Source organism: Leptolyngbya sp. PL-A3 (genome assembly GCF_039962325.1).
Classification (GTDB): Bacteria; Cyanobacteriota; Cyanobacteriia; order Elainellales; family Elainellaceae; genus Vacuolonema.
In genome coordinates, this window is sequence record NZ_JAMPLB010000015.1 from 1 (window position 1) to 57,671 (window position 57,671).

Sequence of the window (57,671 nt, forward strand, 5' to 3'; positions counted from 1 at the left end):
AAAAAGAAAGTTCCAAAACCCGAACGGCAAAAAGACAAACCTCATGTCTCCACTGCTCGATTGCTGAGTGAATCGAAATCTAAAAAAGATAAAAAAGCACCTTGAAAGGGCTGGTACCAAATACCCGACACTGAAAATTGAAAGATTACTAGACTCGACGGGTCATGCTTGTCCATGTTTGAAAGTGGAGAGTGCATTCCCCACTTCTATGGATGATTTCCGTCGCTGGCTTCTTCTAACGATATGAGAAGCTCACACCACTTCCGATTGCCGAGGCTCTGCTCCCATGGATAAGGGTGTTTCCCTCGCTCCGACGGGTTGGGTAATCGCCTGTAATTGCGTAATATCCGCTGCAAGCTTCTCAGGAATGGGAAGATTGAACTGCTGAAATATAGACTGCAAACGATAACGCCAATCATGCCGCAAACGACACTCTAACGTGTTTCGCGCCGAAACTTTTGCCAATAAGCTGTCATTAGCAAGTAATTCTTCAAAAAACGGTATCCAGTCTTCTGGCGAATCTGGAATCTCAAACGTACTATCTGGCCAGTCGAGCAGTTGATCGGTTCCCTTACCAAACGGACGTTTACCCACGATCGCCGCTCCCGCGGCCCAACCCTCAAGCCAGCGATATACTAGAGGCGATTGGCCCTGAAAACGTGGCACATCACTCACTTCAAAACACAGGCTCACCTTTGAGCGGCTGAGTAATCGATTGTGTAATGTGATGTGTTCTTGCGGATCAGTAACCGTTCCGTGATCAAATGTGGAATGGAAATAGAGGCGATCGCTATAAGACTGATTAAAATGTTTCTGTAGACATTGGTGAACAGCCTTGTTGGTCCGACCATAACCCATAACATCGATAGAGCGCTGAGCTTGTTGCTCAAATCGGAAAGTGTTTACCCCTAAAGGCAGAAAAGAAGTATCAATGGAATGGATAGCTTGTACAGCATCAACCATCTCTGCCGAAACAACGAAAAGATGATTAATGTGGGATAAAGCTTGTGATCTTAATGCTTTCGGATCAAATCCATCCAGTAGATAGGCAATTCGCAAGTCAAATTGATCTAATAAAGAACCCAACGTGAATATAGATGATAGAAAGTGGGAGGAATGCCCAATCATCAATAGAACATTGGGTGCATTGCCTAATGTCGGTAGTCGATCTAAGGTATACCAGGTTTTGGAGATACGCTGCCAGAGTCGACGGAGCTTGTTACGGCGAATTCTATGAACTTGGGGATGGAGAAAATATGGATCGCACGTAGTTGCCAGCGTATCCTGAAAAGCGTAACAGACAGACCAGCCTATGTGGCGGTTCTGTGGGGGCAATTCTGTTAGAGCGTAGATGTTCATAGCTCACCTGTATCGTGTCACCAGGCATACAATTGCCACTGTAGTTCACCACCTCTACCATTTTTGTGCAATAGAAGGGGATGAAGCCCAAGTTGAAACCTTCTCGCACCTGAAAAATCTTTTATAGAATTGGCGAACAACAAGCTTATGAGCAAAAGTGTTGCACGGTTTTGCCTAACCTTTTATCGCACTAGATAAATGTGCTACGTAAATACTCGTATGGACTTTGTGAATCAAAAATACATTTCATCTAAAATTCATTCGTATTTTATATCCCGCCACAGATCAAATAGGCTTTATTAAGAGCACATAAAGCTAAGTTCCCCAGGATACAGAAAACATACGGTTTTCATTTCAAATTTTTTCCATTTCAAATTTATGGTCAGGATGCAGCTTTTCTATCGCCATCCTCGCTTCGGTACTGTGAGGAACACATAAAAATAAACCCCAGAACGTTGTGAGAGAAGCACAGCTCTGCCGTGCTTTCTACATCCAGTTCCAGGGTTTAATTTTACAAATCTATAGCCGTTTCAAAGCCAGTGAGGTGCGAGATGCATACGACACCACACACCCATTTCGCACCTCACTGGCTTTGAAAGAAGTGTGAGTTAACGAGCAACTACTCGTTTACTGTTCCTGCACCAGACGCAAGTAATTTTGCTGGAGTTGAATGTGGTCAGCAGCCAAGCGCTCGGTCATGGAACGCTCAACATTGCTCATCTCTTCCCAAAAGGCAGCAGAACGACGGGCGAGCAGAAGCTCCTTCCAAAGTCGCTCAACAACTTGCATCGCTTCAGGGGGAGCGCTCGTCAAGTCATGCTTAAATTCGGCAAATACGCGTTCTGCATCCAGGTGAGCCTTTGGATCCCTGGCTAACTCGAAACACTCGGCTAGAGGCTCGGAAGGCAAGCTCGCGGTAGGCTGAGACATAATGACGTCTTTCCATTTACATTTCTTAATTATGACAGAGCAATTCCCAGGTTGACAAGGGCAACATCTATTCATCATGGTTGAAACTTCTCAGTTTTTGTGACTGACCAAAGACCAGCCCCACTGAAAATTTGCTGTCTCTGCAAAAATCCTCCCGCCAGATGCCCTCGCCAGAGGCGATAATCAGGATAATTTCCGTAACTGTTTGTCACGGTTAATCTACGTGCCTTTTGTCAAAAGATTTATCAAGAGAGTTGGGTCACATGGGTAAGCAACGGGTTCTCTCTGGCATTCAGCCCACGGGCGATTTGCACCTGGGCAACTATCTGGGAGCCATCCGCAATTGGGTCGAAATGCAGCATGACTATGATAGCTATTTGTTCATGGCAGATTTGCATGCCATCACTGTGCCCCACGACCCTGCCACCCTGGCCAACAACACCCGCCAGGTAGCAGCGTTATACCTGGCAAGCGGCATTAGTCTGGAGCATGCCACCATCTTTGTGCAATCTCATGTTTCTGCCCATAGTGAACTTGCCTGGCTGTTTACTTGTATCACCCCTGTCAATTGGCTGGAAGACATGATCCAGTTCAAGGAGAAATCCATCAAGCAAGGGGAGAATGTAGGTGCAGGGTTGCTCACCTACCCGGCTCTGATGGCAGCCGACATCCTTCTGTATGAGCCCGACAAAGTACCCGTCGGAGAAGATCAGAAGCAACACCTAGAACTCACCCGTGACATTGCAGCCCGCCTCAATTATCAATTTGGGAGCGAGGAAAAGCCTATTTTGAAGCTGCCTGATCCACTCATCCGCCCTGAGGGGGCACGAGTTATGAGCCTGACAGATGGCACCCGAAAAATGTCCAAGTCTGACCCATCCGATCTCAGCCGCATTAATCTGCTGGATACGCCTGAGCAAATTCAGCATAAGATCAAACGCTGCAAAACTGATTCCACCCGCGGCCTCTGGTTTAATGACGCCGATCGCCCAGAATGTAACAACCTGTTAACCCTCTATATGGTGTTATCAGGTCAAACCAAAGAAGCAGTCGAAGCTGAGTGCCGAGAAATGGGTTGGGGTCAGTTCAAACCTCTGTTTACAGAAACTGTGATCACAGCTCTGAAACCCATTCAGGACAAGTACCAGGAGATTATGGAGGAGCCAGGGTATCTGGATTCTGTGCTTCGCCAGGGTGCAGAAAAGGCTACCGAAGTAGCGAGTCAAACCTTACTGAAGGTAAAACAGTCCCTCGGCTACTACTTACCTACGTAGACCTAAACGAGTTCAACTGGGCGTAAGTTCGCTTACGTCCCAGGATACTAGAGAAAGTATTTTTACCTCTCACAAACGAAAAAATCTATCCTTTTTGGAGGTTTACGAACATCCTCTGCTAGAGGGTTTGATATATCCACTACCAGGGTTCAAAATCCGAAAAAGACCAGGGGCTGGTATCCTATTGATTCCAAAGCTCCCAATGTTCATCACCCTTAGGTATAGCTTGCATGGATTTTTCATCCCCTTTCCCGTCCAGTTCTCTTTCCCGCTTCCGGGCTGCCGCTCAGGCCGGAGAGTTTCTGGTGACGGCGGAGGTGATGCCCCCCAAGGGCGGTGACCCGAGCCACATGCTGGAAATGGGCTGTTTGCTGAAGGACTGGGTACACGGGGTCAACGTAACCGACGGTAGCCGTGCTGTCATGCGCATGTCATCACTGGTAGCTTCCGCACTCCTACTGCAAAACGGGATTGAGCCAATCTTTCAGATTGCGTGTCGCGATCGCAACCGCATTGCCCTTCAGGCAGATCTCATAGGCGCTCAGGCTCTCGGTATCCGCAACGTCCTTGCCCTAACGGGCGACCCTGTGGCGGCTGGCGATCATCCTGAGGCCAAGCCTGTCTTTGATTTAGAGTCGGTTCGCTTAATTCGCCTGATCCATAGGTTAAATGCTGGCGAAGACTGTAACGGTAAGCCCTTAACGAACCAGGCCACTACGCTGTTTCCTGGAGCAGCCGTTGATCCCCAATGTAATAGTTTGTCGGGTTTACAACGGCGTTTTGAGCGGAAAGTAGAAGCTGGAGCCCAGTTTTTCCAGAGTCAGCTCATTTCAGACTTTGAACGGTTCGAAAAATTCATGGATAAGATTGCGGCCCCCTATAATGTACCGGTGCTCGCAGGAATTTTTCTGCTAAAGTCTGCTAAAAATGCACTCTTTATCAATAAGAATGTCCCTGGAGTCACTATCCCTGACCATATTATTGAGCGGTTAGAAAAAGCGCAGGATCCGCTGGCAGAGGGGGTGGCGATCGCCGCGGAGCAAGTTCAATCTGCCCGCGATCTCTGCCAGGGTGTACATCTCATGGCCGTTCGCCGAGAAGATTTAATTCCTGCCATTTTAGAAAAGGCAGGAATTAAACCTATAGCTGAGCCGTCCGCTACTAATGGTCACTCTGCTAAGGCAAGCCACGTTTACGAGTGAATTTAACTGTCCAGATATAAATCAATACTGTTATGGCAATTGCGGTCAATCCTATCGCTAACGTTGTAGATCGAGAAGCCGAAACCACAACGATCAATCTGTTCAATAACTTTGACGATACCCTGACAACCGGCTTGGTAGCCAGGTTTGAGCTCTACAATACGGCTTTGAATGGTGGGGTCACAAACGTTGTTTTGTTTGATCAGCCTGGGGCTGGAGCTCCACTGACCGTTCAAAACTTCCGAAATTACGTTAACAGCGGCGCTTACACCAACTCAATTATTCACCGCTCTGTACCGGGATTCGTAGTGCAGGGCGGTGGTTTTACTGTAAATGGATTAGACGCCGTACTGGAGGCAACCCCGAACAACGGTGCAGCAGCAGTTGGGGTTATTCCCGCTAATGCACCTGTTCAGAATGAGTTTAGTGCTGGACGGTCCAACCTGCGCGGTACGATCGCCATGGCTAAATTAGGGGGAGACCCCAACAGTGCAACCAACCAGTGGTTCTTTAACTTAGCCAACAACTCGGCCAACTTGGATGCCCAGAACGGCGGGTTTACAGTCTTTGGCCAGGTTTTACCCGCTGATCTGGATGTTATCGATGCGATCGCCACTGTTCCCCGCTTTAATGGCACAGGCTTCTTCGGCCAGGGAGCCTTTGATACCCTGCCTTTACAGATTGATCCCGCCAATCCATCCGTAACCGGAGACGAGGATCTGGTACGCTATCGCAGCATTACCGTTTCACAGTTGAGCGAGTTGCGGTTTAACGTGGTCCGAAACTCAAACTCTGCTCTGGTCAACGCCCGTATCCAGAACAATAACCTGGTGCTCAGTTATCGTCCTGCTCCCATTAAAACTGCCACCATCACCGTCCGTGCGACCAACCTGCTTGGGCAGTTTATCCAAGACACCTTCCTGGTAACAGTCCAGCAAAATCCCGCTACTGTAGGCAATGATGTTCTTTCCGGAACAAACGCTGATAATCGGATTGATGGCTTAAGGGGCAATGACCGTATTTTCGGTTTTGGCGGCAACGACCAGCTCATCGGGCGGTTGGGTCGCGATCGCATCAATGGCGGTGCCGAGAATGACAGACTCGATGGGGGCGCGGATGCTGATTCTCTTCTGGGGGCTGGGGGGCGCGATCGCCTCATCGGTGGGCTCGGTAGCGACACGTTAACGGGCGGAACCGAGGCAGATCAGTTTGTGTTTGATATAGGTCGTACCTTTCAAACATCCTCAATCGGTATTGATGTCGTCACTGATTTCCAGAGACCCGATAAACTGATTCTCGATCGCACGACATTTACAGCCCTCAGCAGCAATCAGGTTAGCTTTCAGGCCGTAGGTACGCTTGCTCAAGCTCAGTCTAGCAGGGCCCTCTTCACCTACATTCGAGCCACAGGGGCCTTGTATTACAATCAAAACCGTCAGGCTGCTGGGTTTGGGAGCGGTGGGCAATTTGCTGATTTCAGCAATGGTTTAAGTGTGGCCGCTTCAGACTTTTTGATTCAAGCGTAGGATCTTCTGAAGTGATGGACGTCAGCGATTCAAACATCAGCGATTAAACTAGATGCAGCCAATTCCTGCCCTCTTCCCTTATGCCCTCCTACCCTGGAATTTCAGCCGCAGCATTTCGCCATCCCCTGGATTCCCAGGCTGAGCAAGCCTTGCGCAGTGTGCCCGGTTTTGACCTTGTAGCTCGCCGCTTCGTCGAGTTCACGTTTGATCGGCCCCGCTTCGTGTACCTCATGGGGAACAGCATCGAAGTAGGCCCTCGCCAGTACTCCACCATTTATCAAATATTTCGAGAATGCCTCCGAGATCTAGATATCTCTCCCGAGCCAGTTCTCTTTGTGTCTCAATCTCCAATGGTAAACGCTTATGCCATTGGGCAAGAGCGCCCTTCCGTCGTCCTCAGTACAGGTCTGTTAGAGATTAGCGGCTCTCAGGAACTACGGGCTGTTATTGCTCATGAGTTGGGGCACCTGAAGTGTGGCCATAATACCCTGACCCAGATGGCAAGTTGGGCCATTACCGTTGCTTCGGGGCTGGCAGAGATGACCTTCGGCCTCAGCACCTTGGTTAGTACCGGGATGATTCTGGCATTTTATGAGTGGCTTCGCAAAGCAGAGTTGTCCGCTGATCGGGCTGCTCTGTTGGTCATGGATGACCTCAATCCTGTTTTACAAAACATGATGCATCTGGCGGGAGGCAGTAACCGCTATGCTAATGAACTGAATTTACAGGAGTTCATGCGCCAATCCCAACGCTATCAGGATCTAGATCAGGATGGCTTGAACCAGGTTTACAAATTCTTCCTCTACAACAATCTCTCCCAAAACGTTTTTCAAACCCATCCGTTTACAGTCGAGCGGGTTTCCTTTCTACAGGAATGGGCGAATTCGGAGGAATTCCGCCAGATTCGAGCTGGGAATTATCGTCGTGGCACCCAGGGAGCGGTGGATGTAGAACCGGCACCTCCTTCTACTTCTAACACCAGCGATGACGTAGAACGGTTACGCCGCGAGCTAGCTGACCTTCAGGCCGAGATCGACCGGATTAAGCGATCGCGCCCCAATAGCTGATAATAAATTCTCAAGCAGCCATTAAAGCTGTAGCTACAGCCGCCTGGTACAAGGAGAGCGTCGGGGTTAAACCCCAACGCTCTCCTTATCCGATTCATGATGATGTGTATTCGGCAGTTTTTTCTTTGAATTGAGGCTATCGATAGCTACAGCTAATCACTCTCTTGAAGGCGTTTATTAGAAGACCAAAACTTATTGGCCTAAAAACATCATTGTCGTCACCACGAGAACAAAAGGCATCTATAGCAGCCAAGAAATAACAGCGAGTCAGAGGAGGGCTCAACAAATGCTTCTGGAGTTTCCCCCCCTATTTCTAGCAGCCCTGATTAATGCAGAACTAATCCCTGATGAAGGGTCAAGTTCTGCATCGCTAAACCTTATCGACTGCGCACAGGATAGGGTTCTTCGGGTTGGGGATGGATCGTAAGACGAGCCGCTTTACGGCGAGTACGCCGGGTGACATGCCAGGTGCGACTTCCACAGATGTGATTGTAGAACGCGACCAGGGCTACCACACTACGGAACCAGAAGTAGAAAGGAGACAGCAAACAGTAGAGCGCTCCATGCCAGAGGGACAGGGGCGAATTCGAGAACTTTGGACGAATGGCAACTACCACCTGAGCCACAATACTCAGGGTTAGAATACCCATCATGCTCCAATTCCAGGTTTCCATCGCATCGGTCAAGTTATGGCCCGGATCAATCAGCGCCAAACTCAGAGAGATCGGAATGGCCTGCCAGATAATGGGATGGAAGTATTGACTATAGAGCAGGATAATGACCCAACCCACTTTTTGGAAGGGATCAAGATAGGGCGATCGCAATACCCCGCCCAGGTATTGCCGCGCCACCTCAATCCACCCCTGGCTCCAGCGCTGCCGCTGCAACCACAATGACTTCAGATTATCCGGTGCCAGCTCCGTTGTCAGAATAGCGGGGTCATGGACGATACGGTACCCCTGTAGCAAGGCCCGCAGTGTTGCGTCAATATCCTCTGTTAAACGAGCGGCACAAAAGCCAACAGAACGGATTGCGGAGGTACGCCAGTAACCATTAGACCCTCCAAATAATGCCGTATCTGTTAGCAGCGATCGCCCATAATGGCTGACCCCATAAATACACTCAAATTCTACGGCCACCAGCGTTGTTAACCAGTTGTCGTCGTAGTTCCGGATGATATTGCGGCCCTGAACACCGTCATAGTGACCGTTTTTCAGCCATGCCCAGCCACGCATTAAACAGTCTCGGGCAGGAAGGTGATCCGCGTCAAAGATACACGTCATCTCCCCTTTAACCCGTTGTAGCGCTGCATTCAGGTTCTCGGCTTTGGAGGTACTGCCATGCACCGGGAACAGGATTAATTCTGGAAACTGGCGAGCCAGTTGCTCTAATTGCGCCTCTACCGGAAGACGGGTTGGGGTGTTGTAGGCCAGCACCACTTCCCAGCCAACCGACGGAGTCTCAACCTGAGTGAGCCAGTGTTCCAGGGTTTCCAGAATAATGTCTTGCTCATTGGGCAGGTAGGCCACCACGATCACCGAGACAAACGGAAGCTGCTGGGGAGGAACAACCGTGACCATCGGTTCGACTACAGGAGCCGAACCCGGAAGGAACTTTTGGAGTAACCCCCTGACCCGCTCAAACGATTGCGATCGCCCTCGCTGAAGAACAGCAACGGTCTCGCTGTTGACGACCACCAAACCCAACAGGGAGATCGCCATTAATGCAATTTGCAGGGGTAGTAACGAGTGGCCACGATAAAGCCAAAGACTATACAGCCCAGTGGGGATGACTAGTGACCAAAAACCCAACCATAGTAAGCGTCTGATAAGTATCCAAATATTATTAGTAGACCAGCCCAGGCTAAGCTTCATACCCGTTGGACCCCTCCTTTTCATGTGTTGTGTTCGTTAGACCTGCGATTGAATAACCATAGGAGTGATGCTTTTTCCAGGGGATTAGATTCTTTTGGCAACTCATGAAAAAGAGACTGCTGAAGCAACGCGGCCCATACCAATACGGTAGAGGGCGATCGCACAGCAGCCACCAAAAAGTAAACTTTCTAGAGTCTGATTATTAAGCCAGAAGAGGCCAATCGAATAGGGTACCTGTGCTTCTTTTCGAGACTGTCTACTCAAATCTACTGGTACACATCCTTGCAACTCAATCGGGCAGCGTCAGTATCTTAGGGAGGAGTGGATGCCCAAGTGTAACCCGAATGGCTGGACAGCCTTCAAGGTCTATCTAAGGCAATAAAAGTCTAGCATTTTGTCGAAGCGGCCACGGAAAGGGGAAGTCTCCAGATTACAAAAAACTTTGCAACCACCATAGGAGCAGAGGAACCGCAACTTTGCAAGCCCTCCAGAATCAAGGCCAACCACCATCCCCAGAGAGCAGCCTCGACAAAACATAAAATAACCTTATAGAAGTCATTAGTTAATCGATACAGTTCGACCGTATTTCCAATCCGTTGCCATAGCAAGGAGCTGTAGGACACTCCATGGGCTGTAACTTAGACCCTAGAAAAAGAAATCCCCCACATCAGTTGTAAAAGCTATTGAAGCAAGCCCAACAAGCAAAGACAGGAGACACATAGGCCCCCTGTCTTACATAAAATCCTTTCCCTACCTCCAATAGCAATTTCCTGAATTTCCTTGAGCGGTATTTTTTGCAGAAGCAAAAGCCCACTTACCAGAACAAGAAGCTATGGGAAACGAGTGAAAGGCGAATTAGTCATGACTTACTCCACGCTAATCCTGAATTTCAAACAGCTACTAGGAAAGATTTGCAGCCATTCCCTGTTGAATCCGGCTCTTAGCCGCTTTGAATTCCGTAGCCATTTGTTCTTTCTGCTCGGTGCTGCAATGTTGGTCGATCGCCGCAAACATCGTGCTCTCTTCCTGGCGGATATGGTCACCTACCATGTCCATCAGCTGCTTCACCTTGTGGCGGAACTCATCAACCTGATTAGGATCAGTAGAACGGATGTCTTCCAGCATCGACTTCATCTGGGCCTGCTCATCGTAGAGTTCCTGGGTATCGCTATCACCATAGAAGCCACGAATGCGGGGATAGACTATCTCTTCCTCAGCCAGGGCATGAGCCGACAGATCCTTATAGAGTTGCCCGAAGTACTCCTGCAACTTCTGTGGGTCGCGGGTTGCCCCGATTTCCGTAAAGATGGTGTTGGTCTTGTTGTGATCCAGACGAATGAGAGTCTGGATGTTCATGTCCTGTTTGTTCGTATTCTGGGTGATGACGCTACCAGCCATACCGGAGAGGGCGGCGATCGCATCCTGAACCCGAGCCCACAGCCCCTGGTCAGCATCCTGACCAGTCATTTCGCGCACACCCACTTGTTCGAGCACGCCTTTCAGTTGCTCCTGGTGGGCACGACCTTCGAAGTTCACGGTATTGAGAGGGGCGATCGCCGTTTCAATATCTGCACCAACCTTCTGGGCAGCCTTGTGGATGACAATGCCGCTCATGGCCTGCCCATGCTTGAGCAATTCATGTTGAATTAGCTTTTGGTAAAAGGTCAGTTCACCATCCGACATCATTTCCCGGAATCGTTCGATGAACTTATGCGTTGCGGCATTGGGTTCTGCCGGAACACCATATTGCACAATTACTGTTTCGATGATGCCCAGATTCTTCTGGTCATCCTCAAGCATGTTCTGCAACCGCTCGCGAACATCATTATAAGAGCACGCTTCTAGCAGTTTTTGATCGTTGGAAATAATGAGGTTCTGGAATGCTTTCAAGTCGGCTAATCGCTCACCGATCATCATCCGCTTTGTATCATCCAATGTAGTAACCATGGCGGTTATTCTCCTACAAAAATAGTGTTCAATCGCTCAGTCACTTGTTGACCGTTTATCTCACTTAAAAACCCATACTTGGACAGGCCATTTGATAGGAATACTGCCTGTACAGGTTTTGAACCCGGTTATTCCCCTGGAATTCCTCAGTAGCCTCTACCGTTGACAGGGTTATTCGGTAACAGGCTCAGCTGCCTTCAAATTACGAGTATTGAAGGGAATACGCACCCCTACTTTGAGGTAAATTATCGTTAATTTGACCTAACCTTAGTTATATAGCGATGTGCAAGTGCGTTAAGTACAGCAACGGTGGTGTGGGGCACTTCGTGCCCCACACCACCGTACTTAATCAACGTGCACAGGGCTATATAGTTCTCACCAGAGAGGCTTAGCGAACTCAACAGTTCTAGGCAGGTCATTCATTTATGAGAAGGGCGTTCAGTACCCCTCTTACAAAATGAATTACACAGTTAAAATACGACCATGAAAGATATGAGCTGAACGACTACTTCACAAGAGTCTTCTCAGGTTCAAGCCAACCCTGCCGGGCAGCATGTTCGATCGCATCTTGAGTATTCTGAAAGACGAGAAATGAACAACTTAAATCACGAATTGTTTGTTCGATCGTCTTCAATATCTCATGCCGTGCTGTGTTATTAGGAGTAACATCTCGAAGGTAGACTCCAAGGATGCGATCGGGATAAGTTTGCACCAGGTTCTGATAGATTTCAGCATCCCGTTGGCCCGTATCCCCAATCAAAATAAATGGTAGGTGAGGAAATCGTTCAAAAATCGGTCGAATTTGTTCAATCTTATGAATCTCATGCTTGAATGACAGCAAATTTTCGAGCGATAATTCAATATCTCGTAGCAAGATTGGACCTGGAGGAATGCGTTTGATATCCATAAATTGTTCAAACACGTCATACATGTTCCAGGCACTGCTAGAAACATAAAAGATAGGGTTTCCTTCCTTTCCACTTACCCCCCGTTGCAACCCATGGTAAAACTCAGGAACCCCATCAAACGGCTTACGGGTTTGAGCGTTGCCCAGATAAGCAATGCGAATCATCTTTAACAAATCGGTTGCAGCAGTCTCTACGATGGTGTCATCGATATCACTAATAACGCCAAAACGAGCCTGTTCTCGCACAATGAGAACCTGCCCTCGATCGCGTACAGCTCCATACCGCTTCGAGAGCGGATGCAGCAATTCCAGATCAATTCGTTCCCAAAGACGATCGCTCTCCAAAGGGGACGAGGGACGTAACTCCGTCTCAAAAAATCCTTCTCGATCGGTTACAACTTCTTGATAAATATCTCCCAAAGAAACCCTTAATCGGGCTTTTGGCACTTCATCCGTGGCAAAGCGCCGATACATATTCACCACGTTTTCTAGGAGACGCGCCTTTGTCTCACGGATTTTAATCCCCTGGTCTTGCAAAACTCGCCCCTTCACAAACAGCCATTCTGGGGTGCCATAACCCCGATACGCCATAATTTGAATCGGGTCTTCAAGACGCAACAACCGAGTAATTTTTCCCTTAACCGCATCGTAGGCATCGTTAAGGGTAGCGGTGCCCTGGGAAATGGCGCGTATCCAATCTGTCATACATTACCCCCTGGCGATCGCTTTTACGAATACGGTTATAAATTTCATTATTGCGAACAGTTTTTCCATGAATGTTGACGTCACAACGACAACACCAACACTCCCGGAAAAATAGCTCAGGATCTTTAGCTTTATTCACTAAAATAAATCAATGCTTTCGTGTTGCCATGCCCCTCAAGATATACTCGCGTTGACCAACGTTAGAGATGAAGGTAGGCTAAAGCACCTATACACAGAGCTAGAGTCAGTTTTATAAAAGGTATTTTTCGTGCACCTGACGCACAAGAAATAGCCCTATCAGGTATCTTCAAAACACACTTTAAAGTTTTTCACTGAGTCGAACTGTTCTACAGTCTGGCTCAGTGAGGAGAACCCATCTTGCACTTATTTAAGACCACCTATTGGTAAATGGAGTTATGAAACGGGATGTTGAACAGCAGCCCCACATTCCTCATAGCTCCATTCGCAACATCAGAACTAGAACTCTGAATTCTGGTGAAAGCTCCTCTATATTTAGATATTGAAAGATGGGAGGTTGCGAAGCACCCCCCATCCCTCAATAAAGGCAAACTTAAGTTGTCGAATACTAGTTAGAAACGCAACGACTACTCAGCCTGCTCAGAAACTGTCAGCACATACTGCCCCACACTGGAGCTATCATATCCATTCACAATGAAGGTATACGTTCCCGATTCTGCCAGAGTCAGAGTAATGGATGAGTTAGTGCTGCCTTCAGCGTCGTCATTTTCAGCCAGCACTTCATCACTGGGACCCAACACAGCCAGATAGGTATCAAACTCACTGCTGGCCAGGTCGATTTTAATAGCTTGCCCCTCTTCCCCATCAAAGGTGTAGACATCGTACAGGCTATTGTCAGAGGACAACATCTCATCGCCCTGCTCGAGAGCACCGTTCTCTTCCATCAAAACTGATTGGGCCTGGGCAGGCAGTGCTAGAGCGCTGAGACAGGTGGTAGCAAGAGCGATCGCAAAAGGAAGAAGCTTCATAGCAGTCCTTAACACTAAAGTAAATCCGGGTATAGAAGAGTTGGCTCACCCGTGTTATTTCCTAGATTGCCCATAAGGCCAAAAAATCACGCGGGTTCTATCTTTTGTTACACGTCCTACCCGGGTGACTCCGCAAAACCGGAGTATTTTTTTTAACATGGCACGCCCAGTCCAACCCGGCGGAAATACGCCTACGTTAGCTGGTGCGGGGTACGAAGCACCTAAACCACCCAACATAGGCGTATTCCGCTGAGCACTGGGGGTTGGATTAGAAGCCATTTTTTGTCACTTCACACCTGAAGCCTCCTACGTGAATCGTTGTACAACGAGGCCATACAACGTACACCCTCAAGAACCGATTCAATACAGGAGGTTCCTGCAAACCACCCTTAACCCGAACCTAAGCCACGTAGGTGTAATAGAAAACCCGTATTGTTCTATGACAAAACTAGAATATCCAATCCTTCGACCTGTTATACAGAAATATGAGTTCCAGCATGGCATTGTGCAAATCTAGATGACTACCGGTGTTCCAACCCTACAACAAGCCATTGATCGACATCCCCTCCTCGTCGCCCCTAATACTCCCTTATTAGATGTATTGGCATGGCTGAAAGAGCACCCCGGCTCTCCTGAATGCGCATTGGTGGTCGACAATGAGCAGCTGGTAGGAGTGTTCACCGCTCAGGAGCTTATCTCTCTCACCGTAGCTCACCAGGATCTGGCTGCGATCGCCATCGGTGACGTCATGGCACCACCGCTATTGACCTTACAGGACAGCGATCTCCTGGAAGCCACTGAGCTTCTCGCTCTGATGCAACAGCATCAAATTCAGCAAATACCTGTCCTGAATCACTTGCGCCAGGTCATTGGAATTGTCACTCCTCTGAGCTTACTGCACGCTCTAAGTAGCCCTCCCTGCCCCAGCCCTGACAGCTTAGATGTAGCTCTCAATGAAGCCTCCGGCTGGCTAGAGGTACAACAGGCCGAAGCAGCACTACAGCAATCGCAGCAACGTTATCAAACCCTGGTTGGCTTTTTGAATGGCATTGTCTGGGAAGCAGACCCCAAATCCTTGCAATTTACGTTTGTCAGCCCTCAAGTCGAAGCGATTCTGGGCTACCCGGCAGAAGCCTGGTTACAGCCTAATTTTTGGGAAGAGCACCTGCATCCCGATGATCGCCTTCCCACCCTCAAAGCATGCCATCAGGCTAGAGCATTGCGGCAGATGCACAACGTGCATTACATGGAATACCGCATGGTGGCTGCGGACGGTCATGTCGTCTGGCTCTATGACACCGTTCGGCTCGTTCAGGCTCCTGATCAGTCGGTCAGGTTAGTCGGGTTCATGTTGGAAACGACCTATCAAAAACAGGTTCAGAGTCAGCTTCAAGAACAGGAGCAGGTCTATCGAGTGTTGGTGGAAAACTCTCCTGATATTATTGAGCGCTTTGATACCCAGCTCCGGCATCTCTACATCAGCCCAGCCTTAACAGCCATTACAGGTTTGCCTGCAGACGTATTTCTGGGCAAGACCTGTCGTGACTTGAATATGGCGGAGGAAATGGTTTGTGCTTGGGAAGCGGCTGCCGCCCGGCTGCTGGCAACGGGTGAGAAGCAAATCATTGAGTTTGAGACCGCAACCCTCATGGGGGTTCGCTCCTTTGAGATGGCGATCGCCCCCGAACTAACCCATGATCAGGTCATACAGTCTATTCTGTGCATTTCCCGAGATGTCACCGATCGCAAACGGACAGAAGCCGCTCTACGCCAGCAACAACACTACACCGAGCAGATTGCCGAATCGACCCTGGCGATCCTCTATATCTATGATCTGGAGGAAAATCGTAATGTTTATGTCAACCACCAGATTGAGGCAGTTCTTGGTTATTCCCCCGCAGAGATTCAGTCCCTGGGGAGCGGCTTATTTCCAACCTTATTACATCCCGAGGATAGACCTCGGATGGCCGGAAACTTTCAGCGTTGCTCCACTCTACAAGATGGGGATGTTTTGGAAATTGAGTATCGGATGCGCCACAAGGCAGGCGAATACCGCTGGCTCTTAGGTCGCGATCGCGTTCTCAACCGTACTGAGGATGGGTCGCCCCGGCAAATGTTGGGTGTCGCGACCGATATCACCATCCTTAAAGAAACCCAGGCAGCACTACAACAACAAGCCGAGCGTGAACGGCTGGTAGCAGCGATCGCCCAACGGGTCCGCCAATCCCTCAATTTGGAAACAATTCTGAGCACAACGGTAGCGGAGGTGCGGCAATTTCTCCAGAGCGATCGCGTCATCATTTACCGCTTTGAGCAGGACTGGAGTGGCATCGTGGTTGCCGAATCCGTTACGAAGCCCTGGCAATCCATTCTCAATATGGAAATTAGGGACAGCTATTTTGTTGAGACACGAGGCCAAACTTACCAGCAAGGTACCATTCGCGCCATTGCAGATGTTTTTAACGCGGGTTTTAGCCCCTGCCATATGGAGCTGATGGAGCAGCTCCAGGTAAGAGCCAAGTTGATTGTTCCCATCCTCCAGGGTGATCATCTGTGGGGCCTATTGGTTGCCAATCATTGTTCCAAACCCCGAACCTGGCAACCATGGGAGGGAGAACTCTTGTCCCAACTGGCAACTCAGGTCGGCATTGCGATCCAACAAGCCAATCTGTATGAGCAGGCTCAGCTGGAACTAGCCGAGCGTCAACGGGCCGAAACAGCCCTGCAACACCTCAATCGAGAGCTAGAACAACGAGTGCAGGAACGGACGGAAGCTTTGCTGCAGCAAGCGGAACAGGAACGGTTGCTACGGTTCGTCACCCAACACATCCACCAATCCTTCAACTTTGATACGATCCTGACTACGGTGCTCCTTGAAACCCGCCAGACCCTGAAAGCCGATCGCGTTGCCCTCTATCGATTTAATCCGGATTGGAGTGGTAGCTTTGTAGCCGAGTCTGTGGAAGAGGGTTGGGTACCCCTGGTGGGACCGAATATTCAGAAGGTTTGGGAAGACACTCACCTGCAAGTCAGCCAGGGTGGCCGTTATCAGAAGCATGAGACCTTTGCCTTATCGGATATCTACCAGGCCAACCTGAGCCATTGTCACCTGGAACTATTGGAGCAGTTTCAAGCCAAAGCTTTTGCGATCGCCCCAATTTTTGTCCACGACACCCTGTGGGGGTTGCTGGCCGCTTACCAGAACACTGGCCCCCGTACATGGCAAAGTTGGGAAATAGACCTGTTGCAACAAATCAGTTTACAAACGGCGATCGCCATTCAGCAATCAGAATTGTACAGCCAATTAAAGAATGAGCTACGCCAAAAGGAAGTGCTGATCAAGGAAGTGCATCATCGGGTAAAGAACAACTTACAGGTAGTTTCTAGCCTACTAAATTTACAATCTGCATCGATTGAAAATCCTGACATTCTACAACCTTTTATCGAAAGCCAACGCCGTATTAGCGTCATGGCAATGATTCATGAACGGCTCTACCGTTCGGGAAATTTAGCCCGCCTAAACTTTGCAGACTATATTCGTGATTTAGTAGACGATGTTTTTCAGTCTTACCTTCCCGTTGGGTTAATGGTGAACTGGTCTGTTGAAGTTGCCAACCTCGACCTTGAATTAGATCTAGCCATTCCCTGTGGTTTAATTGTTAACGAACTGGTGTCCAATGCCATCAAATATGCATTTTCTGATGGTCTTGGAGGAGAAATTTTAATTCTTTTTGAGAATAATCTCTCTCAATATAATTTGATTATTCAGGATAATGGAATAGGTTTTCCAGAACATCTGGATTTTCGGCAAACTGAGTCTCTAGGTATGCAAATTGTGTGTGCCTTGACTCGGCAATTGGGGGGCACAATTGAATTAAGCCGTAGCTCAGGTACAACTTTCACTATTATTTTTGACGCTGCATCTTAGCAGCTCTCACTATGGGCTTTAGCATTTTAATTGTAGAAGATGAGCAATTAGTTGCCCTTGATATTCAGCGGCGATTGACCCAGTTAGGCCATCAGGTTGTTGCCATTTGCGATCGCGCAGAAACCGCTCTGGAGGCGGCTGAGAACTTCCACCCTGAGTTGATCCTGATGGACATTCACCTCAAGGGGGATACGGATGGGATTGCCATTGCAGCCCGAATCCGCGAGCGATACCAGTTGCCCATTATTTTTTTAACAGCCCATGCCGATGATGCTACCGTAGCCCAGGCCAAAGCCACCCATCCCTTCGGATATTTGATTAAGCCTGTTCAAACAAAACATCTCAATACTGCGCTCGAAATTGCAGTCTCATGGCATCAGGCTGAAATGATGATGCAAAAGGCCTTAGCTAAGGAGCGTGACCTCAGTGAGGCACTGCAACGAGCCTTAATTAAAGAAAAGCAATTAAATGAGCTAAAGTCGCAGTTTGTTTCGATTGTTTCCCATGAGTTTCGCAACCCATTAAGTTCTATCATGGCGACTCTCAGTCTCCTGGAGCGACAGGATTTACAGCTTACGGTAGAACAACGTTTAGCTTATTTGAAGCAGGCGAAAGGAACAACTGGCAGTTTGCTGGAACTCTTTGAAGATGTTTTAACCCTGAGCGACACGGAGACTTCTCAGTTTTACTGCCATCCAGTACCGATGGATGTTCTCTGGTTCTGTCGCGAATTAGTCCACGAATATCAAACTCAAGCTACAACCCATGCTCTTCATTTCGAGGTTGAGGGATGTGATAAAGCGAGCCCACTTTTTTACAATTTAGATCCAAAGTTACTGCGCCATATTCTCTGCAATTTATTATCCAATGCCATCAAATACTCCCCTGAAGGAGGCACAATTGATTTTCAACTAAACTGTGCCATGGAAACCTTAAATTTCTGCATTCAAGATCAGGGTATTGGCATTTTGCCCGAAGAACAAAGCCGTTTATTCGAGCCGTTCTGCCGAGGTTCCAATGTCAAAAAGATATCGGGTACAGGGCTGGGCTTATTTATTGTTAAAAAGTGCGTGGAAGCCCATGGAGGGGAAATTACCGTTCATAGTACCGTTGGCAGAGGTACAACATTTACCGTTACCTTACCCATCCATTGCTGCGCCAGTTCGTAGTGTGATATCAACTCGAGTGCATCCCACTTTTGTAAGTGAGGCGGGCTTCGCCCGCCTCACTTACAAAAGTGGGTTCCCAAATCTGCAAAAGTGGGATGCACCCTATCAACTCTGATTCACCTGGGTGTGAGATGTTCGCTATAGCGAACATCTCACACCCAGGTGAACCATTCCTTTATGCGTTCATGAGACGGCATCCGTTAGCTTCTGTCGTTCGCTGACGTCACGGGCAAAACTTTGATAAGCCAGGCGATCGCCATACTCAATCAACCGAATGCTGACTTCTACCGTAATCGTCGTTGCATCTTTACGGCGCAGCTGATGCACAAAAATATGGCTACCGGCTTTCTCCAATTGAGGAATTACATAGACTTGAAAATAGTCTGTGGCCTCTGTCGTTTCAATGTCTTCCAGTTTTAACTGGGTCAGCTCTTTGCGCGTATAACGAAGTCGGCGGGATGCTTTCTGATTGGCATCAATAATGCGATGAGTCTCGACATCAATGATGAAAATCATGTCATTTGCCAGTTCAAACAGATTCTTGTACTTTTCCAGAGATTCTTGCAGGGCTAACTCTGTTTCTTTGCGATGGGTAATGTCGCTAGCAATCCCAACGGTACCAATGATTTCTCCGGTTTCCGAACGAATTGGACTAAGCGTGTATTCAAAATAGCGAGGTCCCCCAGTTGTAAACACGCGCAGTTCGGCAAAGCTCTGCTTCCCAAAGGAGAGGGTGGTATCCATTTGGGAAAGGTAGAACTCTGTAAACTCAGAGGGCAGTTCGGCTTCGTAGCAAAGATGACCCAGCACTTGTGTACGGTCAAGCCCCCAGACACGCCCACCGATGGGGCTGACATACGTAAAGTGGCCAAAGCGATCGCAAATAAAGACTAGATCTGGAATGGCCGAAAAGATCTGATCGAAAATTTGCATTTGATATTCGACCTGGAGCGCAATCTGCTCTGCGCTATGGGCCATATCCATATCCAGTAATCGAATGGCTGCCGGGGGTTGATAGGGCTCCAACTGAGCCGTGTGAACTATGCTGAAATCAGGTTGCCCGTTATCGGGAAGCGGAGGTACCTGAAAAACTTGTAATACCTCTTGAATGGCTGACGTCACCTTGATAATTCCATCGCGCGCCAGGGTCTGCTGAGTGCCAGCATCTCCCGTAAGTTCGCTCATTTGTTGCCGCAATGCATCGAGTTGTTGCTGGATAGAATCCAGGCTTGTCTCGGAGTCAGGCACAGGCAAATCATAAACCTGTGCTAGCGCTTCTATCACCAAGTCTGTTTTTGTCTTTCCCAGCGCTTTGGCTTGCTTCTCAATAGCCTGAAGCATTTCCTCTGGGATCCTGAACGAAACTGTTTTACTTCCCATAAAGCCTTTTAAACTTCTTCGGCTCCTGTCCGGTAAAGCAGACCGGCATGATATAGCACCGATGAGATTCAGACACTACACGAAAGGAAACTGAATGTTAGAGAGGAAACGTTGAACACAATATCCCTCTTTCAAAGATATATCTTAACCGCTATATAGTGATGCTAGCCGTCAAGCTAGTTCAACTACTATGCCTTCATTTTTATAATTTATAAAGATTTTGATTCATTTCTTTACTAAAGCATCAAAATCTTTCACGACAAATCTCATCGATGCTCCAGAACCAGAAAAAAGCTTCTATTAAGAACCAAACTGGAGAGCAAATTGAAACAGAAACTCCCAATTTTTATACGCTTATTGATCCCTATATAGCAACGGACTAAAAATAGTGTCACTTTTCTTTATAGAAAAGCAACTCATTCATCTATACAGCGCTTTGCGCTTGAATAAAATGCAGTTATTTTTGTGAGAGCCTCGCTCCGCGAGGCTCTCACAAAAATAACTTGTACCTCATAGGCTTGAAAAGTGCTGTATGTAAGTTTGGTTACCGTATGAGAAAGATAAGAAGGTGAGCCTTAAAAACTCACATTTTCATCAGATAGCCATCATGATAACGGTTTGCAAGTCGGTCTGTTTTGACGTAGTGCACGACATCTTGCATATCGATACACTTGCTGTCTCAATCAGTTCTGAAGGCGTGAGGCATGGAGAGGCTTCGCCATGCAATGACTCATTGAGGAAGCAGAAAGCCCAGGGTTTGTTTTCAACTCATCAGGTTTTCAGCAGGCATCCGTCACGGGCGTATTGAGGGTCGTAATAATCCAGGCAGCTTGAGGGATGTCGTAACGTGCGATCGCCCTTCCCTCAATCCACATCAGACCGTCAATCCGACGGAAGCGGTACACTACAGAATCCGCCTGACCTTCTAACAGGCGAACCCACGCTGGCAGGATCGCTGCATCAATATCATCGGGCTCAATATACAAACTCCATAGAGTTGCGTCTTCCATTAAATCTTGGGGCAGAGAGCCAAAAATCTGCTCACATTTTCCGGAAGCAAGTTCTAGTCTAAAATCCTCTATACTGTGCCAACGAAATTGGGCGATCGCTCCCCCAAATTGCATCACAATGTCGTGGAGAATGTCTTGATATTGGGCGAGGGCTCTTTCCAGGAGCTTGCGTTCTGTAATATCAGAGCTAACGCATTGAAACTCCATGGGTTTTCCCTCGTCATCCAACAAAACCCGATCAGACCATCGATACCAGCGTAGGTCGCCAGAAGGCCCAATCACAGCATGCTCATATTCACCCGTAGGTTTGTCAGTACCTAGAGATGCCAGATAGTCTTGGAGGGCAGAACGAGACTCAGCAGGGACAAATTCTAACCAGTTTCTGCCGAGAAGTTCCTCAGCAGATTTTTTAAAGAAGGCACAATAGGCTTCGTTGACAAAGGTCAGCGTACCATCTGGACGAAAGCGGCAGACCAAGTTTGTCTGAAGTTCGACCATTGCCCGGTAAGAAGCTTCACTCTGCCGCAAGGCTTCGCCAAGCCGCTTGAATTCTGTAATATCGGCCCACGTACCAATCATCCGAACGGGTTGACCAGCCGCATTCCAGATCGCTTGAGCGCGATCGCGAATCCAGATATAGTGCCCCAATTGATGCCGCACTCGATATTCCGTATTGAAGGGTTCTCGGTGTTCGAGGTGCTGGCGGGTCACCAGTTCCACATGACAGCGATCCTCTGGGTGCAGCATTGCCAGAAAATCGGCTGTGGAATAGCTTTCTTGAGCGTTGACAGGGTAGCCCATCATGTCCCAAAACCGAGCGGACACATAGGTTCTGTCTTGAATAATATCCCAATCCCAAATAGCTTCACCGATACCTGTAATCGCTAGTTCGTAACGCTCTCGCATCTCCTGAAGCTGGCGTTCGGCGCGTTTGTGATCGCTAATGTCCCGTATCATCAACAAAGCGGTCTGGTCATCCCCCCGGCTCACACGAACTTCCTCATATTGGAGCTGGTTACCGAATGAGAGTTCTTGCTCGTAGTGTTGAGTAATGCCGGTGGCGATCGCCTCCTCAATAGCAGCTTGTTGACGGTTGCTGATAGTAGTCGGGAGTAACTCATCCATGTAGCGGCCCTGAACATTCTCACCTGCTGGCAGGAAATTTAGCATCCCATCTCGGCCAATCACTTCTAGATACATCCCGTCCCGACGTATCCAAAACAGCATGTCGGGAATCGCTTGTAGAATCGCTCGCTGTCGTGCCTCAGAGCGTTGCAGTGCCAGTTCGGACTGGAGCTGAGCCGCTTCGTTGAGTTTTCGGGTGGTAATATCCTCCACTAAACCAATCGCAAATCGAATTTGCTGATGACTATCCCGCACAATGGTGGACATCAAATTTACCCACACCACGTCACCATTCTTATGCACATAGCGCTTCTCTAGCTGGTAGCGATCAAGGCCACCCGCCAGACATGCTTCCACCAAGGCCGTCTCATGGGAAAGATCGTCTGGATAGGTCAGCTCAGCAAAGGTTATTTCGGCCAGTTCCTCGGCGCTGAAGCCAACCAGCGATTGGAATGCCGCATTACAAAACCGGAGGTCATAACTGGGAGGTTCGGCAACTACAATGCCAAAACCTGCGTTATTAAATATCGTACGGAATCGGGCCTCACTATCTTGTAGAGCCAATTCGGCCTGCTTGCGATCGCTCAAGTCATCGACGATGATGCAGTAACGTTCAAGGCTGTCCACCCCATCGGATGCCACAGAAATTGTACTTTTGCTCCATAGTAAGGACCCATCCTTCCGAATGCAGCGCTGCTCAATTGAGCAGTTAGGCACAATACCCTGCACGAGCTGATTAAATGCCGCCTCGAAAATCGGGAGATCGTCTGGGTCTGTGCAATCGCGGAAATTGAGCGATCGCAACTCCGCTTCGGTGTACCCTAACAGGGCACACAGTTTTTGGTTCACCTGCAGAATACGATAGTCGCGATCGGTCAGGACAATGCCGACCGCGGCGGTTTCAAATAGAGAGCGGAATAGGGCTTCACTCTGTCGCAACGCTAACTCAGCCTGCTTGCGCTCTGTAATATCGATCACGACTCCCATCAACCCATAGCGGCCATCAAAATCTGGAAAGGGACAGACAAGCCGTAAAAGATAGCGGTCTTCTCCATTCCAGACCTCGACGGTTTCATATTCCAGCACCCGATCGGGCTGACACAAGTCACAAAGCTGTTGATAAAGCGCAATCACTTCCGCTTCACAATCCAGTTCACCGGGCAGCGTTCCCAGCATGTTACCGAACCGCTGCATATCTACCGGATTCTGCAAAATCAACCGTTCTTCTGCATCCCTGGCCCAAATCCCAAAGGGAAGCGCATCAATCAGGGTTTGAAGACGTTCCTGGCTCGTGCGTGATTCTTCTTCAATGCGCTTTAATTCAGTAATATCTGTGATGGTGCTGACGAATCCAAGAATCTGACCACCTGTCCCTAATTCAGGATGTCCCTGAATAATGGCCCAAATACTGTCCCCCTTAGGCTTGATGAAACGGCATTCTACCCGGTAGGGCACCCCCCGTGCGAGGGCATCCATCCAGGTTTGGGACACCCACGCCTGATCTTCGGGGTAGAGGTAATGCTCCTGGATGTGCTGGAAAGAGGCGAGATGCGATCGCTCCAAAATTTCACAGCAACACTGGTTGTAATAAATGCAGCGTCCACTCGCATCGGTACGAAAAATCCCAACAGGAGCCAGCGCTGCCAGCGTTTCATAGCGTTGATTACTTTCCCGTAAGGCCACCTCCACCCGCAACCGTTCCGCTACCTCGTCGGCTAGTTCTACATTCGTCCGCCGTAGTTGCTCCGTCCGTTGTAAAACGCGCTGTTCCAGTTCTGCATTCAGCACTCGAATTTCTGCTTCAACCCGCCGCCGTTCCTGTAGCTCGACCTGCAGTTGTCGATAGAGTTCTGCCTGATAAATACCAATGCCTGCCTGGGTTGCAAGCTTCTGCAATAAATCGACCTCAAAATCCTGCCATTCCCGAATATCGGAGCAGTGATGCACCATCAAAATTCCCCAGAGCCTTACCACAGGGCTACCTGCAGGATCCTGATCCGTATCCCCCTCCTGTTGAACCATGATGGGCACGGTTAACATGGCCCGCACCTGGGCCTGGTGAAACAATAGGTCCGTGTAAGACTGTTGCAGATCTGAATGGTGAATGTCGGATGCAAAGAGTGCATTACCACTCAGAAAGCTATCAAGATCCGGGTGGGGCAACCTTACTCCCCAGTCGGCCACCGATAAGCTGGGATCACTTACGGCCTCCACAACAATTTCCCCCGTCCAATCGCTGTTGAACCGGAAGATCAGAACGCGGTCCGTCTGAAGATACTGGCGCACATCCTCAACAATCAGTTGTAGAGTGCTGTCCAGATTTAGCGATTGATGAATATGTTCGACCACCTGGCGTAACAGCCGCTCCTGGTCTAACTGTCGCTGGAGCGCAATTTGCGCTTCCTTCCGATCAGTGACATCAATAATCACCCCATCGGCGATCGTGTTACCGTCTTCGTCGCGGAAGAACCGGGCCACTTCACGCACCCAACGGGTCTGATTCCCCATAGGGCAAATGCGATACTCCTGGTCAAGCGATTGCAGAGTTTGACGGGAGTCTTGCAATTGTTCGATGAAAAGTGGGCGATCGCCCGGATGAATTGACTGCGGCAGAAGAGTTGGATCGGCCATCAATTGATCGGATGGATATCCACAGACATCCTGAATTCCTTCACTCACAAACGGCAAGGTTACCTGCCCAGACGAGGAGAGCACTTCTCGATAAATTGCACCGGGGAAGTTGGCGGCAATGCTGGCCAGTTGTTGCTGCTGTTGCCGCAAGGAATCTTCGGCCTGTTTTCGCTGACTAATATCACGCACGAAGCATTGAATTGCCAGTTGCTCTTCGTACTCGATTAGTTGCGCATTAATTTCGACGGGGATCTCAGCGCCATCTTTACGCCGATAGCGATGCTCATAAATAATGCTCCCTTCCGCCTCCAATTGTTCTAAAATTCCATCCTGAAGCTCCGGTTCTAGCGGTATGGCAATATCGTCAATGGTCAATTGCAGCAATTCTCGCCGAGAGTACCCTAGGCGGCGGGCGGCGCTCCAGTTCGCATTCAGAATATGGAAGGTGGCGCGATCCATGATAAAGATGGCGTCATTTGCCGACTCAAAAAGAAGCCGATACTTCTTTTCAGACTCTTGCAGGGCAATTTCGGCCTGTTTTCGCTGAGTAATATCTTTTCCAATAAAAACAGCCGCCTCGATCTGACCATTCTGCCCTAGCACAGGGCTGAAGGTATATTCGTAGTCCCTGAGCTGATCGGAATAAAACGCTGGAAAACGAACTTCCCCCGTCAGGGCCTGACCAGTCGTGAAAATAGCATGGTGATTAACCTGAAGCTGTTCAACAACAGCAGGAGGCAAATTCAACTCGGCAAGGATTCGCCCGACCAGGCGATCGCGGCTTGCACCAAACGCCCGGGCCGTCATCGAGCTAATGTAAACAAATCGCCCTTCTACATCTTGTGCAAATACAAGATCAAGAGAGGCCAATAAAGCCTGGTCAATACTAGCCAATCTAATGTCCTACTTCCCGACGTCAACTAAGAGTGCTCATAATATTCTTGAGCCAGAGTTTTAGATGCTAGCCTAGCCTGATACGAGCATTATCTTTCTTTAAGCTCATATAGCTATCCCAAAAACTACTGTTCTCTAGAGAGCTCAGGAAAGAAACCCAGCATTGAGTTTTATCTTTGAATAATTATATATCTACAGTAATACAGAGACATGTGTGCCTATATTACGGCGTTTACAAAATGTCAAATATTACAAGGCACTGCCTCCAACTCTGACCTATTGTTCACTGTAAGAGTTTTGATAGATTACCAATTTTGACAGGGTAGATGGGGCAGACAGAACTTGTTCCATCTACCCGTCAAAATCGGCGTGATGCAATATTTAGTTATTTCAATAGCTGCACAAAAGTGAGGCTAATCCTGATTAGGCCACTATGGTCTACTCAAGCGCCTTCATAAGCTTGTGTGCCTACGTTTGGGAAGATCACCGTATTGTTCTGTAATGGCTCTCCAACGCACGGGGTGCCACTTTGTAGATCAACCCAAACTCGATATCCCTGAGGTGACACCGTAATGAAAGTTTCTAAGCCTTTGTCACAAAGGTCGCAACCTAACCGAAAGGCTTGATCTCGATGAGCGCGCTGAAAATTGTCAACCATTTTGTAGAGCTTATTCCCAGCCCGCAAACCTTTGCAAAGCTTTCCGTTCCAATAAAAAACAAACACCTGAGCGAATGCCTCATCCAAAAGCATTGGAAGCATGGTGAACTCCTGGGGGGATTGCAATACGCGCAATACGGTCATTGTATGAGATTCGCCTCAAAAATGTATACGTTTGTGAAACTTATTTAGGTGCTCTCTACAGATTCAAGTAAATATACTGAGCTCAACCGTCGGTACTATCACGTGTTATCTACAGAAAGCTTAACATTTCTTAAGACAACTCGCTGTCTCAATGAAGATAAACCTATCAACCTCAATATCTGTATTTTGGGATACACCAGGCTGTATCTATCGGAGGAAGCATATTAAATATTTTTTTGGTAATAAAGTAACTACTTAAAAAGCTTCCGTAGAGTATTAAAGTATGTATAAAGTTTTTCCTTATATCCCGTATTGCAAGCATGAAAGGATAAAATCATATTTATCGCCATACCCGTAATACAACCGTTATTCAGATTGAAATACGGGAGGCGATTGTCACTTTCGCGCAAACTTTGGCTCCCTGCGGTTTTATTAGTGTCCTTGAAGCATTGCTGGGTCAGTTAATGACTGGGCTGTTTTATCGCTAAGCAGTTAAAGAGTGCTTCTAGACTCGTTAAATACCTCGTTTTTCAATTTTTTATTTCTTGGTCAGAGCAAGCCGTACACAGTAGTAGGTACGTCAGGTTCAGATATTAACGTACTTCAGGGTGTTGCCTCCCATCGGTGCTTCTATAAGCTGTACCGATGATGTCCATCTAGCTGACTTTATGGACTATCGCTGATGCAATCGTTCATCGTTGTCACTGAATCACCCATGTCGCTCTCCCCAACCACGAGTTACTACGTCCGGCAAATTCTCACCCGCAACCGTCCGTGTTTACGCTTTATCGTTGCACCGAAAGCAGCTCTAGAAGCAGACAGCATGGCTGATATTAATGCTGTCGTCCATAGTTTATACCCCGACGCGGATGAGGCTATGGCTGTAGTCAAGAAGCTTGAACGACTGATTTCAGTCCATCAAATTCTCAAGCTCCAGGGTGCAATGTATGTAGATAACTTGAAAGTTGTGGAGCAAGAAATTTGTTGGTTGTTAGGCTTTAAGCTAACCGACCCACAATCTCCTGCAAAAACGAAGTCTTGAATACGAGTTCAAACTCAGAGCCCCTTTTTTGCCGTGACATCCTCAGGACAAAAAAGGGGCTCTGAATTTGCTGTTTTAGACCCTAGATCGAATGTCCCTTGCTTCTACATCTCATCTCTTTCTATCGGCAGATTAATAACAAGTAAGGTTAAATGCACACAACAAAAAGCAAGGTGACGCTTTGCGTCACCTTGCTTTTTGTTGTGTGCATTTAACACGACATGATATAAGGATTCTTTCGAGGGGTGCACAAAGTATGTCTCTCAAAAAAATTCTTCTTGGGTGCGGTCTGCACACACCAAAATGAGTACTTGGCTCATGTCCAATTGAGGGTTAATTAACCCAACACGGGCTATAGAGGCTTAAAACATAACTTTCGTTACTTGACACAAAGCGACCATCCCGGCCGAGAATGGGAATCTGTGCAACAGAGGATTTCGTTGCTGGGAGCCGCTTCGGGAAATGGTGGATTTATGGTTAATAGCGGCATTGGGTTTTGTGGGCAGCTTTGGCCACTGTGCTGGAATGTGCGGGCCACTGGCGATCGCTTTCTCCCTCTCCCAAGCCGATAACACCGCTGAGAAGACACCCTCTCTTTGGTTTCATGTAGTACTCAATCTCGGCCGTATTATCAGCTATATCGCGGTTGGGGCTCTGTTGGGAGGGGTCGGCTCGCTCCTGGTAGCCGGTGGGCAATTTGCGGGTGTTGGTAGTGTCTTGCGTCAAGGCATTGCTATTTTCACGGGGTTGTTGCTGATCTGGTTAGGTGTGCGACATATCCAACCGGACTTTCTCCCCCCCCTGCCCTTCATCCATCCCCTCAGCCAGGGAGCAACCCATCAACGGTTTAGCTCTGCAATGGCACGGCTCTCCCTTCATAGCCGCTGGTGGACTCCCGCCCTGCTGGGCAGTCTGTGGGGATTCATTCCCTGTGGTTTTCTCTACACAGCCCAACTAAAGGCGGCAGAAGCTAGCAGCCCGTTCTTAGGTGCCGCAACCATGGCCATGTTCGGTCTGGGTACCCTGCCAACCATGCTGGGCGTTGGTGTGTTGATGGAGCGGATGGGGAGCGATCGCCGGAGCCAATTGTTTCGGATGGGCGGTTGGATCACGCTTACGATTGGAATTCTGACGCTGCTACGCAGCGATGCCATGATCGATTACACCGGTCATAGTTCCATTGCATTGCTCATGTTGGCGCTGGCCGCCCGCCCCTTAAGTGGCGTATGGCCGGGGCTACTGCGGTATCGCCGGGCGATCGGGGTTGGCTCTTTTCTGCTGGCTCTAGCCCATACCGGGTTTATGCTCGACCATAGTCTCAACTGGAATTTAGATGCCATCAGCTTTATGCTTCCGGCTCATCGGTTGGGGATCTGGGTGGGGATCATCGCACTATTGCTGATGGCTCCGGCAGCAGTCACCAGTTTCGATCGCGCTGTGCAGGCGTTGGGGAAGCGCTGGCGATCGCTCCATCTGCTCACAGTTCCCTCTCTCCTCCTGGCTACTCTACACACCCTCTGCTTGGGTTCAAATTACCTGGGAGCCTTGCAATGGAGTTATGGAAATTTTCTATGCGCTGGGCTGCTGGTCAGCCTGACCCTGTCCGTGTTGGCCCTTCGCCAAAAGGCCTTCTGGTTCCTGCTGTTCCTGGAGCGCTATTATATCCCTCCCAGCCGATCTCGCTGAGGCTGCTGAAACCATTTATTTCTCCTACCCGTTCCGGACAAAAAACAAATGGTTCAAAGGGCTCTTAAGATGTTGGATTGAATGGGAGTAGGACAAAGCTCTCCTCCTTCAATTTCTACTTCAATCATTTCTATTTCAATAGACCTCCTGCGTGAATCGTTGCGCAGCTGCGCAACGATTCACGCTCTCAGAAGCCGATTTATGCAGGAGGTCTAATATCGAGGAATTGAGGAATCAACACCCCTTCTTGGTTTAATGGTTGAAATGATTCAGTCTATTTCCCACCGCTCTCTATACGGGTTTGCCTGCCTGATGGTTCTCGGTTTACTGGCTTCAGCTCCGGCCCAAGCCCATAAAACCCTGGTCGATGGCGACATTGCAGGAACCTGGCACATAGACCCTGACCATAATCCCAAAGCTGGAGAACCTGCTACCGCCTGGGTTGCGCTAACCCGCAAGGGAGGTACATTACTGCCCCTCAATGAGGCAAATTGCCAAATGCAGGTGTACACCCTACCCCGTCAACCAGAGGCGATCCCCATCCTGGAGCCACCTGTAAAGGCGATCGCTGCCGAGCAGTATTCGGGCATCCCCGGTTCTGACATTGTGTTCCCTGCCGTGGGTCAGTACCAGTTGCAACTGAACTGCACGCCTATTCAAGAGAATGCTTTCGCACCCTTTCAGCTGCAATACGATGTTACCGTTGCTGCGGGAAACCCTACCCCTGCACCTTCTACGGTAACTGGCAGCCCTCTCCCGCCACCGCCAGGGGCAGAGGCACCCAGGGGATCATCGGGTGGTGTGAGCGCGGGGGGGGCGATCGCTCTCATCAGTGTGGCAGGCGTTGGTGGCTGGCTCTGGTTTACTCGCCGCAAACAAGGTTAGGTGATGTTTCAAAGCTGTGGATGGAATGCGGAGAGCTGGGAGCTCTCCGCATTCCATCCACAGCTCTAGAGCAGTAAGCCAAGGTTGGATACCAGGCTAACAACGGGGATCAAAGAGACTTTTCGTAAATCCGATAGGTCTTGTAAATCTTGCCCCCAGAGGCTTCAATCAGCTTACGAGAGGGCATATTGTCCTCAAATACCCAGGACAGCTCCGCCCGTTTGTACGGCTTACCCTTCTTCTTGCCCCCCTGCATCCCCAGGTGAATCAACCCCAGGGGCACCATTTTGCGGCGGTACTCGGGTAGAGAGCAGATCGCGATCACACGCCCCTGATCAATCTGACGGCGGTACCAGAGAAACTTGAGCGTTCCAATCAGATCCAGCTTGCCATTGATGTGCTTGAGCGCGATGTTGTAATCGGGCAATCCCATCCAGAAGCCCACCATCTTGCCATTGTGTTCGGCAATGGGAAACACATCAGGATCCACCAGTTGTTGCAGAGACTTCGCCTCTTCAATAAATTCTTCCTGGGTACGGGGAGTCGAACTCCAATTGGCCGAAAATGCCTCTGTGAAAAGGTTGTATAACCCAATACAATCCTGCTCAAAACCCTCGCCTTTGGTGTGAATAGGCCGGAAGGTGATGCCTGACTTTAGGGCAATGTCATAGCCCTTCTTGAACTGTTCACCCAGTTTCTCATCCAATTCCATCGTATAAGCATAGGCATCCTTAGCCTTATGCCAGCCATCCCGCTCCATAAACTCTAAGTAATAGGCGGGGTTGTAGGGCATCATGATCATCGGCGGCGAGTCAAACCCATCCGCCAGAAAAAGGCAGTTGTTGTGGGTCGCCAGGTCAATGGGGCCACGCACCATCGTCATTCCCTGTTGCCGCAGCCAGTCGGCCGCAGCGTTAAAGAGCCCCTGCGCCACTTCAAACTCGTTGATACACTCGAAAAAACCAAACAAGCCAACGGGTTGACCTTCTCGCTCAACCAGGCGATCGTTGACAGCCGCCACAACGCGCCCAACCGCTTCGGTGCCGCTCTGCCCCATTCGGGTAGCGATGAACTGCTGCAACCGTCCATATTGGAAAAAGGGATTTTCTGGCTTGAAGGATTTGGCAACGCTACTCCGCAGTGGCGGCACCCAATTAGGATCATTGGCATATACCAATTTGGGCACGTCCAGAAATAATTCCTGGTCACCGGGAGAAAGCACAGGACGAATCTGAACGTTACCGATCTGAACGGGGGCACTAATCATGGTTTTAACAAAATAGTTTTGAAGAAGGAAAACCTGTGGCTAGGCTAACAGGGATCGAAGACGTTTGAAACAATCTTTTGATTCTATAGCAGTGGGCAAGTGGGTTCAGTAGGCGTGTGCCGCTTCGCTTTAGACCCCCATTGAAGCAGGCAAAGCAAATAGCAGAGTTAGCCTATAAAGTAGACCGGGAATACTATTTAGTAGCTTCAAAGCAAATTTAGTTTTGTTCATATAAACCAAAAATGCATCAGCTCTGTGGGTGTTAACACTGTGGAGTTTTGGTGTTGCTGAATGGAGCTATGAAGCCGAATGGAAAACCGAGATTGACCATTCGGCTTCTAGTACTGCACGGCGGAAATCAACTTATGTTGGGTTGTGTGTGAGGTACTTACCCCACACACAACCCAACATAGGCAAACCTAAACCGCCAAGGACTAGGGCACGCTTTAAAGCTCCCCGGAGAGTTTGTTTTTTCGTGTGCCAAGCACACGAAAAAACAACCTTTAAAACAGCCCCTAGCTCTATTCAACAACGGGTTCTTCGCCTACTTGTGAAGGCCCATAGCCTCAGGTACTCACACCTCAGACGTGATGTATTGCAATTCCCTAATTGAGGGATAGCAGGCATTATGACCAATCAGCACGGGTGTCATCGGGGTTCAGGACGTGGTAGAGGAACAAGCATATTGGTTGGCATGGTCACAGGTGGCGGGGGCTGGGCCCAACCGCATAATTCGGCTCTATCAACATTTCGGTAGTCTAAAACTAGCCTGGGAGGCCAGTTTTAGTGGCCTCTGTGAAGTGGATGGATTAGGAGAACTGACTTCCGCAGCGTTTCAAACTGCCCGATCCCAGATTGATCCGATCGCCCTTTTTGAGCAACATACCCAGAAAAATCCACACTTCTGGACTCCTGCTGATGCCGACTATCCACGGCTGCTACTAGAAATCCCCGATCCACCTCCGATTTTGTATTACCGGGGCGAAGTGGACCGGCAGGAAAACCAGGGGCTGCGCTCGGCCATTGCGTTGGTGGGGACGCGATCGCCCACCAGCTATGGCAAACGCTGGACAGAGCGGCTCACTGAAGTTCTCGTGAAAGCGGGGTTCACGATTGTTTCAGGACTAGCCCAGGGTATCGATACCATCGCCCACCAAACTTGCCTGGAATTTGGAGGCCGCACCATCGGTGTTATGGGCACGGGCGTCAACAGGATCTATCCGTCGAGTAATCGTGATCTCGCTCGCCGTATCCTCGCGTCTGGATTGGTGCTGAGTGAATATCCGGCGGATACCCCGCCGAATCGCACCCACTTTCCGAGCCGCAATCGCATTATTGCGGGTCTCTGCCGAGCGACCCTGGTTCTAGAAGCCGGGGAGAAATCAGGAGCCCTGATTACCGCTCGCGTGGCTAACGATTATGGGCGCGATGTCTATGCCCTTCCAGGCTCGCTGGACTATCCCGAGAGCGCGGGTTGCCTCAATCTAATCAACCGAGGCGCACAGATTATCTTGAGTGAAAATCATTTGCTGGATTTGTTAGGCCAGCTTCCTCAAATGGATGAACCTGCTGCTCAACTGAGCTTACTGCCGCCGGAATTACCACCTGACCTGCAACACGTCTTTCAGGCAGTACCGCGAGAAGCATCCTCCCTCGACTGGCTGGTGGAGACGACAGGTATGGCCACCTCCAATGTACTCAGTGCCCTTGTCCAACTAGAGATTATGGGGTTGGTGACTCAAATACCGGGTATGCGCTACCAGCGGGCCTGCTAAACTTTCTCAGCTATAGGCCAGCGGTATTTACAGCGCTTTGCGCTTGAATCAGCCACAGTTGTTTTTGTGAGAGCCGCGCTCCATGCGGCTCTCACAAAAACAACCAGATTTTAGGCGCTTAAAAAGCGCTGTAAGTTGATCAAGGATCCCGCATAGCGTTGTAAGGTTGATGCCCTGTAGCCGAACGATCGCCCTCAACACACTCAAGGGGTTCTAAGGAACAAAATTTGCTTTCTCGCGGCGCAGAATCACCATGGCATCACCCACCACAGGGTTGCGGGCCAGGCGATAACCAATGCGATCGCCCAATTCCACCTTACTGAAGTCCAGGCGATTCGCTTGTTTTAGCAAATCTGCTGCCAGCTTGTCTTGCTGGGCATAAGGCAGGTCGTACCATGCATCGCTGAGGCGAATTGTTAGCGTGGTTTGGCGGAAATTGGCACGAACGCCAAGCACCAGGCCGTTGGTGTAGCGATCGCCCACCTCAGCCACCCGCTTTTCGATGGATGCCACCAGGCTTTGTTCAGGGGTTAGCACTGCTGGAGGCGAGGGTTGGGGGATGGGAGTCGCCGACGGAACTGGAGAAGGCGTTGGGGTAACCTCTGGTTCCGGTTCGACTTCGGGCTCGGGTTCAACTTCGGGTTCCGGTTCTAGCTCAGGCTCGGGTTCAACTGCGGGCTCGGTGTCAACGTCAGTCTCCGGTTCAACTTCGGGTTCTGGCTCTGGGGCTTCTGAGGTAGGCGACTCCTGCGGAGAGGGTTGGGGCACTGGATTCTCTTCAGCGGGCTGCTCGATGGTAGGTGGAGCTTCGCTAATTTGGGTTTCGGGCTGAGGGCCACGGGGAGCGAAGTTAGGCAGCACCACAAAAATAGCAATCAGAGCTCCAGCCAAAATTCCGGTCAGGGCGCGATCGGATAGGCTTTCGCTCAAACCGCGAGGCAGTATGGCTCGGATTTGCGGAATGACTCGGTTTGTCCATCCCTCCCAGGCCCCTTCGGCAACCGGTTGCCCATCGGCCGAGGCCCGCTGAAACAGACGGATGATGGGATTGGCCGATTCATCAGGCAGGGGATCTGTTTCCAGGACAACTGCCGTCCATTCCAGGCCACGACTGAGGGTTCGCAGCAGGCGCACGACCAGCCGCGTCAGGACAGACTTCTCCGCTAGTCGGGATGGTTGCTCGATGGCTGGAGAAGCGGTGGGGGAAGGTGTTGGGCGACGTCGCTGTCGCGGCTCGGGTAGGGGCGGTGGTGCTGGCTCGGGTTCAGGCTCAAGTTCCCAAATCTCTGCCCACTCATCTTCATCCTCATCCTCGCCAGCGTTGTCCGGTGGTGCATCCCCATCCGATGCGTCCATATCATCTACTGATTCGCCTGGTGGCTCTGCATCCCCACTCGGCTCCGATACAGAAGAGTCACCATCCGTATCGAGTGGTGTAGGCTCTGGTAAATCGGATTCGGGCGGTTCGGGGGGCTGGGTCATTGTATCGGTTACAATACCGCACCACCGGAAAACACGATAAGTCGGCGCTGCGGTAGAGTGATCAGGGAAGCATGCCACTTCAACCCCTCAATCTATCACTTCGCGATCGCATGAATCTGAACCGTCGGCAGTTCTTGCAACTGGGAGCGGGGGGCCTCCTGGGGAGCGCCCTGGCAATCACCGCTTCCCGCACCCTCGGCCAGCAGAATCGCTTCGCTCAAAGCCGCTCCTACGAGAACCGTACACCCCCATCTCCCTCACCCCAAACGACCCTACGGATCGCCGTCATCAGCGATCTGAACGAGGCTTATGGGGCGACACAGTACAGTGATGAGGTGAAGCAGGCGATCGCCCGCCTCCCCCAGTGGAATCCCGACCTGGTGTTATGTAGTGGGGACATGGTAGCCGGCCAGAATCGCTCCTTAAGCCGGGCTCAGATCCAGGCGATGTGGGCGGCGTTCGATCGCGACATCACCCAGCCCTTACGACAGGCCCGTCTGCCCTTTGGCTTTACCCTGGGTAATCACGATGCCTCACGGGCTACCCGTGGCACCACCTTCAGCTTTGCGGAGGAGCGCAACCTGGCGGCCGCCTACTGGAATGATCCGGCCCATGACCCTGGCCTAAATTTTGTTGATCGCTACAAATTTCCGTTCTATTACACCTTTCAACACAATCGGGTGTTTTTTCTGGTGTGGGATGCCTCTAGTGGTTCGCGTATGCCCGCTGACGATATTGCTTGGGTAGAGCGGAGCCTGGGCAGTGCGGCTGCTCAGCAAGCTGATATGCGGATTGTGATTGGGCATTTGCCGTTATATGGAGTGGCGGTGGGGCGCGATCGCCCCGGTGAAGTCCTCGACGATGCGGCTAGTCTGCACGCCCTACTGGAACGGTATAGCGTTCACACCTACATTAGCGGCCATCAGCATGCCTACTTTCCCGGCCATCTAGGAAATTTGGAAATGCTTCACACTGGAGCGATGGGTGCTGGCCCTCGACAGTTGATTGTGGGGAACCTGCCTCCCCGTAAAACCCTGACATTGGTGGATGTTAACTGGGCCAGCCAGGATACCACTTACACCACCTTTGAATTGCCAAGCCTGCGGCAGATTGACCAGGCTATGTTGCCCCGGGTCATCCCCAGTCACAATGGCAGCGTCATTCGCCGTGACCTTGACTGGGAGCAGCTAACAACGACCGAGCAGGCATCCTGTCGAGTTCACCTACCCTCATCTCTCTGCCATACCTAACGGCATGACATCCAGCTAACATCTTCGCTTATGCCACCTCATGACCCAGCGACCTCTACAATAGTTCTGCTGATCCCACCTTCACAAATAGGACAGAAACTTATCCTAGAGTAGGGATGAGGCCTTATCGTCATCTGTCCTCCCTCTACACCTGCACCTTCCCTCCATGCCCATCACCACCCATCAACTCATTCGCTTCAAAAAAGAGGGGCGGCCCATCATTGCCCTTACCGCATGGGATTATTTGATCGCGCAAACCCTTGATCAGGCAGGCGTCGATCTGTTGCTCGTAGGCGATTCCCTGGCGATGGTCGCGCTGGGTTATGAAACGACGCTACCCGTGACCCTGGATGAAATGTTGCACCATGCTCGGGCCGTACGCCGGGGTGTCAAACAAGCCCTCGTTGTCTTTGATCTACCGTTTCTGACCTATCAAGAAAGCCCGCAGCAGGCCATCCATTCTGCTGGGCGCGCGCTTAAAGAAGCCGGAGCTCAGGCGGTTAAGGTAGAAGGAGGCCATCCTGCCATGCTGGAAACAGTAGAACGGTTAGTACAGGTCGGTATTCCAGTTATGGCCCATGTAGGGCTGACACCACAATCAGTGCATCAGTTTGGCGGATTCCGTAAGCAGGGCAAAACCGCAGAAGATGCTGCGCGGATTATGCAGGAGGCGATCGCCCTCGAACAGGCAGGTGCCTTCTCCATCGTGTTAGAACACATTCCCAATGAACTTGCCGCCGAAATCACCCAGAAGCTCACTATCCCTACCATTGGGATTGGGGCTGGCCCTCACTGTGACGGGCAGGTGATGGTCACTGCCGATCTCCTCGGTCTGTCGGACTGGCAGCCGCCCTTTGCGAAGTCCTATGGGAACTTACGGGAGGCGATCGCCCAAGCCGTGGAGGCTTACAGCCAGGAAGTTCGAACTCATCAGTTCCCCTGAATCCGCAAATTTGTAGCGCTATAGCGATTCTGGCATCAAGCCCGAAAGCCGTTCGCCTGAAGCAGCGACTTTCGGACTTCAAAGCCGAGAGGTCGTGCCCGTGGGGCACGACCTCTCGGCTTTGAAGCTCACCATGAGAATTGCTGATAGCGCTACGTGTTTGGAATCACTTATGTTGTGTGTGATTTGCCTCACATACCACACACAACATAAAGGCTCTAAGTAACCTGAGTTTGGGTTAAGGGCGTTTTCGAGTGCCGCGCGTTGCGCGGCACTCGAAAACGCTCATTTTGGCGTGCGCTTTGCGCACGCCAAAATGAGTATTTCGGCTTATCCCGAACTGAGGTTAAGTATGGCTAGTTTGCTTAAACCTTCAGCGTGGTAGAGGCGAGTCCCATCCATATACAGCAGCACAGTGACTGCGTGACGGCTTCGCACCCCACACAGTCACTGCACTCGATAGATCAGACTGGATATTGCTGATCCAGATGAGCGGCCGTGTGCACGGCACGCCGTTGTTGAACACGTTGCACAAAAGGTTCCAGAACTGAGAGTTCTTTTCCTGTAAGCACCCGCAGATCTTCCAGGCTGAGGCCACGCATGAGCATGTCAACGCACCAGGTTGCCCAACACTGCTCGATCTGAGGAAGATATCCGAGGGGCGTCATTAAGCCAGTAACCCATTGATGCCACTGGCTGGTAATCGTCTCTGCCGTTGCTGCATGGCCATCTTCATCCAGGAAGAGGGCGGGAGAGCCATCAGTACGGCTTCTTAGCCATTGAGATAGTGGATTGTCAGGGTGAGAGCCATAGCGTTGCCCACAGATCCACTGGTTCAGAGGAACCTGGCGTCCGGGTTCTCGAGAGATTTGGAGCCAGTAGTGGCGTTCATCACTGTAGACGTGCGATCGCTCTAACCCCGCCACCTCTGCCGCACTCAATCCGGCACCCAGGAGCACATAGGCCAGAGCATAATCCTGCCCCCCCTGTTCCATTGCCCGAGCCAAGACTTGATGCACCAGACTGGTGGGCAGATCGATATAGCGAGACGATGCCGACAAAGTCGTCGGTCCTGACTCAAGGGTTAGAGACAGCTCATAGAGTGGATCCGCTGGAACCAGCGCTCCATACAGAAACAGCTGCACCAAACCATCCACAAAATTCTCGCGATCTTGCCAGACTTCGTGAAACTCGCTGCTAAATTCCAGCACCGCATAGCCCAGCAACAGGCTATTCAGCAGGCTGGCTAATTTTTCCGGAGGCATCCGGATCGCCAGCCCTTCGCGGGTCAGAACATTGGTCAGATACTGAGCCGTGTAACGATTCGCCTGAGCTACCCCTTGCCCCAGAGCCCGGCGGTTCTCGATGGAGTAATGACCCGATTCGCCAATGAGCGATCGCACAAACTCCTGAAGTTGCGCCAGGGCTTGCAAATGCACGTTGGCATAGCTTTTAATAGCCTGGGGAATATTACTGATTTGTCGTGTTTGTTGCCCCAGGGCCATGCCAAGTTGTGCTAGCACCTGCGGGTCTTCCATCATGGCGAGCAACAAGCCATGCTTACTGCCGAAATGGCGGAACAGCGTGACCTCGTTGACCTCTGCCGCGTCTGCAATTTGTCGCGTCGTTGTCTCTGCAATCCCCTGGGCAATGAAAAGTTGAGTTGCCGCCTGGATTAGCCGCTGACGCGTGGGAGTTCTTCGGTGAGGAGGCATACCAGAAATGCAAGTGAGACTTGCAACAAAAATCAAAGGACTGTTATGCTCAAGGTGTAAGTAACACTTGCATCACCTCTACTGTAGCGAGCTTTTTTGGGGAAGGCAGAAGAAAAACGTTCCTTAGGCGTCCCGCTCAAGGCGTTTTGAAGAGTTTTAAACTCCTTTGATGATTGTAGTTTTCAGACAAGCCGTTCTGCTCGACGCGGGGCCAATGTCTGTTTGCTCAGCAGAGGCATCCGGTCATGCAAGTTTTTTAGAGGAAAGTTTTTTCTATGTCTTTGAGTTCTGTTGAGCCTAAGCAGAAAGGTGAGGAAAAGCTCGCCATTAGCTGGTGGCATGTTGGCTTTTTTGGTGCCTATCATGCCCTGGCCCTACTGGCTCTCTTTTTCTTTTCCTGGTCTGCGTTGGGTGTCGCTATCTTTGGTCACTGGCTGACCGGTAGCATTGGCATCTGCCTAGCCTACCATCGGATGCTGACCCACCGTAGTTTCCAGGTTCCCAAATGGCTGGAGTATGTTCTCGCAACTGTTGGTGCTATGGCGCTTCAAGGCGGCCCCATCTTCTGGGTTGCCAGCCATCGTCAACACCATGCATTCACCGAGCACGTTGATAAAGACCCCTACTCTTCCACCCGTGGTTTCTGGTGGAGCCACATTCTGTGGATGGTTTATCCCCGCGCTGATTACTTTGAGCGCGACCTATATGTCCGCTATGCACCTGATTTGGCCCGCGATCCCTACTACCAGTGGTTAGATCGCTACTGCATCGCCCTGCAATTGCCCCTGGCTGTTGTGCTTTACTTCATTGGCGGTTGGTCCTTTGTACTCTGGGGCATTTTCGTCAGAACCCTGATGCTGTGGCACTCCACCTGGTTCATCAATTCTGCTACCCACATGTGGGGTTACCGCAACTTCGAGTCTGAAGATAACTCCCGCAACCTTTGGTGGGCCGCCATCCTGGCCTATGGCGAAGGCTGGCACAACAACCATCATACCTACCCCAACATGGCACCTGCTGGTCTCCGTTGGTGGGAATTTGACCCAACCTGGTTGGTAATTCGCGGTCTGCAAATTGTAGGTCTGGCGAAGAAGGTTGTGATGCCGCCACCTCAGGCGATCGCAAAGCTTTAATCATTCTCATTGAGTCATTGGCTCACATAGGCGCGAGGGTTCACACTGTGTTTCCCTCGCGTTTTTTAGGGCTTCATTGGGTGCATCCCCTTTTGGAGGTGAAGCGGGATCAAAAGCCTAGGGGCTGGTGTTTCTAGAAACACCAGCCCCTAGGCTTTTGGGCTTCCAATGATTTGCTTAAGGAACGCTATTAATAGAAAATTTTGAAGCGTTAGCCACCATCCATTTGAATGCTAGATTTCAAGATCTTTTAAGGTAGCGACCTAAAAAAATCCCCTGTTGATCAATACGACGTCACAAGCACTTCGGTAATCTTTCCACGTCGTTGAGTATTCGAATTAATCGCTCGAATGGCAGAGATTGTGTAAATCTTGAAACCATCGTATAGATCGCGTACAAACGGACAATCAGAGTTGGAAAGCATGACCAGCACCCCCCGCTCAGCCAGTTGCACAAAAACATCCCTCAGACGGATATGGTCTGCTTCTGAGAAACTATAGCGGTTGTAGCCCGTGAACTTGCTCGTTGCACTGATTGGGTAGTACGGCGGGTCAAAGTACACAAAATCTCGTGGCCCCATTGCCTTGTCTAGCACGGCATCAAAGGGTTGCTCGGCAAGGTAAGCAGATCTCAACTGCATCGATGCCACTCGCAACAGTTCGGGATGGCAAATTCTGGGATTCTTATAGCTACCCATCGGCACATTGAATTGTCCCCGACGGTTTTCCCGGTAGAGGCCATTAAAGCAGGTGCGATTCAGGTAGATAAATCGCGCAGCTCGTTCAGCGGGGCTACCTTCGGCTTGCGATCGCACAGCATAATAATGTTCTTTGTCATGCTTCGTCTCATGCTTCCGCAGCAAGGTAATCACCCGCTCTACCTGAGTCCGGATGCATTGGTACACATTCACCAACTCGGGGTTGATGTCCATCAAGTACGCGCGGGGGGGCTGGAGGTGAAAGTAGATGGCACCACCGCCCAAAAACGGCTCGTAATAGGTGTCATACAGACTGGGATCGGGTAGATACGGCTGATATTGGGAAATCAATTGCCCCTTTCCACCGGCCCACTTAAGGAAGGGACGCGGTGTAATGTCAGCTAGAACCGGGGCAAGGGCAAGGCTATGCAAAGCGTAATCTCGTACAATACCTAAGGGAACGGTGAACAATAAATAGCTTGTACTAAGGCCTGTACTAACGCCCGTAGTCATTAAGAATACGTCAGACTTTGCTTTATGGAAGACTTTTTTCAGAACGTTTCGCGCTATCCCCAGTATTTAATCAGTTTTAGCCTGGGGGTTCTCTATACCTTTGCCCAGCCTCTGATCCCGCTGTTCAAGAAACCGTCTACGGCGATCGCCACCAGCATCTTGCTCCTGGCGGGTTTTGCCTTCATTGCCTTCACCCTGCGCGCTATGCTGGGATTTAGTGGCGTCTAATTAGGACGAATTTGTTAAGGCTGCTAATCATCACCGTTTCAGCAGCCTTAACCTGCAACACCAACGGGTATCTGGTTACCCCGGAGATAAATTATGGCTACAGATCGGCGGGTTGCCCGTGTCTCGGAATTAATTAAGCGTGAAGTCAGTCAGATGCTTTTGAGTGGCATCAAAGACGATCGCGTGCAGGTCGGAATGGTCAGCGTGACTGACGTGGACGTGTCGGGTGACCTGCAACACGCCAAAATTTTTGTCAGCATCTACGGCACCGATGAAGCTCGTGCCGAAACAATGGCCGGGCTGAAGTCGGCCACGGGCTATGTTCGTAGCAACCTGGGGCGTCTGCGCCTGCGCCGCACCCCTGAGGTGGTGTTTTTAGAAGATCGTTCTATTGAGCGCGGCACCCGTGTTTTGTCACTCATCAACCAGCTCAATGCCAATCGTCCTGCTGAACCCATTCCACATTCTGAAGGCATTGAGGATGACGAGGACGAGGAGTAGTTTTGGTCTGACAACGCAGATCGGTGTTGCCTGGAGCTCGACTATCCATTAATCAACAGCTGAATGGCGAGTCTCATGTGAGGGGTGTATCTGCATAGCTGTCTGTAGCCAGCGATCGCCTGAAGGAATGACACCATGAAATACGTTGCACCCTTGTTGATCGTCCTGGCAGGGTTTGGCCTCGCCTCGCCTGCGATCGCCCAAATCGGCATTGGTATCGGCGTTTGGGGCGGAGACGATGACGGCTTCGATATCTTCAATACCCCTCGCCGCCAACTGATTGAAACCGGGCAATGTCCTCGTTGCCACCTCCGACACGTACAGTTACCTGAAGCCAATCTGCCCTACGCTGACCTGACTGCAGCTCGGCTGCAAGAGGCCAACTTGAGTGGCTCTAATCTGCGAAACGCGAGTTTTCGCCAGGCTCGCATGGAAAATATCAACCTGGAGAATGCTGACTTGCAGGGAGCCAGCTTCCGCAATGCAGATTTAGAGGATGCCAACCTGCAAGGGGCTAATATGCGATCGGTTTATCTGGCTGGCGCGAACCTTGCCGGAGCCAATCTCAGTGGAGCTGACTTGAGTCTGGTGAACCTGGAGACAGCATCTTTCTGCCAAACCACTATGCCTGATGATTCCATTCGTAATGACGATTGCGAGTCTGAATAGATTGAGGCAGTGCTTTAGGCTGACAACTTTCATCGGAGTAGTGGGCGAAGTACACTACTCCGATGAAAGTTGTCAGCCCTGATTTGATCGTTTGATGGCATGATGGGCTGTGGATCCTACTCGACCCAGGTGCCCGTATGGTACTGCTGCCTCCCGTTGATTCCTTAACCCTGGCCGAACAGGTAGCCCAGATGGTCGTCGTGCGAGCCTCTGGACATCTGTTTGATCATCAAATTCAATATCCAGCCTGGGAACCCCCTCTGGCGACCCTTCAGCATTGGATTAAGGATTTGGGAGTGGGCGGTGTCATTTTTCTGGGTGGCAGTGTAGCAGAACTGGCTTTACGAACTCAGCAATTACAGGATTGGGCAGCCGTTCCTCTGCTTATGGCGGCTGATGTGGAAGAAGGCGTCGGCCAACGGTTCTCAGGTGCGACCTGGTTCCCGCCACCCATGGCTTTGGGTGCGATCGCCCACACCAACCTTCCACTAGCCCAACAGTACGCAGCAGACATGGGAGCGGCGATCGCCCGCGAATCCCTCGCTGTGGGCTTAAACTGGGTGCTAGCTCCTGTCGTAGATGTCAACAACAATCCCAAAAATCCTGTCATCAATGTACGGGCCTTGGGTGAGAATCCAGAGGTTGTTGGAGCCCTCGCCAAAGCCTTCATCCAGGGTGCGCAGCCCTACCCCGTATTAACCTGCGCCAAGCATTTCCCCGGTCATGGTGATACGGCGACCGACTCCCATTTAGAGTTGCCGCTGATTCCTCATGGGCGCGATCGCCTCAACCGCCTGGAATGGCCTCCTTTTCGAGATGCGATCGCAGCACACGTAGACTCAGTGATGAGCGCACACTTGCTGCTGCCCACACTGGACGAGCATTACCCCGCCACCCTATCCCCCCGCATCCTGACGGGAGAATTGCGTCAGGGCATGGGGTTCGAGGGGCTGATTGTAACCGACGCCCTGGTAATGGGGGCCATTACCAACCGCTATGGTGCCAACGAAGCCCCGGTTCTCGCGGTGGAAGCGGGAGTCGATATTTTGCTGATGCCTGTTGACCCTGAAGGGGCCATTAACGCCGTTATCGAGGCGGTGGAATGTGGCCGCATTACGCCAGAGCGTATTCGCGAATCGGTTGAGCGCATCTGGCAGGCCAAGCACAAGATCGCTCAGACGCGAGTCAGTGGAGATGCAGGGCATGCATGGGAGAACCTGGCTCCTCCGGGGCTGGAAGCACAGGCCCTGACGGAGCAACTGTATCAACCCGAGGCGATCGCCACTGCCCAAAACATTTTGCACGCCTCGATGCAGGTTCACCAACCTCAATCAAGCTTCCAGATGGCTCCGGGCAGCCGTAACTTAATCGTGATGGACGATGCCCTGCGAGGTGACGGGCTGACGCACCAGAGCCCGGCGATCGCGCTGCCCCGGCAGTGGGGTTGTAGCTTGCAGATTTGCGATCGCTACAATGCCAACTCGCCCGGTAGCGACCATCCACCCACCCTTCTCCAACTCTTCATCCGTGGTAATCCATTTCGCGGCAGCGCAGGGCTCAGCGAGACGGCACAGACGTGGCTGGAGGCGTTACTCCAGGCGGAGCGACTCGAAGGCTTGATGATTTACGGCAGTCCCTACATCCTGCACGCATTTCGCGCTCGATTACCAGAATCGGTGCCCTACGTGTTTACCTTTGGGCAAACGGACGTAGCTCAGGCGATCGCCCTACAAGCCCTCACTGGGGACGCTCAGACCGATGCTTCATCCTGGGGAGTAACCGTAGAGGGGCAACTGGGGCGCTTCTCCACCCGGTAGGCACAACGGCGATCGCCCTGCAAAATATGCTCGACTCGTTCGACGGTAACCTCTGGCCCCAACAAGGTCTGGAATACCTCCAGTTCAGCGTGGCATAGGCTCTGGCAGCTTTGAGCAGCGACGCAGATAGGGCAGTGGTTTTCTATAAGCAGCAGGCTATCTTCGGTTTCGGGTAAGACTTCAGCCATGTAGCCTTCTTGGTGGCGGAAGCGGGCGATCGCCTCTGCTGTGGCTTTCCAGTCTTTCCCTACGCCAGATTCTGCCAACTGTTGCCGGTAGTTCTGCACCTGGCGTTCTTGGCGCTCAGCAATAATTCGGCTCACCCCTTCCTCACCAAACACTCGTTCGGTGCTGCGCAGTAAATCTAGCACCAGGTCACTATGGCTATCGGGAAACCGGCTCCGCGAATGATCCGTCAGGTGCCAAAGTTTGACTGGGCGACCCATGGGCCTGCGGTCTTCCCGGTAGCTCACCCAGGCCTCCGCCTTCAGCGATTGCAGGTGTTGCCGAATCGCCATCGGCGAGACTCCCAACTCTTCGGCTAAATCCGCAGCGGTCTGCGCTCCTCGCAGTTTTAAGAGCGTCATGATCTGGTCACGGACAGTCGGCCTGGACATTACTAAGGGGTAGAGCGTTTCCGAAAGGGTGATGTTTCCAGTCTAATCGTTCCCTCTAGTGGTCTGTCACCCTCAACGTTGTGTTTATGTGTGGTGAAGCATACGTTGTCTGTTCCACTCCACGGGAGCGACCCAGTCGTTAGATCTATAGCAATGTGCTAGTGCACTAAGTAACCTCAGTTCGGGATAAGCTGAAGTGCTCATTTTGGCGTGCGCTTCGCGCACGCCAAAATGAGCGTTTTCAAGTGCCGCGCGTTGCGCGGCACTTGAAAACGCCCTTAACCCGAACTCAGGTTAAGTACAGCAACGGTGGTGTGGGGCACTTCGTACTCCACACCACCGTACTTAATCGACGTACACAGCGCTATATAGGACTGACGCAGTCCTGATCAATTTATGAAACCGGACAAGGTAGCTCATAAGCCCTCTATATGATTGAGCTTAGCCATCAGAAATAAGCTGTAGAACAAACGATTAACCGTATTGAGGCATGAGCTGGAGAAAGCGATGACAAACAAATGGATGGTAGGACTACTCGGAATTGGTATGGGATTGGGCACCTTGGGGCCTGCCATTAGTGCCGTCCCTAAGGGATTCACGATCTCCCTTTCACCTTTCTATAACTGCTTCACCCGTGAAGTTTGGAGCCCCGAAAAGCAAGCCTGGTGTCAGCAGAATTCCCCTGTTTCAAACCCTGTAGCGACTGAGATGGAACCTGTGTTAGTTGCCGCTGATCCTGCTTTAGCAGATGAGTTACTAAATACAGAATGGTTGCTGGAAGACTTGAACGGGACAGGGGTAATCGATCGAGTTCAGACAACCCTTCGGTTTGAGGGGGATGGCGATCGCATCAACGGTTCTGGTGGTTGCAACCGCTACTTCTCTAACATTCTGTTCAATAGCGAGAACGCAACGGCAACCCGTCAAACTGTCGCGATAGGTGCCGTGGGTGCTACCGAGATGGCCTGCCCTCCAGCGGTCATGGATCAGGAAAGTCGTTTCCTCCAATCACTACAAACAGCCCAGCGAATTGAGTTGGATGGCCCTTACCTCTATGTCTACAGTGAAGACCAAGAGCAGCCCATGCGCTTTACTCAGACCAACGAACTCGTTGATCCAATGCCGATAAGCACCCCTGAACCCGTGCCGATGGATACGGTTGGGCCAATTCCAGGGTTGTGGTAGGCCGGGAGCGATCGCCCTGTAGAGTAGTCGCAAACGTAGAGCGTAGGGCTAAGCTGAGCAGCATCTTTCTACAGAAGTTTCAACAAAAAAGGTGAGCATTTGCCCACCTTTTCAACATACATCTCATATTGTTAGTGTCGCTTCAAAAAAGCCTATTTTGACATGTGCTCTGCGCACGCCAAAACGGGCACTTGGGCTTATCCCGAATTGAAATTAACTAACGCGACAAGAGCTATAAATAGCAACAGTTTAAGTTTCGACAGTCAGGGCAGTTGGTTTTAAGTAGAGTTTTGCCAAGTAGGCCTGCGTAGGCTTCGTGGGATTTACAAAGGCCGTGAGGCGATCGCCCACTTTCATACCATACAAATTCCAGCCGATCACAACATTCACCGATTCGTACAGACTGCCGTCGAAGACATATTGATACCGCACAATCCACTCACCTTTCTTCCATCGTTTGAAGGTGAGAACAGCATCGACAGGCGTACCATCCGCAATCACTTTACGTATCATTCCAACACGGCGAAATGTCAAAAAGAGCCCCAAAGGAACTGTTATCAAGCAAAACGGAATAAAAACAATGCTAGCCAGGGAGACACTAAACAGAATCGCGGACCAATAATCGCGAAAGATGACACTAAAGCGACCTGGTTTTGTACTCATAGTAAATGCGTGGGGGAAGGAATCTAGTTCTATAGTTCCCGTTCGAGAAAGCAAAATCACTATCAGCCTCAAAAGATTTAGGCAATCTTCTTGAGAAGATCTCAGCGAACCTCCTTATCGCAATGAATGAACTGGCGATCGCTATCTCAATTACCCAATAAAAAAGGTGGGCCGTAGCCCACCTTTTAAAGGAATGTTATTGAGTGGTCAACACCTCAGAAGGAAGGCGTTTGAACGCTAACCGCTCGTTCTCCACATCGACATAGATGGTGTCGCCATCGGTGAACTCGCCCCGCAGGATAGCCTTGGCGATCGCCGTTTCCAACTCCCGCTGAATCGCCCGCTTTAGTGGACGTGCCCCATATACGGGGTCGTAACCCACATCGGCAAGGAAGTCGAGAGCGCTATCGGAGATGCGGAGGGCCATCTTGCGATCGGTCAGCCGCTCCTCTAGCCGCTTCACTTGCAGCTTAACGATGTTGCGTAGCTCGGACTTCTTCAGGCTATGGAAGATGATGAATTCGTCCACCCGGTTGAGGAATTCTGGTCGGAAGTTGGCCCGCATCGCGTCAATCACACGGCTGCGCATTTCGTCGTAGCGATCGTCATCGCCAGCCAGGTCGAGGATGAACTGCGACCCGATGTTGCTGGTCATGATGATGATGGTGTTCTTAAAGTCCACCGTGCGCCCCTGAGAGTCGGTGATACGTCCGTCATCCAAAATTTGCAAGAAGACGTTAAACACGTCGGGGTGAGCTTTCTCGATTTCATCGAACAGCACCACGGCATAGGGCCGGCGACGAATCGCCTCCGTCAGTTGGCCCCCTTCCTCGTAACCCACATATCCCGGAGGTGCACCAATCAAGCGGGATACGGCGTGTTTCTCCATGTATTCCGACATATCGATCCGTACCATCGCATCCTCTGTGTCGAACAGGTAGGAGGCCAGAGCTTTCGCAAGCTCGGTCTTACCAACCCCCGTGGGGCCAAGGAAGATGAAGCTGGCGATCGGACGGTTGGGGTCAGAGAGACCTGCACGGGAACGCTGGATTGCATCCGAAACTGCCGTCACCGCTTCGTCCTGACCAATCACTCGATGGTGCAGCTCGTCCTCCAGGTGCAGGAGTTTTTGCATTTCCGATTCCACCAGCTTGCTGATGGGGATGCCCGTCCACTTGGAGATGATTTCCGCGATGTCGGACTCGGTGACTTCTTCCCGCAGCAGGGATTTACCGCTGGTCTGGGTCTGGTTCAGACGGGTTTCGGCTTCATCCAGTTGTTTCTGGAGCTGGGCCAGTTTGCCGTACTTTAACTCGGCGGCACGGTTCAGGTCATAGTCACGTTCGGCCTGCTCGATCTCGATGTTGACGTGGTCGATTTCTTCCTTCAGGTTTTTACGGACATCCAGGACATCCTTTTCTGCCTGCCACTGGGCGTTAAAGGCGGATTGAGTTTCCTTCAGGTCGGCCAGTTCTCGGTCGAGTTTTTCGAGGCGATCGCGCGACGCAGCATCCGTTTCTTTCTGAAGCGACAACCGCTCCATTTCCAGTTGCAGAATCTTACGATCCACTTCGTCCAGTTCCTCTGGCTTGGAAGTGACTTCCATCTTCAGCTTGGCGGCGGCTTCGTCCACCAGGTCAATGGCCTTGTCGGGGAGGAAGCGATCGCTAATGTAACGATTCGAAAGCACCGCCGCTGCCACCAGGGAGTTGTCAGCGATTTTGACGTTGTGGTGCGTCTCGTAGCGATCTTTCAGACCGCGCAGAATGGAGATGGTATCAGACACGGAGGGCTGATCCACATACACCTGCTGGAATCGCCGCTCCAGGGCTGCATCCTTTTCCAGATACTTGCGGTACTCATCCAGGGTGGTAGCACCAATACAGCGCAGCTCGCCTCGGGCCAGCATGGGCTTCAGCAGGTTCCCGGCATCCATCGCGCCCTGGGTCGCACCCGCGCCCACAACAGTATGGATCTCATCGATGAACAGAATGATCGTGCCGCTGGAGTCCATAACTTCCTTCAGCACCGCTTTCAAGCGCTCTTCGAATTCGCCACGATACTTAGCCCCGGCAATCAACGCACCCATATCGAGGGCAATCAGCTTGCGGTCCTTAAGGGATTCGGGTACGTCACCTTTGACGATACGTTGGGCTAAGCCTTCGGCGATCGCCGTTTTACCTACCCCAGGTTCCCCAATCAGCACCGGGTTGTTCTTCGTCCGGCGGGAGAGGATCTGGATGGTGCGCCGAATTTCATCGTCTCGACCAATCACCGGGTCGAGTTTACCCTGACGCGCCATTTCGGTGAGGTCGCGGCCAAATTTCTCCAGGGCTTCGTATTTGTTTTCAGGATTTTGATCGGTCACTTTTTGGCTGCCTCGTACTTGTTCGATAAACCGTCTGAGAGAGGCTTCGTCCAGCCGCAGCTCGCGGAATAAGGGTTTCCCAAAGCGATCGTCCTGGGCGTATCCCAACAAGATGTGCTCGACGGAAATGAAGTCGTCGCCGAAGGATTTGCGGTGGTTCTCGGCGCGATCGAGCAACGCATCGGCAGAACGGCCCCAGTATAAAGAGGAACCACTGCCGCTGACTTTGGGTTGCTTGGCAATAAAGCTATCGGTGTAGTCGCGCACGCGCTGCACGTTGGTACCTGCTTTGTTGAACACGCTAACGGCCAGCCCCTCTTGCTCTAACAGGGCTTTCATCAGGTGCTCAGTCTCAATCTGTTGCTGCTGGGCCTGCCGCGCCAGGTCTTGACTGGACACAAAGGCTTCCCAGACTTTCTCGGTGAATTTTTCCTGGCTCGTAGGTTGCATAGGACTCGGGATCCGTTTCAATAGGGACTTTCTCGGGGGCGATGCCGGATGGTGTCATTATCCACCTCACTACGCTCCGGCAAGGACTTTTCCGCCCTCTTTAACGATGTCTTTATTGTAAGGATCTCAACCCTACCCACAGGATCGGCTCTCCCTCCCCCCTCAGTAGCAGTTGCCGCCCAAACAGACCCTCTCATTTTGCTGAGCTAATATGTTTTTAATCATAATAATTCTTAGACCAGCCCTAAACTTGGCATCCCTTCAATGATTGAGCAAATTTTAAAGTTTATATCTTCTCTTAACTCCAAGAAGATTGCTGCTCAAGTGACTGTCGGATGTCTTATTGCACTTCTCATGATTTTCTTCCTATATCCAGAGCTAAAGCCAGTAATTGATACGAAAAAGTTATCCGAAGAAGCAGTTTTATCTTTTTTTAGTTCTTTTAGCTTTTAGTTCAGGCCTTCTGCTTACTGAATTATTGCTTTGGTTTTTGATAAATGTTTCAAGGCTTACAAAAATATTGACAGCACAATACAGACAAAATAAGGATCTTGAAAAGAAGAAAGAATATATACGCAATCTTCTTCCAGACCTGCCAGATGACCACATTGAGATTTTACAAATGGTGGGGAATCAGACACTAGAAATTAATAGACATCAACGACCTGTTAATTCCCTAGTTAAAATCGGTTTATTGAAGGAGATTCATAGAATTGATCAAATCCATAGCCTGTATCAAATTCCTGATTCAATGAAGTCTGTGTTTGACGACTACAAGAAATCTGTGGACCACCATTATTTCGAGGCGTTAAGCAAGGAATTGCAAGACAGTGAAGTAGAAATTTTGAAGCTATTTCTTGATCAACAGCTAGCCAATCCTTCTGATCCTCAACACCCTTGGCTTGAATGGAAGGTGTACTTGGCTGTTGATTCTCTAGTGCAGAAAGGGTTTCTGCTAGAGATGGAGAAAACAAAGCCAGATACTCAATTTTAGGGCGAATGCAAGAAGCCGATACACGGCATATTGAACTGGCTCCTAATACTATTCCTGTCCTAGAAGAGTTTTTCAAAGAAAAAATGAAACGCAATGCTGTGAAATTCAATCCTCATAATATTAGCGGCAATTCAATAGGAGGAGTTGGCCTATTTTATGGTGCTGAGAAAGAGGAATGAAACGCATTTAACTCGATATTTCTATTATTATTAATGCAACTCAAGACAGTGCAAATTAGAGTCATTTAATAGGGCTTGGATTGCCACAAAGCCAGAACGAATCAAGGCTTCAACCTGGCTTGTAGGTGTATTGCCACATCTGAGCCATACAACTTTTGGAGGCGAACCATATAAACGGCTTCGTTCAGGAAAGTCTGCATCTTGCGTCACAATACAAAAGTCGTTAACCTTGGCAAATTCCCATATTTCTGTATCCGTTTTCTGGTCTAGCCCCTGAAATTGAACATGACTAGATTCAGGAAAAACATCCGCCAATCGAGCTACTAATTTCCGGCTTAAATTCTGGTCAAATAGAAGCCTCAACTTGCACCTACCGAAGCGACTAACCGATGGTCACGATCTGCTGCGAATTCTAAACACGCGCGAATATCTTGCTCAGTTAATTCAGGAAAGTCATCCAGAATCTCAGCGTGAGACATTCCTGCTGCCAGCCAGCCTAGAACATCGTAAACCGTGATTCGCATCCGTCGAATACAAGGTTTTCCTCCCCGTTTGTCGGGTTCAATCGTGATGATTTCGCGGTAGCTCATGGGATTGTGGGCTGTTGGATGGGTTCTTTAAGTGTAGATGAGTGGATGAGTGGATGGGTAGATGAGTGGAGTGGAGGGGCGATCGCAACTGCAAACGGGAGGGGCGATCGCACTCCTTCTAATGGGGTGAGTGGGGGGCGATCGCCTCTATTCCTTAGCTGTCAAGTATTGGCAGGTTAAACTAAGGTCAGATCAGCGAACATCTAGCTCATGCCCACAGTTCTTCAGGTTGGCCCCTACAGCTTTATCTTCTTTAGTTCTGATAGGGCTGAACCTGCTCATATTCATGTAAAGCGTGACCGTCAACTTGCAAAATTTTGGCTCATCCCGATCGCCCTTGAAAAGAATCGAGGCTTCAAAGAGCATGAGTTAAACGATATTAAGAAAGTTGTGGAGGAGTACCATCAAACCTTACTGGAGGCATGGCATGACTACTTTGACGCTTGAAACAGAACCCCTTGCTGCTCAAGTCACCATAACGGATGAAAAACTCATCATTGATCTGGTTGATGGGCGGAGCCTAATTGTTCCTCTTTCCTGGTACCCCCGTTTATTGCATGGTTCTCTGGCAGAACGGCAGAACTGGCAATTGCTCGCTGATGGTTACGCTATTGAATGGGTTGATCTAGATGAACACATTGGTATTGAAGGCTTACTAGCAGGTCGTCAAAGCAGTGAAAGCCAGAAATCCTTAGAACGGTGGTTAGCAAGCCGCAATCCTATTACCAATTTTTAATTGGCTCAAACGTAAACGTTGATCTATTCGGGCTAAGGCGTGTTTTAAAACTCGCTGCAAAGTTGTTTTCCGTACCCTTCGTGTACGGAAAACAACCTTTAAAACAGCCCCTAAGACAGCTTGGAGAGATGGGGTAGCTGTATGGCGAATGTGATAGTTGATGAGCTTCAGCGTGCTCCTCTAAAGTACCTGCGATAGGTTGAGGCAGAGTAGCCTTTGCGATTATTGACACTGAGTTGAAAAGCCAGATTAGGCATGTGACGACTGCCCAAGTAGACTACTCAGATTATTTATAGGCTGGGGAACTATGGTGAATTGGAAGAAAGATTTCAAATTCTGTTCCTACACCTAATTCAGATTTCAGATTGAGTTGCCCCAGATGACGTTCTGTCACAATTTGATAGCTGATCGCTAAGCCTAAACCTGTCCCCTGACCTTCGGGTTTTGTTGTGAAAAACTCTTCGAAGATGTGTTGTTGAATTTTTTTGGGGATGCCTGTGCCATTGTCGGAAATGGCGATCGCCACTTCTTCATCGCCCTTCATCCAGGTTCGAATGGTAATAACAGGACGCCAAGGTTTAGATGACAGCTCAGAACCTTCACCATTCTGGTAAGAAGCAACTGAGGCACTCACCATTTTTTGATTGGCTCGTTCCAGTAGAGCATCAATACCATTACTGAGAATGTTCATAAAGACTTGAGACAGTTGATTGGGATAACAATCAATGGCTACCAAATCCCCGTAGTCTTTCTCAATTTCTACTGTATTTTTAGTACGGCTATTGAGGATGAGAAGTGCATGATCAATACACTGATGAACATCCGTTTTTTGAAGCTGACCATCATCCATCCGCGAAAATTTTCTGAGGCTTTCGGCAATACCCTTTAAGCGAACAGCACCAACCTTCAGGCTTTCGAGAATTTTACCAACATCTGATCGCACAAAATCAATTCCAATTTCATCCCGAGCTTTTAGCACTGGTGAGGGAGGATTTGGAAGGCTGACTTCATACAACTCCAATAGTTTTAATAAGTTCTCAACATAGCTTTTGAGATAGCCCAAGTTCCCTGAAATAAAGTTCACCGGGTTTAGAATTTCGTGGGCTACATTGGCAACTACACGCCCAAGGCTCACCATCTTTTCGGCCTGGATCATCTGGTTCCGGGATTGCTCTCGAATCACCTGCTGCGCCAATTCATGAATGGTTGATTGGGCTACGAGCAGTTGATGCACGTCCAGTAGCCGATGCTCTTTTTCGCTGAGCTGAACTACTACAGGATCGTAGAGGTAATCGAGCGATCGCTTTACTGACTGCTGAGCGGCATCGACAATGCGATCGCCCCCCGAAAATAAGAGAAATCGAGTATCCGTTGAGCTGCAAAATGATTGGAGCGATCGCTTCAAATAAAGTTCTAATGCATAGGGACGGCTCATCTTTGTAAGAAATCGCCGTCGGGATAGTAAGCCTACAGTTTTGCCTCGCTCCGTAACAAGAATACCGGGTAATTCAGGCCGTTGATCTAGCAACTGCACAACTTCAGATACCCTTTCAAAGGACTCAACCTGACACTCATAGAGTGTTAACTCTTGCAGGGTTGATTCCAGGGTCAAATTAGAGAAAGAAAACACAGTAGTTAAGGGAAAATCGGAGGCAGGGAGAATTGACACAACTTCAATCTACACACACAACATTAACAACTCCTTATGTGTAGATGCCACCGTAATAGCGAAAATAGATTGAAAGACTTCAGCCTAAGTATTCCTTAAACCATTCTTAACAAGAAGGTCTTTCACATGATTATGGTACCCCACCCTAGTACTAAACGGTTCACGTTTGCCTGTATTTGGAAATGAGAGGTGTGAAGCACCCCCATATCCAAATATGGGCTAATACTGACTAGTTAGTATTAGGGCGTTCTCTAAAGCTGACTAAAAGGCTCGCCTTTTATGCGATTTGCACACGAAAAATAACTTTCAAAATAGATTCTCGCTATTTTTATAAAAACTAATTCCACAAGAAGAATGACAGATTAGTAAATACAAGATCCTTAAAATTCGATCGCAACCATCGAATAGAAATAAGTTTAGAAACTGACATTAAAGGAACATTAAGCCTCGTCAAAACTATAAGCCCATTGCATCAGGCAAATTCATACCTCATATCTCTAAATCCAAGAACGTTATAAAACTCGATAAGTTACAATGATGCGCTGAAATCCCTGGCCCACAAGAGTTGCCTCGTATAGCCTGCAAATTCAATAAAAATGTTAGCAATAGCAGGATAGGGGAGGTTAGGGTATCCTGGAAACGTTTGTTTCGTTGAGTACCCCTAACTCAACGTTCACGTTTCGAAGCCTCGTCAGACAAATCGCCGTTTATTAAAGGAGACTTTCTGATGGCTACATTTAGCATCTCTGACTCAATCAATCTGGTTGCCCCCGATGGCTTTCAAGAAGATATCCAAGCGCTCATTGATGCCATTGAGAGCAGTATCGATATACCTCTATCGGATGTTGACTTATCCCCGTTAATTGATAGCGCTTTAACAGCTTTAGGAGATGGTGAGCTGAGTCAAGAAGAACTGACATCGCTCTCCACAACCGCAAGTGAGTTAGGTGAATCGCTTGGCATTACCGACGCTGAAGGGCTCACGATTCTTTCAGCGTTTGAGGATGTAATCGCTACCAACAACACCCTTATCACCGACGACAATCTCACGGGCACTGCCGCTAATGACATTGTTTATGGCGGCCAGGGCAACGATACCTTAACGGGAACTGCGGCTACAACGACTGGCGTGGGCGAGGTTGATGTGTTGATTGGCGGAAGTGGCAGCGACACGTTTGGGCTGGGAAATACAGCTTCGGCCTTCTACAACGATGGGGATGCCAGCACCGATGGAGCATTAGATTTTGCGGCGATCGCCGACTTCACCACCGGTAACGACGTTATCCAACTTCAGGGCCAGGCCAGTGATTATGTTCTGGCAGAACTTCCCGCATCCCTGGGTGTCACAGGAACCAGCATTTCCTACAGCCCAGAAGGGGCTACAACCCCAGAGTTGATTGGGGTCGTTTATGGCGTCAGTCTAACCAGTTTTGACACGAGTTTCGTGTTTGTTTAATGGATGTGCGCAGGTAGAACCTGCGCACATTTTTCCAATAAAACTCAGAGCCCTAATTTTGTCATAGCGATCGTTAAAACACGGTGCCATCACTCTCGATTTGAATGGGGGGACCACCGCCCATCCGCTTTTCAGCGGCAATTTGACGACCTGCGGCCCATGTTCCCCCCTCCAAGACCTTCACCAGGGGCAGGTCTATTTCGCTAAGGTTTAGCGATTGGCGAATCGCATCTGCAATTTTGTCGAGCAGAATCACGGTTACGGCACGCCATTCCACAATGATTTCCGAAGAAGGCAGGTGAGCCTCTTTCGTGACCGCTTCGTGCTTCGGTTCTAGCAGTCCTGTATCAATACATAGGCCACCATTACGGTACTCGGCCAGGCCGGTGAGCTGATCCAGCTGAGTAATCGTTATCCCTAGAGTTTGCAGGGGTTCAAGCAAAGAATAGGTGAGCCATTGGGAAAGCTTGTGAAAGGGAACCAGTCCTCCATCAGCCAGTTGATCACCCGTTAGCGCAGAATGTGACCAGACATCCCCCAGGTTAATTCCAGACAGTTGAATGCGACCCGGCCAGATATTACCCAGGCTTTGCAAGACAGCACTTAACACTTTAGGAGCCGGAAGTTGCTGATCGACAGACTGCTTTAAGAGGTAGTCAACCAGGTAACCTGGACGGGGATTTTCAGCACCAAAGTATTGGGGATGATCGCGCAAGACTTGCCCCAAACGACACATCAACTGGAGTCGTCCTTCCAGGCCCACCAGGGGGTTTGCGTCCGTTACTTGAAACCCGTCTCGTAAGGCAGAAGCATCCAGATTCAGCAGCGCCTCAGAATCTGTTTGCAGGGGAGCCGCTGGCACGCTGGAGAAAGCACCCGCGCAGAACATACGAAAGCTCGCGATCGCCAACCCCTCAGAGCGTTGAGACACCTGCCCCGTCTCAGCTTCCTGATAACGCCAGTTCGCGCCTGCGCCTGCATCCAGCAACACACTCGGAATGACGAGATCGAAACGGGCACGGGCCTGCTCCAGGGGATTGAGAGACGCTAGCCGTTGATCCAGCTCGGCGAGGCGATCGCTCCCTCCTGCATTAAAGTGTCGCCATCGGCTATGGAATGGCACTTGTAGGTCGGGATAATTTTGTCGCATAACCGCCAGCACATAATCAGCCGCAAAGGGCAGTTGGGACAGATTTAACCGAAAATGTGCCAGCTTATCCTTTCGTGCCAGTTCAAATAATTGGCCGCAGCGGTCGCGAACCGACTGAGGGGAGAGGAGATAGGCGATCGCCTGCCGTTCCGCTTCCGAAATAGTAGACATTACAAAGATCCCTCCCTGACGGCTTAATGTTCAGGAGCATACTCTCTCAAGGCTAATCCTGTAACCCTGATTATGCTCATCATTGAAAGATTTATAGGATTTTTCCGGGTGAGTCGTCGCTTAAAGGCAATGTTTTGTGCGTTGCCCGCCAAGACATTGCCTTCGGGTGTTCTAACCCCACATAGCCTTACGCGATCGGGTTTAGACAGTTTGTTTTTGACAAGCGTTACTGAGTGCAGCTTGTCAAAAAACTGCGTATTGAATTGGTATTAGAATCCATCCAAAAACCTAATTTGGGAAGGGTGGTATGCATACACACCCCCAACATTAGTTTTTTGGATAAACTCTTAATTCGGTCTCCAACAAAACCCATTCGTCAATAGACCTCCTGCATGAATCGGGTTTTGAGGGCGTGAGTCGTTGCGTAGCGAAGCCACGCAACGACTCACGCAGGAGGTCTAATGAAATAACCAGGTCGTGAACACGTACTGGGTACCTGTAGTCACAGGAAGGGATTGGTGGGGATGGGTGAAATAAGCCGGAAAAATTAGCACACTGCCAGCCTCCGGCCTAACTTTAATATCCTGGCGATCAAAATAGGTCTCTCCTCCCTGGAAGCCGTCATTCAGGTAACCCACCACACTGATGTCGCGGGTTGGGATGCCCCGTCGCACCTCCTGGAAGCGGTTTGCTAAAAGGATGTTGTCTACATGGCGTTGGTAAAACTGCCCTGTCTGGTACCGCAAAATTGAGAAGTTTTCCGCAACAGGAAATTTCATCCCGTAGTGTTCGTACAGCAAACGCTGCACCACAACCACCTGACTCATCAACAGCTTGTTCGTTGATTGCGCGAGTGGTGCCGGGTCTCCCAAACGCCATATATCACCGCCGCGCACTGTTAGATCGATGTCATCGCCTAACGTTCGAGACGCCTCAAATTGTTGAGAATCCGCGACCTGAATGACATGCTCGCAAACTGAAGGAGCCAGCAAGTTACGGACAAGATAGATTTCGTGGCCCAAATCCGTCAGCGTGTGAGAGAGGGTCGTCATAGTAATATCCACAACATTGATTCAGTTTTGCTAAGGCCAAAGGAGAGCCAG

The 57,671-nt window shown here is 50.1% G+C and carries 45 protein-coding genes and 1 pseudogene; 25 read left to right on the plus strand and 21 right to left on the minus strand.

Annotated elements, in window-relative coordinates:
* Positions 1-252 precede the first annotated feature (252 nt).
* A complete protein-coding gene (locus NDI52_RS13210; RefSeq protein WP_190774385.1) occupies positions 253-1,359 on the minus strand; it encodes a glycosyltransferase in 1,107 nt (368 codons plus the stop codon).
* A 627-nt stretch (positions 1,360-1,986) separates the two neighbouring features.
* On the minus strand, positions 1,987-2,289 hold the full coding sequence (locus tag NDI52_RS13215) for a hypothetical protein (RefSeq protein WP_190774386.1): 303 nt from the start codon (positions 2,287-2,289) through the stop codon (positions 1,987-1,989).
* Positions 2,290-2,552: 263 nt separating this feature from the next.
* On the opposite strand from NDI52_RS13215, the gene trpS reads away from it, so the two are divergent.
* The 5 genes and pseudogenes from trpS to NDI52_RS13240 all read left to right on the plus strand — a co-directional run bounded on the left by trpS (position 2,553) and on the right by NDI52_RS13240 (position 7,358).
* The gene (gene trpS / locus NDI52_RS13220) at positions 2,553-3,563 is read left to right on the plus strand and encodes a tryptophan--tRNA ligase (RefSeq protein ID WP_190774387.1); all 1,011 of its coding nucleotides are present in this window, start codon (positions 2,553-2,555) and stop codon (positions 3,561-3,563) included.
* Between the two features lie 230 nt (positions 3,564-3,793).
* On the plus strand, positions 3,794-4,765 hold the full coding sequence (locus tag NDI52_RS13225) for a methylenetetrahydrofolate reductase (RefSeq protein WP_190774388.1): 972 nt from the start codon (positions 3,794-3,796) through the stop codon (positions 4,763-4,765).
* A 188-nt stretch (positions 4,766-4,953) separates the two neighbouring features.
* Positions 4,954-5,379, plus strand: a pseudogene (locus tag NDI52_RS13230) (peptidylprolyl isomerase); the annotation flags it as partial.
* 216 nt (positions 5,380-5,595) lie between these two features.
* The gene (locus NDI52_RS13235) at positions 5,596-6,291 is read left to right on the plus strand and encodes a calcium-binding protein (protein WP_347280205.1); all 696 of its coding nucleotides are present in this window, start codon (positions 5,596-5,598) and stop codon (positions 6,289-6,291) included.
* An 80-nt stretch (positions 6,292-6,371) separates the two neighbouring features.
* The gene (locus NDI52_RS13240) at positions 6,372-7,358 is read left to right on the plus strand and encodes a M48 family metallopeptidase (protein WP_190774390.1); all 987 of its coding nucleotides are present in this window, start codon (positions 6,372-6,374) and stop codon (positions 7,356-7,358) included.
* Between the two features lie 377 nt (positions 7,359-7,735).
* Here NDI52_RS13240 and NDI52_RS13245 read toward each other — a convergent pair whose 3' ends face one another.
* The 4 genes from NDI52_RS13245 to NDI52_RS13260 form a co-directional block, all read right to left on the minus strand.
* Entirely contained in the window at positions 7,736-9,232 is a 1,497-nt protein-coding gene (locus NDI52_RS13245) for a glycosyltransferase family 2 protein (RefSeq protein ID WP_190774391.1), read from the minus strand.
* 900 nt (positions 9,233-10,132) lie between these two features.
* Positions 10,133-11,179: a hemerythrin domain-containing protein gene (locus NDI52_RS13250; RefSeq protein ID WP_190774392.1), complete on the minus strand. Its 1,047-nt coding sequence runs from the start codon at positions 11,177-11,179 to the stop codon at positions 10,133-10,135.
* A 505-nt stretch (positions 11,180-11,684) separates the two neighbouring features.
* A complete protein-coding gene (locus NDI52_RS13255) occupies positions 11,685-12,791 on the minus strand; it encodes a phosphatase domain-containing protein (protein WP_190774393.1) in 1,107 nt (368 codons plus the stop codon).
* A gap of 605 nt (positions 12,792-13,396) precedes the next feature.
* Positions 13,397-13,798, minus strand: a complete 402-nt coding sequence (locus tag NDI52_RS13260) for a PPC domain-containing protein (RefSeq protein ID WP_190774394.1) — start codon at positions 13,796-13,798, stop codon at positions 13,397-13,399.
* A gap of 517 nt (positions 13,799-14,315) precedes the next feature.
* On the opposite strand from NDI52_RS13260, the gene NDI52_RS13265 reads away from it, so the two are divergent.
* Both NDI52_RS13265 and NDI52_RS13270 read left to right on the plus strand, forming a co-directional pair.
* On the plus strand, positions 14,316-17,726 hold the full coding sequence (locus NDI52_RS13265) for a GAF domain-containing protein (protein WP_190774395.1): 3,411 nt from the start codon (positions 14,316-14,318) through the stop codon (positions 17,724-17,726).
* Positions 17,727-17,737: 11 nt separating this feature from the next.
* Positions 17,738-18,895 (plus strand): ATP-binding protein, encoded by a 1,158-nt coding sequence (locus tag NDI52_RS13270; protein ID WP_190774396.1) that lies wholly within the window; start codon positions 17,738-17,740, stop codon positions 18,893-18,895.
* A gap of 183 nt (positions 18,896-19,078) precedes the next feature.
* Here the strand turns inward: NDI52_RS13270 and NDI52_RS13275 are convergent, their stop codons facing one another.
* The 3 genes from NDI52_RS13275 to NDI52_RS13285 all read right to left on the minus strand — a co-directional run bounded on the left by NDI52_RS13275 (position 19,079) and on the right by NDI52_RS13285 (position 26,695).
* A complete protein-coding gene (locus NDI52_RS13275) occupies positions 19,079-20,236 on the minus strand; it encodes a PAS domain-containing protein (RefSeq protein WP_190774397.1) in 1,158 nt (385 codons plus the stop codon).
* Between the two features lie 818 nt (positions 20,237-21,054).
* The gene (locus NDI52_RS13280) at positions 21,055-25,935 is read right to left on the minus strand and encodes a PAS domain S-box protein (protein ID WP_190774398.1); all 4,881 of its coding nucleotides are present in this window, start codon (positions 25,933-25,935) and stop codon (positions 21,055-21,057) included.
* A 442-nt stretch (positions 25,936-26,377) separates the two neighbouring features.
* Positions 26,378-26,695, minus strand: a complete 318-nt coding sequence (locus tag NDI52_RS13285; protein ID WP_190774399.1) for a hypothetical protein — start codon at positions 26,693-26,695, stop codon at positions 26,378-26,380.
* Positions 26,696-27,419: 724 nt separating this feature from the next.
* Here NDI52_RS13285 and NDI52_RS13290 point away from each other — a divergent pair.
* The 3 genes from NDI52_RS13290 to NDI52_RS13300 all read left to right on the plus strand — a co-directional run bounded on the left by NDI52_RS13290 (position 27,420) and on the right by NDI52_RS13300 (position 30,350).
* Complete coding sequence (locus tag NDI52_RS13290) at positions 27,420-27,779, plus strand: hypothetical protein (protein ID WP_190774400.1); 360 nt, start codon at positions 27,420-27,422, stop codon at positions 27,777-27,779.
* Between the two features lie 462 nt (positions 27,780-28,241).
* Complete coding sequence (locus NDI52_RS13295; protein ID WP_190774401.1) at positions 28,242-29,465, plus strand: sulfite exporter TauE/SafE family protein; 1,224 nt, start codon at positions 28,242-28,244, stop codon at positions 29,463-29,465.
* A gap of 264 nt (positions 29,466-29,729) precedes the next feature.
* Positions 29,730-30,350, plus strand: coding sequence for a hypothetical protein (locus NDI52_RS13300; RefSeq protein ID WP_190789225.1), 621 nt, complete (start codon positions 29,730-29,732; stop codon positions 30,348-30,350).
* A 109-nt stretch (positions 30,351-30,459) separates the two neighbouring features.
* On the opposite strand, the gene NDI52_RS13305 is transcribed toward NDI52_RS13300, so the two are convergent.
* A complete protein-coding gene (locus NDI52_RS13305) occupies positions 30,460-31,617 on the minus strand; it encodes a hypothetical protein (RefSeq protein ID WP_190774403.1) in 1,158 nt (385 codons plus the stop codon).
* Between the two features lie 665 nt (positions 31,618-32,282).
* On the opposite strand from NDI52_RS13305, the gene dprA reads away from it, so the two are divergent.
* Positions 32,283-33,392, plus strand: coding sequence for a DNA-processing protein DprA (dprA, locus tag NDI52_RS13310; RefSeq protein WP_190774404.1), 1,110 nt, complete (start codon positions 32,283-32,285; stop codon positions 33,390-33,392).
* Positions 33,393-33,605: 213 nt separating this feature from the next.
* On the opposite strand, the gene NDI52_RS13315 is transcribed toward dprA, so the two are convergent.
* The gene (locus tag NDI52_RS13315) at positions 33,606-34,874 is read right to left on the minus strand and encodes a hypothetical protein (RefSeq protein ID WP_190774405.1); all 1,269 of its coding nucleotides are present in this window, start codon (positions 34,872-34,874) and stop codon (positions 33,606-33,608) included.
* A 71-nt stretch (positions 34,875-34,945) separates the two neighbouring features.
* Between NDI52_RS13315 and NDI52_RS13320 the strand changes: the two genes are divergently transcribed.
* Both NDI52_RS13320 and panB read left to right on the plus strand, forming a co-directional pair.
* The gene (locus NDI52_RS13320) at positions 34,946-36,124 is read left to right on the plus strand and encodes a metallophosphoesterase (protein ID WP_242035612.1); all 1,179 of its coding nucleotides are present in this window, start codon (positions 34,946-34,948) and stop codon (positions 36,122-36,124) included.
* Positions 36,125-36,290: 166 nt separating this feature from the next.
* The gene (gene panB / locus NDI52_RS13325; protein WP_190774406.1) at positions 36,291-37,067 is read left to right on the plus strand and encodes a 3-methyl-2-oxobutanoate hydroxymethyltransferase; all 777 of its coding nucleotides are present in this window, start codon (positions 36,291-36,293) and stop codon (positions 37,065-37,067) included.
* Between the two features lie 464 nt (positions 37,068-37,531).
* Here panB and NDI52_RS13330 read toward each other — a convergent pair whose 3' ends face one another.
* Positions 37,532-38,782, minus strand: coding sequence for a TetR family transcriptional regulator (locus tag NDI52_RS13330; protein WP_190774407.1), 1,251 nt, complete (start codon positions 38,780-38,782; stop codon positions 37,532-37,534).
* A 275-nt stretch (positions 38,783-39,057) separates the two neighbouring features.
* Here NDI52_RS13330 and NDI52_RS13335 point away from each other — a divergent pair, with 275 nt between their 5' ends.
* On the plus strand, positions 39,058-39,915 hold the full coding sequence (locus tag NDI52_RS13335; protein WP_190774408.1) for a fatty acid desaturase: 858 nt from the start codon (positions 39,058-39,060) through the stop codon (positions 39,913-39,915).
* 283 nt (positions 39,916-40,198) lie between these two features.
* Here the strand turns inward: NDI52_RS13335 and NDI52_RS13340 are convergent, their stop codons facing one another.
* Positions 40,199-41,125 carry a DNA adenine methylase gene (locus tag NDI52_RS13340; protein ID WP_190774409.1) on the minus strand — a complete coding sequence of 309 codons (927 nt, stop codon included), beginning with the start codon at positions 41,123-41,125 and terminating at the stop codon, positions 40,199-40,201.
* Between the two features lie 24 nt (positions 41,126-41,149).
* Between NDI52_RS13340 and NDI52_RS13345 the strand changes: the two genes are divergently transcribed.
* From NDI52_RS13345 to NDI52_RS13360, 4 genes are all read left to right on the plus strand, one after another.
* On the plus strand, positions 41,150-41,353 hold the full coding sequence (locus tag NDI52_RS13345) for a DUF751 family protein (RefSeq protein ID WP_190774410.1): 204 nt from the start codon (positions 41,150-41,152) through the stop codon (positions 41,351-41,353).
* Between the two features lie 93 nt (positions 41,354-41,446).
* Positions 41,447-41,854, plus strand: coding sequence for a 30S ribosome-binding factor RbfA (gene rbfA / locus NDI52_RS13350; RefSeq protein ID WP_190774411.1), 408 nt, complete (start codon positions 41,447-41,449; stop codon positions 41,852-41,854).
* A 135-nt stretch (positions 41,855-41,989) separates the two neighbouring features.
* Entirely contained in the window at positions 41,990-42,523 is a 534-nt protein-coding gene (locus tag NDI52_RS13355) for a pentapeptide repeat-containing protein (protein ID WP_190774412.1), read from the plus strand.
* A 137-nt stretch (positions 42,524-42,660) separates the two neighbouring features.
* On the plus strand, positions 42,661-44,340 hold the full coding sequence (locus NDI52_RS13360) for a glycoside hydrolase family 3 N-terminal domain-containing protein (protein WP_190774413.1): 1,680 nt from the start codon (positions 42,661-42,663) through the stop codon (positions 44,338-44,340).
* On the opposite strand, the gene NDI52_RS13365 is transcribed toward NDI52_RS13360, so the two are convergent.
* On the minus strand, positions 44,274-44,957 hold the full coding sequence (locus tag NDI52_RS13365; protein ID WP_190774414.1) for a metalloregulator ArsR/SmtB family transcription factor: 684 nt from the start codon (positions 44,955-44,957) through the stop codon (positions 44,274-44,276). The two genes, NDI52_RS13360 and NDI52_RS13365, sit on opposite strands and share 67 nt — an antisense overlap.
* Before the next feature lie 507 nt (positions 44,958-45,464).
* On the opposite strand from NDI52_RS13365, the gene NDI52_RS13370 reads away from it, so the two are divergent.
* Positions 45,465-46,142, plus strand: coding sequence for an META domain-containing protein (locus tag NDI52_RS13370; protein WP_190774415.1), 678 nt, complete (start codon positions 45,465-45,467; stop codon positions 46,140-46,142).
* A 249-nt stretch (positions 46,143-46,391) separates the two neighbouring features.
* Here NDI52_RS13370 and NDI52_RS13375 read toward each other — a convergent pair whose 3' ends face one another.
* Entirely contained in the window at positions 46,392-46,805 is a 414-nt protein-coding gene (locus tag NDI52_RS13375; protein WP_190774416.1) for a hypothetical protein, read from the minus strand.
* Between the two features lie 196 nt (positions 46,806-47,001).
* On the minus strand, positions 47,002-49,623 hold the full coding sequence (clpB, locus tag NDI52_RS13380) for an ATP-dependent chaperone ClpB (protein ID WP_190774417.1): 2,622 nt from the start codon (positions 49,621-49,623) through the stop codon (positions 47,002-47,004).
* A 391-nt stretch (positions 49,624-50,014) separates the two neighbouring features.
* Here clpB and NDI52_RS13385 point away from each other — a divergent pair, with 391 nt between their 5' ends.
* Both NDI52_RS13385 and NDI52_RS13390 read left to right on the plus strand, forming a co-directional pair.
* Positions 50,015-50,617, plus strand: a complete 603-nt coding sequence (locus NDI52_RS13385) for a hypothetical protein (protein WP_190774418.1) — start codon at positions 50,015-50,017, stop codon at positions 50,615-50,617.
* Between the two features lie 5 nt (positions 50,618-50,622).
* Positions 50,623-50,796: a hypothetical protein gene (locus tag NDI52_RS13390; RefSeq protein WP_190774419.1), complete on the plus strand. Its 174-nt coding sequence runs from the start codon at positions 50,623-50,625 to the stop codon at positions 50,794-50,796.
* Positions 50,797-50,826: 30 nt separating this feature from the next.
* Here the strand turns inward: NDI52_RS13390 and NDI52_RS13395 are convergent, their stop codons facing one another.
* On the minus strand, positions 50,827-51,159 hold the full coding sequence (locus NDI52_RS13395; RefSeq protein WP_190774420.1) for a DUF5615 family PIN-like protein: 333 nt from the start codon (positions 51,157-51,159) through the stop codon (positions 50,827-50,829).
* Entirely contained in the window at positions 51,156-51,386 is a 231-nt protein-coding gene (locus tag NDI52_RS13400; RefSeq protein ID WP_190774421.1) for a DUF433 domain-containing protein, read from the minus strand. Before NDI52_RS13400 ends, NDI52_RS13395 begins: the two co-directional genes overlap by 4 nt.
* Before the next feature lie 18 nt (positions 51,387-51,404).
* Between NDI52_RS13400 and NDI52_RS13405 the strand changes: the two genes are divergently transcribed.
* From NDI52_RS13405 to NDI52_RS13415, 3 genes are read left to right on the plus strand one after another with little or no spacing between them, the layout of a single operon-like run.
* A complete protein-coding gene (locus NDI52_RS13405) occupies positions 51,405-51,566 on the plus strand; it encodes a hypothetical protein (RefSeq protein WP_190774422.1) in 162 nt (53 codons plus the stop codon).
* Positions 51,567-51,596: 30 nt separating this feature from the next.
* Positions 51,597-51,833 (plus strand): DUF4160 domain-containing protein, encoded by a 237-nt coding sequence (locus tag NDI52_RS13410; RefSeq protein ID WP_190774423.1) that lies wholly within the window; start codon positions 51,597-51,599, stop codon positions 51,831-51,833.
* A complete protein-coding gene (locus NDI52_RS13415; protein WP_190774424.1) occupies positions 51,814-52,122 on the plus strand; it encodes a DUF2442 domain-containing protein in 309 nt (102 codons plus the stop codon). The genes NDI52_RS13410 and NDI52_RS13415 overlap by 20 nt, the downstream gene beginning before the upstream one ends.
* A gap of 286 nt (positions 52,123-52,408) precedes the next feature.
* On the opposite strand, the gene NDI52_RS13420 is transcribed toward NDI52_RS13415, so the two are convergent.
* A complete protein-coding gene (locus tag NDI52_RS13420; RefSeq protein WP_190774425.1) occupies positions 52,409-53,752 on the minus strand; it encodes an ATP-binding protein in 1,344 nt (447 codons plus the stop codon).
* 766 nt (positions 53,753-54,518) lie between these two features.
* On the opposite strand from NDI52_RS13420, the gene NDI52_RS13425 reads away from it, so the two are divergent.
* Positions 54,519-55,247 (plus strand): hypothetical protein, encoded by a 729-nt coding sequence (locus NDI52_RS13425; protein ID WP_190774426.1) that lies wholly within the window; start codon positions 54,519-54,521, stop codon positions 55,245-55,247.
* A 73-nt stretch (positions 55,248-55,320) separates the two neighbouring features.
* Here the strand turns inward: NDI52_RS13425 and NDI52_RS13430 are convergent, their stop codons facing one another.
* Together NDI52_RS13430 and NDI52_RS13435 are read right to left on the minus strand one after the other, a co-directional pair.
* The gene (locus NDI52_RS13430) at positions 55,321-56,568 is read right to left on the minus strand and encodes a URC4/urg3 family protein (RefSeq protein WP_190774427.1); all 1,248 of its coding nucleotides are present in this window, start codon (positions 56,566-56,568) and stop codon (positions 55,321-55,323) included.
* A 458-nt stretch (positions 56,569-57,026) separates the two neighbouring features.
* Positions 57,027-57,620 (minus strand): 2OG-Fe(II) oxygenase, encoded by a 594-nt coding sequence (locus tag NDI52_RS13435; protein ID WP_190774428.1) that lies wholly within the window; start codon positions 57,618-57,620, stop codon positions 57,027-57,029.
* Positions 57,621-57,671 lie beyond the last annotated feature (51 nt).

Excerpts from the sequence above, each read along its gene's own strand:
- NDI52_RS13275 (WP_190774397.1), bottom strand. The coding sequence starts at position 20,236 with ATGCTTCAGGCTATTGAGAAGCAAGCCAAAGCGCTGGGAAAGACAAAA.
- NDI52_RS13405 (WP_190774422.1), top strand. The coding sequence starts at position 51,405 with ATGGGTTCTTTAAGTGTAGATGAGTGGATGAGTGGATGGGTAGATGAG.
- NDI52_RS13295 (WP_190774401.1), top strand. The coding sequence starts at position 28,242 with ATGGTGGATTTATGGTTAATAGCGGCATTGGGTTTTGTGGGCAGCTTT.
- NDI52_RS13250 (WP_190774392.1), bottom strand. The coding sequence starts at position 11,179 with ATGGTTACTACATTGGATGATACAAAGCGGATGATGATCGGTGAGCGA.
- NDI52_RS13360 (WP_190774413.1), top strand. The coding sequence starts at position 42,661 with ATGGTACTGCTGCCTCCCGTTGATTCCTTAACCCTGGCCGAACAGGTA.
- NDI52_RS13245 (WP_190774391.1), bottom strand. The coding sequence starts at position 9,232 with ATGAAGCTTAGCCTGGGCTGGTCTACTAATAATATTTGGATACTTATC.
- NDI52_RS13270 (WP_190774396.1), top strand. The coding sequence starts at position 17,738 with ATGGGCTTTAGCATTTTAATTGTAGAAGATGAGCAATTAGTTGCCCTT.
- NDI52_RS13390 (WP_190774419.1), top strand. The coding sequence starts at position 50,623 with ATGCAAGAAGCCGATACACGGCATATTGAACTGGCTCCTAATACTATT.
- NDI52_RS13375 (WP_190774416.1), bottom strand. The coding sequence starts at position 46,805 with ATGAGTACAAAACCAGGTCGCTTTAGTGTCATCTTTCGCGATTATTGG.
- NDI52_RS13425 (WP_190774426.1), top strand. The coding sequence starts at position 54,519 with ATGGCTACATTTAGCATCTCTGACTCAATCAATCTGGTTGCCCCCGAT.
- trpS (WP_190774387.1), top strand. The coding sequence starts at position 2,553 with ATGGGTAAGCAACGGGTTCTCTCTGGCATTCAGCCCACGGGCGATTTG.
- NDI52_RS13400 (WP_190774421.1), bottom strand. The coding sequence starts at position 51,386 with ATGAGCTACCGCGAAATCATCACGATTGAACCCGACAAACGGGGAGGA.
- NDI52_RS13305 (WP_190774403.1), bottom strand. The coding sequence starts at position 31,617 with ATGATTAGTGCCCCCGTTCAGATCGGTAACGTTCAGATTCGTCCTGTG.
- NDI52_RS13285 (WP_190774399.1), bottom strand. The coding sequence starts at position 26,695 with ATGCTTCCAATGCTTTTGGATGAGGCATTCGCTCAGGTGTTTGTTTTT.
- NDI52_RS13290 (WP_190774400.1), top strand. The coding sequence starts at position 27,420 with ATGCAATCGTTCATCGTTGTCACTGAATCACCCATGTCGCTCTCCCCA.
- NDI52_RS13355 (WP_190774412.1), top strand. The coding sequence starts at position 41,990 with ATGAAATACGTTGCACCCTTGTTGATCGTCCTGGCAGGGTTTGGCCTC.
- NDI52_RS13370 (WP_190774415.1), top strand. The coding sequence starts at position 45,465 with ATGACAAACAAATGGATGGTAGGACTACTCGGAATTGGTATGGGATTG.
- NDI52_RS13210 (WP_190774385.1), bottom strand. The coding sequence starts at position 1,359 with ATGAACATCTACGCTCTAACAGAATTGCCCCCACAGAACCGCCACATA.
- clpB (WP_190774417.1), bottom strand. The coding sequence starts at position 49,623 with ATGCAACCTACGAGCCAGGAAAAATTCACCGAGAAAGTCTGGGAAGCC.
- NDI52_RS13330 (WP_190774407.1), bottom strand. The coding sequence starts at position 38,782 with ATGCCTCCTCACCGAAGAACTCCCACGCGTCAGCGGCTAATCCAGGCG.
- NDI52_RS13435 (WP_190774428.1), bottom strand. The coding sequence starts at position 57,620 with ATGACGACCCTCTCTCACACGCTGACGGATTTGGGCCACGAAATCTAT.
- rbfA (WP_190774411.1), top strand. The coding sequence starts at position 41,447 with ATGGCTACAGATCGGCGGGTTGCCCGTGTCTCGGAATTAATTAAGCGT.
- NDI52_RS13300 (WP_190789225.1), top strand. The coding sequence starts at position 29,730 with ATGATTCAGTCTATTTCCCACCGCTCTCTATACGGGTTTGCCTGCCTG.
- NDI52_RS13365 (WP_190774414.1), bottom strand. The coding sequence starts at position 44,957 with ATGTCCAGGCCGACTGTCCGTGACCAGATCATGACGCTCTTAAAACTG.
- NDI52_RS13415 (WP_190774424.1), top strand. The coding sequence starts at position 51,814 with ATGACTACTTTGACGCTTGAAACAGAACCCCTTGCTGCTCAAGTCACC.
- NDI52_RS13215 (WP_190774386.1), bottom strand. The coding sequence starts at position 2,289 with ATGTCTCAGCCTACCGCGAGCTTGCCTTCCGAGCCTCTAGCCGAGTGT.
- NDI52_RS13340 (WP_190774409.1), bottom strand. The coding sequence starts at position 41,125 with ATGACTACGGGCGTTAGTACAGGCCTTAGTACAAGCTATTTATTGTTC.
- NDI52_RS13240 (WP_190774390.1), top strand. The coding sequence starts at position 6,372 with ATGCCCTCCTACCCTGGAATTTCAGCCGCAGCATTTCGCCATCCCCTG.
- NDI52_RS13255 (WP_190774393.1), bottom strand. The coding sequence starts at position 12,791 with ATGACAGATTGGATACGCGCCATTTCCCAGGGCACCGCTACCCTTAAC.
- NDI52_RS13260 (WP_190774394.1), bottom strand. The coding sequence starts at position 13,798 with ATGAAGCTTCTTCCTTTTGCGATCGCTCTTGCTACCACCTGTCTCAGC.
- NDI52_RS13430 (WP_190774427.1), bottom strand. The coding sequence starts at position 56,568 with ATGTCTACTATTTCGGAAGCGGAACGGCAGGCGATCGCCTATCTCCTC.
- NDI52_RS13315 (WP_190774405.1), bottom strand. The coding sequence starts at position 34,874 with ATGACCCAGCCCCCCGAACCGCCCGAATCCGATTTACCAGAGCCTACA.
- NDI52_RS13345 (WP_190774410.1), top strand. The coding sequence starts at position 41,150 with ATGGAAGACTTTTTTCAGAACGTTTCGCGCTATCCCCAGTATTTAATC.
- NDI52_RS13335 (WP_190774408.1), top strand. The coding sequence starts at position 39,058 with ATGTCTTTGAGTTCTGTTGAGCCTAAGCAGAAAGGTGAGGAAAAGCTC.
- NDI52_RS13410 (WP_190774423.1), top strand. The coding sequence starts at position 51,597 with ATGCCCACAGTTCTTCAGGTTGGCCCCTACAGCTTTATCTTCTTTAGT.
- NDI52_RS13225 (WP_190774388.1), top strand. The coding sequence starts at position 3,794 with ATGGATTTTTCATCCCCTTTCCCGTCCAGTTCTCTTTCCCGCTTCCGG.
- NDI52_RS13265 (WP_190774395.1), top strand. The coding sequence starts at position 14,316 with ATGACTACCGGTGTTCCAACCCTACAACAAGCCATTGATCGACATCCC.
- panB (WP_190774406.1), top strand. The coding sequence starts at position 36,291 with ATGCCCATCACCACCCATCAACTCATTCGCTTCAAAAAAGAGGGGCGG.
- NDI52_RS13320 (WP_242035612.1), top strand. The coding sequence starts at position 34,946 with ATGCCACTTCAACCCCTCAATCTATCACTTCGCGATCGCATGAATCTG.